63 protein-coding genes (2 of these 63 only partly in view) are annotated in these 57671 nt (G+C 39.3%); 15 read left to right on the forward strand and 48 right to left on the reverse strand.

Going from position 1 to position 57671, the window contains the following annotated elements; translation table 11 throughout:
• The 3 genes from K7887_RS11670 to deoD form a co-directional block, all read right to left on the reverse strand.
• Positions 1-436, reverse strand: partial view of a M15 family metallopeptidase gene (locus tag K7887_RS11670; protein WP_223489366.1) — the 5' portion only. It extends 419 nt beyond the left edge of the window; only the first 436 of its 855 coding nucleotides appear in the window; the start codon lies at positions 434-436; its stop codon lies off the left edge, out of view.
• Between the two features lie 179 nt (positions 437-615).
• Positions 616-1023, reverse strand: a complete 408-nt coding sequence (locus K7887_RS11675) for a secondary thiamine-phosphate synthase enzyme YjbQ (RefSeq protein WP_223489368.1) — start codon at positions 1021-1023, stop codon at positions 616-618.
• A 62-nt stretch (positions 1024-1085) separates the two neighbouring features.
• Complete coding sequence (gene deoD / locus K7887_RS11680) at positions 1086-1790, reverse strand: purine-nucleoside phosphorylase (RefSeq protein ID WP_223489370.1); 705 nt, start codon at positions 1788-1790, stop codon at positions 1086-1088.
• Between the two features lie 309 nt (positions 1791-2099).
• Here deoD and K7887_RS11685 point away from each other — a divergent pair, with 309 nt between their 5' ends.
• Entirely contained in the window at positions 2100-2243 is a 144-nt protein-coding gene (locus K7887_RS11685; protein WP_010193932.1) for a hypothetical protein, read from the forward strand.
• A gap of 39 nt (positions 2244-2282) precedes the next feature.
• On the opposite strand, the gene K7887_RS11690 is transcribed toward K7887_RS11685, so the two are convergent.
• Positions 2283-2597, reverse strand: coding sequence for a YodL domain-containing protein (locus K7887_RS11690; protein WP_223489372.1), 315 nt, complete (start codon positions 2595-2597; stop codon positions 2283-2285).
• Between the two features lie 227 nt (positions 2598-2824).
• Between K7887_RS11690 and K7887_RS11695 the strand changes: the two genes are divergently transcribed.
• Entirely contained in the window at positions 2825-3880 is a 1056-nt protein-coding gene (locus K7887_RS11695; RefSeq protein WP_223489373.1) for a DUF2515 family protein, read from the forward strand.
• A gap of 101 nt (positions 3881-3981) precedes the next feature.
• On the opposite strand, the gene K7887_RS11700 is transcribed toward K7887_RS11695, so the two are convergent.
• Positions 3982-4149, reverse strand: coding sequence for a YozD family protein (locus tag K7887_RS11700; RefSeq protein ID WP_010193926.1), 168 nt, complete (start codon positions 4147-4149; stop codon positions 3982-3984).
• Between the two features lie 187 nt (positions 4150-4336).
• On the opposite strand from K7887_RS11700, the gene K7887_RS11705 reads away from it, so the two are divergent.
• Positions 4337-4495 carry a hypothetical protein gene (locus K7887_RS11705; RefSeq protein ID WP_223489375.1) on the forward strand — a complete coding sequence of 53 codons (159 nt, stop codon included), beginning with the start codon at positions 4337-4339 and terminating at the stop codon, positions 4493-4495.
• Here the strand turns inward: K7887_RS11705 and K7887_RS11710 are convergent.
• From K7887_RS11710 to msrA, 18 genes are all read right to left on the reverse strand, one after another.
• The gene (locus K7887_RS11710) at positions 4484-5191 is read right to left on the reverse strand and encodes a hypothetical protein (protein WP_223489377.1); all 708 of its coding nucleotides are present in this window, start codon (positions 5189-5191) and stop codon (positions 4484-4486) included. The two genes, K7887_RS11705 and K7887_RS11710, sit on opposite strands and share 12 nt — an antisense overlap.
• A gap of 618 nt (positions 5192-5809) precedes the next feature.
• Positions 5810-6028 (reverse strand): YozE family protein, encoded by a 219-nt coding sequence (locus K7887_RS11715; protein ID WP_010193919.1) that lies wholly within the window; start codon positions 6026-6028, stop codon positions 5810-5812.
• Positions 6029-6089: 61 nt separating this feature from the next.
• Positions 6090-6368 carry a YokU family protein gene (locus K7887_RS11720; protein WP_223489378.1) on the reverse strand — a complete coding sequence of 93 codons (279 nt, stop codon included), beginning with the start codon at positions 6366-6368 and terminating at the stop codon, positions 6090-6092.
• An 11-nt stretch (positions 6369-6379) separates the two neighbouring features.
• Positions 6380-7801 (reverse strand): lysine 2,3-aminomutase, encoded by a 1422-nt coding sequence (gene kamA, locus K7887_RS11725; protein ID WP_223489380.1) that lies wholly within the window; start codon positions 7799-7801, stop codon positions 6380-6382.
• 96 nt (positions 7802-7897) lie between these two features.
• The gene (locus K7887_RS11730) at positions 7898-9310 is read right to left on the reverse strand and encodes a sigma-54 interaction domain-containing protein (RefSeq protein ID WP_223489382.1); all 1413 of its coding nucleotides are present in this window, start codon (positions 9308-9310) and stop codon (positions 7898-7900) included.
• Positions 9311-9322: 12 nt separating this feature from the next.
• Positions 9323-10210 (reverse strand): putative beta-lysine N-acetyltransferase, encoded by an 888-nt coding sequence (gene ablB, locus K7887_RS11735; RefSeq protein WP_223489384.1) that lies wholly within the window; start codon positions 10208-10210, stop codon positions 9323-9325.
• Between the two features lie 70 nt (positions 10211-10280).
• Entirely contained in the window at positions 10281-11492 is a 1212-nt protein-coding gene (locus tag K7887_RS11740; protein ID WP_223489386.1) for a Ger(x)C family spore germination protein, read from the reverse strand.
• Positions 11489-13081: a spore germination protein gene (locus K7887_RS11745; protein ID WP_223489388.1), complete on the reverse strand. Its 1593-nt coding sequence runs from the start codon at positions 13079-13081 to the stop codon at positions 11489-11491. Before K7887_RS11745 ends, K7887_RS11740 begins: the two co-directional genes overlap by 4 nt.
• Positions 13069-14196, reverse strand: a complete 1128-nt coding sequence (locus tag K7887_RS11750) for a GerAB/ArcD/ProY family transporter (protein WP_223489389.1) — start codon at positions 14194-14196, stop codon at positions 13069-13071. The genes K7887_RS11745 and K7887_RS11750 overlap by 13 nt, the downstream gene beginning before the upstream one ends.
• Positions 14186-14425: a hypothetical protein gene (locus K7887_RS11755; protein ID WP_223489390.1), complete on the reverse strand. Its 240-nt coding sequence runs from the start codon at positions 14423-14425 to the stop codon at positions 14186-14188. The genes K7887_RS11750 and K7887_RS11755 overlap by 11 nt, the downstream gene beginning before the upstream one ends.
• A 348-nt stretch (positions 14426-14773) precedes the next feature.
• Positions 14774-16042, reverse strand: coding sequence for a peptidase (locus K7887_RS11760; protein WP_223489391.1), 1269 nt, complete (start codon positions 16040-16042; stop codon positions 14774-14776).
• 36 nt (positions 16043-16078) lie between these two features.
• Positions 16079-16732, reverse strand: coding sequence for a 3-oxoacid CoA-transferase subunit B (locus tag K7887_RS11765; RefSeq protein ID WP_223489392.1), 654 nt, complete (start codon positions 16730-16732; stop codon positions 16079-16081).
• Entirely contained in the window at positions 16702-17418 is a 717-nt protein-coding gene (locus K7887_RS11770) for a CoA transferase subunit A (protein ID WP_223489393.1), read from the reverse strand. Before K7887_RS11770 ends, K7887_RS11765 begins: the two co-directional genes overlap by 31 nt.
• A gap of 15 nt (positions 17419-17433) precedes the next feature.
• Entirely contained in the window at positions 17434-18765 is a 1332-nt protein-coding gene (locus K7887_RS11775; protein ID WP_223489394.1) for an aspartate aminotransferase family protein, read from the reverse strand.
• Positions 18766-19368: 603 nt separating this feature from the next.
• The gene (locus K7887_RS11780; protein WP_223489395.1) at positions 19369-19512 is read right to left on the reverse strand and encodes a YjcZ family sporulation protein; all 144 of its coding nucleotides are present in this window, start codon (positions 19510-19512) and stop codon (positions 19369-19371) included.
• An 86-nt stretch (positions 19513-19598) separates the two neighbouring features.
• Positions 19599-21083 carry a methyl-accepting chemotaxis protein gene (locus tag K7887_RS11785; protein WP_223489397.1) on the reverse strand — a complete coding sequence of 495 codons (1485 nt, stop codon included), beginning with the start codon at positions 21081-21083 and terminating at the stop codon, positions 19599-19601.
• A 177-nt stretch (positions 21084-21260) separates the two neighbouring features.
• Positions 21261-21410 carry a hypothetical protein gene (locus K7887_RS11790; protein WP_223489399.1) on the reverse strand — a complete coding sequence of 50 codons (150 nt, stop codon included), beginning with the start codon at positions 21408-21410 and terminating at the stop codon, positions 21261-21263.
• 21 nt (positions 21411-21431) lie between these two features.
• The gene (msrA, locus tag K7887_RS11795) at positions 21432-22385 is read right to left on the reverse strand and encodes a peptide-methionine (S)-S-oxide reductase MsrA (RefSeq protein WP_223489401.1); all 954 of its coding nucleotides are present in this window, start codon (positions 22383-22385) and stop codon (positions 21432-21434) included.
• A 139-nt stretch (positions 22386-22524) separates the two neighbouring features.
• On the opposite strand from msrA, the gene K7887_RS11800 reads away from it, so the two are divergent.
• Positions 22525-23451, forward strand: a complete 927-nt coding sequence (locus K7887_RS11800; protein WP_223489403.1) for a CobW family GTP-binding protein — start codon at positions 22525-22527, stop codon at positions 23449-23451.
• Between the two features lie 128 nt (positions 23452-23579).
• The gene (locus K7887_RS11805) at positions 23580-24425 is read left to right on the forward strand and encodes a protein-glutamine gamma-glutamyltransferase (RefSeq protein WP_223489404.1); all 846 of its coding nucleotides are present in this window, start codon (positions 23580-23582) and stop codon (positions 24423-24425) included.
• Between the two features lie 31 nt (positions 24426-24456).
• Here K7887_RS11805 and K7887_RS11810 read toward each other — a convergent pair whose 3' ends face one another.
• Positions 24457-24606, reverse strand: coding sequence for a hypothetical protein (locus K7887_RS11810; protein ID WP_223489405.1), 150 nt, complete (start codon positions 24604-24606; stop codon positions 24457-24459).
• Between the two features lie 2 nt (positions 24607-24608).
• Positions 24609-24770: a Fur-regulated basic protein FbpA gene (locus tag K7887_RS11815; protein WP_223489406.1), complete on the reverse strand. Its 162-nt coding sequence runs from the start codon at positions 24768-24770 to the stop codon at positions 24609-24611.
• Positions 24771-24960: 190 nt separating this feature from the next.
• On the opposite strand from K7887_RS11815, the gene K7887_RS11820 reads away from it, so the two are divergent.
• From K7887_RS11820 to K7887_RS11845, 6 genes are all read left to right on the forward strand, one after another.
• The gene (locus tag K7887_RS11820; RefSeq protein ID WP_223489407.1) at positions 24961-25284 is read left to right on the forward strand and encodes a MerR family transcriptional regulator; all 324 of its coding nucleotides are present in this window, start codon (positions 24961-24963) and stop codon (positions 25282-25284) included.
• Positions 25285-25399: 115 nt separating this feature from the next.
• On the forward strand, positions 25400-27160 hold the full coding sequence (locus K7887_RS11825) for a sensor histidine kinase (protein ID WP_223489408.1): 1761 nt from the start codon (positions 25400-25402) through the stop codon (positions 27158-27160).
• The gene (locus K7887_RS11830; protein ID WP_223489409.1) at positions 27153-27881 is read left to right on the forward strand and encodes a LytR/AlgR family response regulator transcription factor; all 729 of its coding nucleotides are present in this window, start codon (positions 27153-27155) and stop codon (positions 27879-27881) included. Before K7887_RS11825 ends, K7887_RS11830 begins: the two co-directional genes overlap by 8 nt.
• Before the next feature lie 122 nt (positions 27882-28003).
• Positions 28004-29455, forward strand: coding sequence for a carbon starvation CstA family protein (locus K7887_RS11835; protein WP_223489411.1), 1452 nt, complete (start codon positions 28004-28006; stop codon positions 29453-29455).
• A gap of 96 nt (positions 29456-29551) precedes the next feature.
• Positions 29552-29800, forward strand: coding sequence for a DNA alkylation repair protein (locus tag K7887_RS11840; RefSeq protein WP_148989760.1), 249 nt, complete (start codon positions 29552-29554; stop codon positions 29798-29800).
• Positions 29801-29914: 114 nt separating this feature from the next.
• Positions 29915-30655, forward strand: a complete 741-nt coding sequence (locus K7887_RS11845) for a DUF4397 domain-containing protein (protein ID WP_223489413.1) — start codon at positions 29915-29917, stop codon at positions 30653-30655.
• A gap of 526 nt (positions 30656-31181) precedes the next feature.
• Here K7887_RS11845 and K7887_RS11850 read toward each other — a convergent pair.
• The 4 genes from K7887_RS11850 to K7887_RS11865 form a co-directional block, all read right to left on the reverse strand.
• On the reverse strand, positions 31182-31310 hold the full coding sequence (locus K7887_RS11850; protein WP_010193870.1) for a YjcZ family sporulation protein: 129 nt from the start codon (positions 31308-31310) through the stop codon (positions 31182-31184).
• A gap of 42 nt (positions 31311-31352) precedes the next feature.
• Positions 31353-31445: a YjcZ family sporulation protein gene (locus K7887_RS11855; RefSeq protein WP_010193868.1), complete on the reverse strand. Its 93-nt coding sequence runs from the start codon at positions 31443-31445 to the stop codon at positions 31353-31355.
• A gap of 389 nt (positions 31446-31834) precedes the next feature.
• Positions 31835-32422, reverse strand: coding sequence for a YpmS family protein (locus tag K7887_RS11860; protein WP_223489415.1), 588 nt, complete (start codon positions 32420-32422; stop codon positions 31835-31837).
• 11 nt (positions 32423-32433) lie between these two features.
• Complete coding sequence (locus K7887_RS11865; RefSeq protein WP_223489417.1) at positions 32434-33339, reverse strand: SGNH/GDSL hydrolase family protein; 906 nt, start codon at positions 33337-33339, stop codon at positions 32434-32436.
• A gap of 117 nt (positions 33340-33456) precedes the next feature.
• Between K7887_RS11865 and K7887_RS11870 the strand changes: the two genes are divergently transcribed.
• Complete coding sequence (locus K7887_RS11870; RefSeq protein ID WP_223489419.1) at positions 33457-33600, forward strand: hypothetical protein; 144 nt, start codon at positions 33457-33459, stop codon at positions 33598-33600.
• Positions 33601-33618: 18 nt separating this feature from the next.
• Here the strand turns inward: K7887_RS11870 and K7887_RS11875 are convergent, their stop codons facing one another.
• Positions 33619-34212, reverse strand: a complete 594-nt coding sequence (locus tag K7887_RS11875) for an SCO family protein (RefSeq protein ID WP_399208272.1) — start codon at positions 34210-34212, stop codon at positions 33619-33621.
• A 121-nt stretch (positions 34213-34333) separates the two neighbouring features.
• Between K7887_RS11875 and K7887_RS11880 the strand changes: the two genes are divergently transcribed.
• On the forward strand, positions 34334-35605 hold the full coding sequence (locus K7887_RS11880; protein ID WP_223489422.1) for an MFS transporter: 1272 nt from the start codon (positions 34334-34336) through the stop codon (positions 35603-35605).
• Between the two features lie 403 nt (positions 35606-36008).
• Here the strand turns inward: K7887_RS11880 and K7887_RS11885 are convergent, their stop codons facing one another.
• The 12 genes from K7887_RS11885 to K7887_RS11940 all read right to left on the reverse strand — a co-directional run bounded on the left by K7887_RS11885 (position 36009) and on the right by K7887_RS11940 (position 53170).
• Positions 36009-38774 carry a VWA domain-containing protein gene (locus K7887_RS11885; RefSeq protein WP_223489424.1) on the reverse strand — a complete coding sequence of 922 codons (2766 nt, stop codon included), beginning with the start codon at positions 38772-38774 and terminating at the stop codon, positions 36009-36011.
• Positions 38758-40563: a vWA domain-containing protein gene (locus tag K7887_RS11890; RefSeq protein ID WP_223489425.1), complete on the reverse strand. Its 1806-nt coding sequence runs from the start codon at positions 40561-40563 to the stop codon at positions 38758-38760. Before K7887_RS11890 ends, K7887_RS11885 begins: the two co-directional genes overlap by 17 nt.
• 5 nt (positions 40564-40568) lie before the next feature.
• On the reverse strand, positions 40569-41432 hold the full coding sequence (locus K7887_RS11895) for a DUF58 domain-containing protein (RefSeq protein ID WP_223489427.1): 864 nt from the start codon (positions 41430-41432) through the stop codon (positions 40569-40571).
• 5 nt (positions 41433-41437) lie between these two features.
• Positions 41438-42445 (reverse strand): AAA family ATPase, encoded by a 1008-nt coding sequence (locus K7887_RS11900; protein ID WP_223489429.1) that lies wholly within the window; start codon positions 42443-42445, stop codon positions 41438-41440.
• The gene (locus K7887_RS11905) at positions 42446-43999 is read right to left on the reverse strand and encodes a hypothetical protein (RefSeq protein ID WP_223489431.1); all 1554 of its coding nucleotides are present in this window, start codon (positions 43997-43999) and stop codon (positions 42446-42448) included.
• Between the two features lie 7 nt (positions 44000-44006).
• The gene (locus K7887_RS11910) at positions 44007-44852 is read right to left on the reverse strand and encodes an ABC transporter permease (RefSeq protein ID WP_223489433.1); all 846 of its coding nucleotides are present in this window, start codon (positions 44850-44852) and stop codon (positions 44007-44009) included.
• A complete protein-coding gene (locus K7887_RS11915) occupies positions 44852-45784 on the reverse strand; it encodes an ABC transporter ATP-binding protein (RefSeq protein WP_223489435.1) in 933 nt (310 codons plus the stop codon). The genes K7887_RS11910 and K7887_RS11915 overlap by 1 nt, the downstream gene beginning before the upstream one ends.
• Entirely contained in the window at positions 45781-48222 is a 2442-nt protein-coding gene (locus K7887_RS11920; RefSeq protein WP_223489437.1) for a hypothetical protein, read from the reverse strand. The genes K7887_RS11915 and K7887_RS11920 overlap by 4 nt, the downstream gene beginning before the upstream one ends.
• A gap of 123 nt (positions 48223-48345) precedes the next feature.
• Complete coding sequence (locus K7887_RS11925) at positions 48346-49470, reverse strand: Ger(x)C family spore germination protein (protein WP_263290305.1); 1125 nt, start codon at positions 49468-49470, stop codon at positions 48346-48348.
• Positions 49467-50576, reverse strand: a complete 1110-nt coding sequence (locus K7887_RS11930) for a GerAB/ArcD/ProY family transporter (protein WP_223489441.1) — start codon at positions 50574-50576, stop codon at positions 49467-49469. The genes K7887_RS11925 and K7887_RS11930 overlap by 4 nt, the downstream gene beginning before the upstream one ends.
• A gap of 9 nt (positions 50577-50585) precedes the next feature.
• A complete protein-coding gene (locus K7887_RS11935) occupies positions 50586-52058 on the reverse strand; it encodes a spore germination protein (RefSeq protein WP_223489443.1) in 1473 nt (490 codons plus the stop codon).
• Between the two features lie 131 nt (positions 52059-52189).
• Positions 52190-53170 carry a nucleoside hydrolase gene (locus K7887_RS11940; RefSeq protein WP_223489445.1) on the reverse strand — a complete coding sequence of 327 codons (981 nt, stop codon included), beginning with the start codon at positions 53168-53170 and terminating at the stop codon, positions 52190-52192.
• A 131-nt stretch (positions 53171-53301) separates the two neighbouring features.
• Here K7887_RS11940 and K7887_RS11945 point away from each other — a divergent pair, with 131 nt between their 5' ends.
• Both K7887_RS11945 and K7887_RS11950 read left to right on the forward strand, forming a co-directional pair.
• A complete protein-coding gene (locus tag K7887_RS11945; protein WP_223489447.1) occupies positions 53302-53562 on the forward strand; it encodes a hypothetical protein in 261 nt (86 codons plus the stop codon).
• Positions 53563-53685: 123 nt separating this feature from the next.
• Positions 53686-54201 (forward strand): PCYCGC domain-containing protein, encoded by a 516-nt coding sequence (locus tag K7887_RS11950; RefSeq protein ID WP_223489449.1) that lies wholly within the window; start codon positions 53686-53688, stop codon positions 54199-54201.
• Between the two features lie 58 nt (positions 54202-54259).
• On the opposite strand, the gene K7887_RS11955 is transcribed toward K7887_RS11950, so the two are convergent.
• The 6 genes from K7887_RS11955 to K7887_RS11980 form a co-directional block, all read right to left on the reverse strand.
• Positions 54260-55102 carry a DegV family protein gene (locus tag K7887_RS11955; protein ID WP_223489451.1) on the reverse strand — a complete coding sequence of 281 codons (843 nt, stop codon included), beginning with the start codon at positions 55100-55102 and terminating at the stop codon, positions 54260-54262.
• A gap of 123 nt (positions 55103-55225) precedes the next feature.
• Positions 55226-55477, reverse strand: a complete 252-nt coding sequence (locus tag K7887_RS11960; RefSeq protein WP_223489453.1) for a DUF2535 family protein — start codon at positions 55475-55477, stop codon at positions 55226-55228.
• 110 nt (positions 55478-55587) lie between these two features.
• Positions 55588-56235 (reverse strand): SOS response-associated peptidase, encoded by a 648-nt coding sequence (locus K7887_RS11965; RefSeq protein WP_223489455.1) that lies wholly within the window; start codon positions 56233-56235, stop codon positions 55588-55590.
• An 84-nt stretch (positions 56236-56319) separates the two neighbouring features.
• On the reverse strand, positions 56320-57030 hold the full coding sequence (locus tag K7887_RS11970; protein ID WP_223489457.1) for a lysophospholipid acyltransferase family protein: 711 nt from the start codon (positions 57028-57030) through the stop codon (positions 56320-56322).
• A gap of 24 nt (positions 57031-57054) precedes the next feature.
• Positions 57055-57549: a dihydrofolate reductase gene (locus K7887_RS11975; RefSeq protein WP_223489459.1), complete on the reverse strand. Its 495-nt coding sequence runs from the start codon at positions 57547-57549 to the stop codon at positions 57055-57057.
• Positions 57546-57671: the 3' end of a thymidylate synthase gene (locus K7887_RS11980; RefSeq protein WP_223489461.1), read on the reverse strand. Its footprint extends 669 nt past the window's final position; only the last 126 of its 795 coding nucleotides appear in the window; its start codon lies beyond the right edge, outside the window — the gene reads right to left on this strand; the stop codon is at positions 57546-57548. Before K7887_RS11980 ends, K7887_RS11975 begins: the two co-directional genes overlap by 4 nt.

Consider the following 57671-nt stretch of genomic DNA (forward strand, 5'->3'; position numbering starts at 1 on the left):
AAAGCTCTTCTAATGCACGGGCAGCTGCTTCCCTAAGGTATTTTTTTTCATAATCACCTTCAAAGGAAAAAGGGACATCCGGAATGGTCAGATCACTTGGAACATAATCAGCTGGCAAAGACTGATTTTTATTTACAAGCACCAATAAGTTCTCCGTATTTTCAATCACCTTTTCTTCATTCAAAACGGTGAAAAACGGCTCTTCTAGTACATACTGGTTCTCATTTGTTTCAGGTGGTGCCTCAGTCTGTGGACTTTCTTCCGGCTGCTCTTCTTTCTCCACAGGTTCTTCTTCAATCGGTGTCTCCTCTACAACCTCTTCTGCTGTATCATTGGTGAAATACTCCCAAAACTTCCAGTTAACATCATCCAATTGATTGGAACAACCTGTTAATAAGAGTAATATTACCAGAACAGAGAAATGTTTCTTTTTCATAAAATAATCACCTTTTTACTATTCTAATATAATCATTATGTGTTGGTTAGTTTCTAACAATAAAAGTTCCACTCATGTGAAACATACTTAAACAGTGTACCATTAATCCATAACGCCGTAAAAAGATTTTACTGATAAAATAGAAGATAAGAAAAAAGTCACTATCGTTCAACAAGCAATCATTCTGCGTCTTTGATCACCTTTATAAATAATTGTCTGTGACGGGGACCATCAAATTCACAGAAGAAAATCCCTTGCCAAGTGCCTAGAATCAGCTCGCCGTTATGAATAATGACCTGCTGGGAGTTCCCAAGTGTCATTGCTTTCAGGTGTGCTGCTGTATTGCCTTCCATATGCCGATACTTTGGATGTTCCCATGGATATACTTCGTCAAGTCGCATCACAACGTCTTTTACAACATCAGGATCAGCATTCTCATTTATTGTGATTCCAGCAGTTGTATGAGGACAATAAACCATCACATGTCCCTCTTTTATCCCTGATTTCTGAACCAGACTCTCCACCTTAGCCGTGATATCTTGCCACTCATCCCTCTTATGTGTTTGCAGATTTAAAGTGTGCATCATAAAGTGTCATCCTTTCTCGTATAAAAAAGCCCTTGAGTTAATTCCCAAGGGCTTAGTTTATATTATTTTTTTGTAACAGCTTCCAATGCCACTTCCATCATGTCGCTGAATGTGGATTGGCGTTCTTCGGATGTTGTTTCTTCCCCAGTAAGGATATGGTCGCTTACAGTTAAAACAGACAACGCATTTCTGCCGTATTTAGCAGCTAAAGTATATAGAGCTGCAGATTCCATCTCGATTGCAAGGATTCCATACTTCGCCCATTTTTCAAGCTCGCCGTTATCATTGTAAAACATGTCAGCCGTGAAAACATTTCCGACTTTGAGGTTGAGTCCTTTTTCCATCCCTACGTCATAAGCCTTTTTAAGCAAATCAAAGTTTGCTGTAGGGGCATAATCCACTCCACCGAATGTTAAACGGTTCATTTGTGAGTCAGTGGAAGCGCTCATCGCAAGGATTACGTCACGAACCTTAACATCCTTTTGAATAGCTCCGCATGTTCCTACACGAATTAAGTTTTGTACGTTATATTCATTCATAAGTTCATTAATATAAATAGAGATAGATGGAACTCCCATACCGGTACCTTGAACAGAAATTCTCTCACCCTTATATGTACCTGTATAGCCTAGCATTCCTCTTACTTCATTGTAGCAGACTGCATCCTCAAGGAATGTTTCTGCAATGTATTTTGCACGTAACGGATCTCCAGGTAGTAGAATCGTTTCCGCTATTTCACCTTGTTTTGCTCCAATATGTACACTCATTATGTTACCTCCTAATAGCTCTTGCCATTGTTACTTTACAACAATGACTACTATACCATATATTACCCATGTTTCAAAAGAATCTCTCCTTAAAAAAGCGCATTCTTTTACAGTTGCAGTAGAAAATAAAAGGGAAAGATATTCCCCTTTCAGGAAGGTGATCCAATTGAAAAAGAAGCTAAAGCAAGCTGTAGAACATGCAAATGCAACGAACACAACAAAAAAGAAAACTGCTGAGCCTCACACTTCCAGACGAGATAAGCAGCAAAGCTAAACTGGCACCGCTAATTAAAAAAGGAGCTGAATTAGATGGGAAAGAAGCACCGTAACAGAATCAATGGTCAAAAGAAGAACAACCATATCAGTCCTGATGCAATTGAAGCGGAACATACCGCCCACAAAAAAGAACATTCTCCTAAAGGCCGAAAAAACGGCCCTGGAAATCATATATAAAGACAAAAGGGCAAAGTTTGACCTTTGCCCTTTCTCTTATTAGCGCACTGCGACACGATTTATTTTCTTCCAGCCTCCAAATTCCAACCGGTAATAAGTAATCCCCAATGTTCCCTCATCAATCATAATAATATCACCAGTAGCAATGAACCTGCCTTCATAATCACGAGGTATAGAGTCTGTCACATTGAATTTTTTATATACTCTATCCACAATCTCCTGATGACTGCTTCCCTCCATGGTTAATCGGAAAACGGGAGTGTACCCTTTTGATTCTCCATAATTTGGTGTTTGCATAATGGTCACATCATATTCCCCAGTACCCATTTTCATCATTCTTTTAAGAGCCAACATCCTTTTCACCCCTCAACCATTTCTATATATACTAATTAGCAATTAGTGGTGTCGAATCCTTCATCAAATTATAAAAAGTTTTGTCGAAAAGGGTAAAACTTTCGGTTATGACTTAATGACTCTCATCTGTAACATGAAATCACATATACCCTCATAAGATAATCCGAGGTGATTTTATGTTTGGGAAGTGGTTTTCGGGAACAGCACCTAAGACAAAAAGTGAAAATTTGGTAAATTTATGGACCCCTTCAGATGAAAATCAACTCAAAAAAGAGTGGACAATTTCCCCCGTTAACCATTTACCTTCATTAAAAGACCAAGCTTTGTTGACGGAAATCCGCAACAAGACGTCAAGACTTAACCGTAACAATGTAACACGAACACAAGCCTACTTGGATTTTTATCTAAAACACCCAGAAGTGCATTGGAGCTTCTTGGCTCACATGGTTTCAAGAAATGGCGGCTGGAATATGACAGATCTGAAAGCCAGTCACATTTCCAACTTGCTTTCTTACGAGAAGGCCTCCATCTTATTTCGTTTTCTTGAAAAAGCCAACCATCTCATTTTTCAAGATGCCTACCCGCAACTGCTCTTGTATGAAGAAAGCAAAAAGACTGGCAGACCACTTTTTTATTTACTCTCCGAATTACTTGTTTCACCTTTTATGAATCCTATTTGGTCCCTTTTTTGGAAGAATAAAAGTAAAAAAGAACTGCTTACCGTATCGTTGATCATTAATGAACAGAATTTTATAGAGGCTAACCTCCTTCAGAATCCTTTTTTTCAGCAAAAAGTTTTATCCAGTTTAACCTATCAGTTGCAGGAAAAGCTTGGCTTTACATTGGTTCTGTTTCCATACCGGAAGGGTTCGAAGACTCTTTTGACTGGGCTTGGAGTACAGCAATTTTCCAACCTTTCCAATCGTATTGAAATAGGGAAGAAGCTCTATGTCCTATTGTTTAACAACGAGGATGTGATGCATGGGACTTTGCGCTTTAGCAAGGAGAATTCTCATACCGGTTCAAGGGAAGATTACTTTCCTGCTGTTTTTTCAACTGATTCTACTTCTCGTAAAATATATAGTCCGACTATTGAAGCAGCTTGGACAGATTTTAATCATCCATCTATTGTGCCCGTTGCCTGGTTCAAAGATATTCAGGAGGTGATAGAGCTTTTCCATCTCCCTGCAAGCATCGAACCGGCTGATATGGAGAAAACGCATCTTTATAATTTGATGAAGCTTACTGGGATTTCTGAACTTCATGGGATTTTTTTTGACTAGTGAGGCGTGGAATGGAGAAATAACTTAAAAAAGCTGCCCCCAAGGCAAGAATCTCGCCTTAGAAACAGCAATGCTTGTATGTTTTTTTCTTTTATCGATTCCTATTCTATCTCTTCATCAATAATGCATTTTTCTAATAAATAATCAAACATGATATCCGCCAACTCTTCTATCTCGCTTTCAGCTGGAACATACCCCCGCCTTACCAGCTCATTGTAAAAGAACTCGGCTATTTCTTCTGTGTCAATGACTACCTCGATTTCTTTCACAATATCACCCCTTTTTAAAGGTTTATGTACGTCTTTAAAGATATATGTCTTACTCTCTATATTAATCCATACGGTTGGACAAATGCTATCTTTGTTTTCAAAAATTTCAAAAAAGTGCATATCAAAGTTCAGGCGTGCATACATTGGGGACATAAGGACAAGCATCCACATTGAGGAGGAGATTAATATGAAGAGCTATTTAGCAAGCTTAGAAAGATTAGGAGAAGAGGAAGTCTTATTGCCACTGTTAGATAAAATTTCGGACAAACTGGTTTGGGCTACTGCAATCATTGGCGGTCCGTTTTTTATCTACTTGATCTTTCAATTCTCCATACTATTTTTCTAGTTGACTATGTTTCTTGCCATCCATGTATTTTTTCAAGTTTTTCATGACCAGATTCATCACTTCCATGTATTCTTCATCACCGAAGATATCATATAACACTTTATAATCATTGTAGACATCAAGAAGCCCATCAATTATTCTTTGATATTCCTTGTTGTATTCTTCTTTTTTAAAATGTTTGTTTGATCCAGTCATCGGATTATACAACTCCAAGCTTGTATTTTCTTTGTTGAACATATAGGACAATCCAAGTTTGTGGATAAGTATTTCAGCATGTTCGTGATGGACAACCATTGTCAATTCTTCCTCTCCGGCTTCCAACCATTCTCCATCAGACAATCGAGTCAATTCATAAATGATGTCTTCCCATGAGTCTTCTTTATATCGCCATATTTCCGTGCGGAAACCGACTATTTTAAATAACTCTTTGCCATATCCTGAAACGTGGACGATATCACCGATAAAATACATATACTTGATGTCAAGTCGTTCGGTTACCAGTACTTTCCCCTCGTATTCAGATACGAAGGCAAGTGTCTCTTCTTGATACAGCCCTTCGCTTGAATTTACTTCATATACATACGCACCATCAATTTGCTTCATGTCCGTCACTTTACCGACAGTTCCATAGATGGTGATGACGACAATGTCGCCGATTTTATATTTCGGTTTGTTTGGTTTTTTGTTCTTCCCCATATAATTTCTCCCCATTTATCACTGTGGCTTTGATAGTAATGTATTATATGCAGCAAGATGCCAACTCGCCAAAGCGTTGGGGCAAAAAGTGGTTGTACCGATGTGTTAATAGGCGGCCGTCCCTATTACTCTCATTCTCCTTAAATGCCGAAATAAGAAAAACCTGGCAACCCCTCCGGTCCTTTTATAGCGTAAAACATTAGTTAGTGGTAAATCGCCGCTGTTCCTTTCCGCTAATGGCTTCGCTTTCCTCGGGGCGACCTTGAGCCTCCTCGGCAAGCCTGCGGGGTCTCAACATTGCCGTTACTCCCCCGCTGGAGTCACGCCATTAGCTCCAATCCACAGCTAGAATTTACATTAAGATATGTTAATGCTTTTTCAGATATCTCGATTAGATGGTTTTTCCCCCTAAGTTGAATGAAGTAATTTTGTTGATTGTAGTGGAAGGCGCGCAGACGCCCGAGGGAGGAAGGGCAGGTGAGACCCCGGAAGGCGAAGGCTGAGGAGGCTCACGGACCGCCCGCAGGCAAGCGAAGCGCCTGGAACTGAAATCAACAGGATTTATACTTACTCAAAATAAAAATGCACCCTCATAAAAGGATGCACTTTTGATAGCTATTAAACTTCTTCTTCATATAGCTCCCAGGCTTTGTCGAAGGTAGACATGCTGTCTAGGTATTGGCCGTTCATTTCTAGATAGCTGCTGATTTCATGGTAGTCCTCTGAGTTTTTTGGAAAACTATGATCGTCATAAGCATGATTGGCAAATATACTGATGTCATCTTTTTTCAAAGCATGACGGAATTTCATTAAATAATGGTAAAACGACTTTCTCAAACTGCATCCACACCCATTTTTTACCCTCATTCTACATCAGAATGAAGGTAAAGGACAACCATTAGCTTGAAAAGTCAAAGTAGTTTCGTTTTAACAATCGCGGTTTGGCCATTAGCTGCTTGTAGGTTAGCTCTGCTTCTAATTCCTTTGTGTTTATTAGAAACAGTTGATCCTCAATTTCCTTCACAACCGAGTCTTCTTGATATTCCATTCCACAATCTTCACAGGTTACAGAAGGTGTTTCCGTTATGGTGACCGCTTTTGTACCATCTGGCAGTTCCCAGTAAACTGTACCTGATGAAGATGTTGCATGTGAGCTTTCACACCAATTACATGTCATCAAGCACCCTCCTAACTGGATTCAGTTTGTTTTTCGTCGCCTTCTACTATATATTTCTTTTGCTGGGCCTGGAATTTCTTTTCTTTTAATTCATCCCGTTTATCCCGTTTATCTTTCAAGGAGGAGTGTTCAGGATTTGTTTCATAATCCTTGCGGCGATTCAGTCGATTTAATCCTTCTGGAACAAGATTGAATTGGGAATCGTTCATCAGTGCTGCAATCCCTATATTCGAACGTTTTTCTTCCATGTTTGAGTAAATTTCCCCAAAGTAAGCTTCCGCTCTACCAGGTACATAATTTTCCGGTTCCGGGTAAGTGGTGATAACTCCTTCAAAGTTTCTTAACACTACTTTATTCGCACTTTGAGAGATAATATAATTCGGCTGGACCGCTATTTTACCTCCCCCGCCAGGTGCGTCCACTACAAATGTCGGAACAGCATATCCGCTCGTATGCCCACGTAATCCTTCAATAATTTCAAGCCCCTTTGAAATCGGCGCCCTAAAATGTCCGATTCCTTCAGAAAGATCACATTGATAAATGTAGTAAGGTCTGACACGAATTTTCACAAGGTCATGCATCAACTTTTTCATAATTGGAACACTGTCATTGATGCCGGCCAAAATGACGGCTTGATTTCCTACAGGAACCCCTGCATTCACAAGCATTTCACAAGCTAACTTAGATTCCTCTGTAATTTCAATAGAAGTATTAAAGTGAGTATTTAACCAGACAGGATGATACTTCTTTAAAATGTTGCAGAGGTTCTCTGTGATTCGTTGAGGAAACACTACGGGTGCCCTTGTTCCTATCCTGATAATTTCCAGATGTGGGATGGCTCGCAGGTTTTTCAAGATGTATTCAAGGATTTGGTCATTGATCAATAGACCGTCTCCGCCGGAAATTAAACAATCCCTGATTTGGTCATTGGAGGCAATGTAAGCAATGGCAGCATCCAATTGCTTTTTCGGCACTCCCATTCCGATTTGGCCGGAGAATCTTCTCCGTGTACAGTACCGGCAATACATGGAGCACTGATTGGTAACCAAAAACAATACCCTATCTGGATATCGGTGCGTCAGGCCTGGGACTGGTGAATCTTCGTCCTCATGTAGAGGATCTTCGAGGTCGTATTTCGTTTTGTAAATTTCTTTTGAAATTGGTACAGATTGCATCCGTATAGGACATCTAGGATCATCGGGATTCATTAATGAAGCATAGTACGGCGTTATATTTAAAGGAATGGTTTTGGTGGAGATTTTTACCCCTTCCTCTTCTTCCGGTGTTAAGTTGATCACTTTCTTTAAATCCTCAAGTGTTCGGATGGTATTGGTCAACTGCCATATCCAATCATTCCATTGTTCTTCGGTCACATCTTTCCAAAGTTCAAATTCACTCCAATGCCGTTTGGGCTTATATAGATCCATTTTCATCTCTATCTCCTCCCTGTTCTACATCATGCAATAACCGTGCCAACTATGCTGATGCCCAGTTACTACTTATATATGTAGAATAGGAGAAACTTGTTATTAATCGGTGTGCCGAATTTTCAGCACTTCATCAGACTTAGATTTGTCTCCCATTTTAGCAAGTTTGTATTGGAGGGTCTGTCGGGGTATATCTAACATTTTTGCCGCTTTCATTACATTCCCCTTTGACTGGTTCATGGCATTTTTAATCATTAATTCTTCGGTCTTCTGTAATTCCATCCTTAACGATCCCGTACTTTGGGGGATTGTTGGACGTTGATTTTTTCTGTTCAACTTTAATGGGAGATGTTTAGTGGAAATCTTTTCTTCTTTTGATTTTAATAGGATATATTCTATCGTATTGATTAATTCTCTTACATTCCCTGGCCACTCATAAGATTGAAACATTTCTTTTATTTCGATAGGCACTTGGTAAGGTATTCGTGTTTGCAGTTTCTTTTCTAAAAGGAGGCGAATGTCATGAGGTCGCTCCCTTAACGGCCGAATATAGATCGGGCAAGTGTTCAATCGATAATACAAGTCTGCTCTAAAGGATCCATTTTCTACACATATCTCGGGAGACTCATTCATTGCAGTGATGATCCTGACATCCACTTTAATAGTAGAGGTGCCACCTACTCTCCTTATGGTTCCATCTTCAAGAACACGCAGGAGTTTCGCCTGAAGTTCTAACGGCATGGAATTCATCTCATCAAGAAATAAAGTTCCACCTGTTGCCAGTTCAAAAAGTCCTTTTCGGTCAACTGCACCGGTGTAACTGCCTTTTTCCGTTCCAAATAGGAGGCTTTCTAGCAAGGTAGCCGGTATTGCTCCACAATTTTGTGCAATGAAAGGTGCATGTTTTCTGGGAGATTGATGGTGAATTCCTTGCGCGATGATTTCCTTCCCCGTCCCTGTTTCTCCCCAAATTACAATAGGTAATATAGAGGATGCGAATAACGTGGCGTCTTGGAGCATATTTACACATTCAGTGTCATCGGTAATGAAATCATCCAAGGTGTAGGATGACTGGATAGAGGAAATCTTCTTTGATCCAGGTGATCTATTAATTTTAGCTTGCAAGTCCATCAGTTTATTAGATAGCGTGTTTAAATGTCCATAATTTTTGGCAATTTCCACTGCTCCTAATAAATGGTCACCATTTAGGATTGGGATCGTAGTATTCACTGTTTCAAGAAGCTGCCCTTTTTTATTTTCATATCGTTGATTTTCATGATATATCGGTTTTTTCGTTTTCAGTACTTTCAGCAACGTACTTGTTTCCTCTGTCAAGGAAGGGAAAACATGCAAGAGGTGTTTTCCTACTACTTCCTCCACTTTCATGCCATCATAACCTGCTGCCACCTTGTTATAATAAATGGTAAATCCGTCTTTATCTACTGCGTGAATGGCTTCATCAATTCCATCTAAAATAGCCATTAGCATCTCTTTTGATAGTGTATGTGTTTGCATGTACAGCACCGCCTATTTCTCGGCAATCGGTGCCGGTTTTTGGGCATCCATTAATGATAGGTCTTTACTCCACACATTCATATCTTCAATCTTATCGAAAATATAACAATTATTCTTCAGTCTTCCTTTGTAGGTGTATTCCAGATTATGCAATACAGCGTTCATCCCAAATGAAAGCGCTCTGGCAATGGAATAACTGCAATAAATTTGTCTTTTCACTAATTCCGCTTCAAGTTCACGAATAAGCGAATTCATATATCCGCCTTTCCGTTTGGAAGGCGATGTGGCACAGTCCGTAATTTCAGCATTCTTATATGTTTCATTCATTTCGGCTGATGCGGCAGCGATAATTACTCCATGTTCTTCCAACAACATAAAGATTGTATTACTTTGAATTTGTTCCATAACATAATTTGGATCTTCAATTGGTACAGGATAGATAGGGAAAACGTCTTTGTAAAAGCTCGATAATGCTTTGGCATCGGATACCTTTGCCACACGCAACGTTAAATCAGGATCAAGCAGCACTTCCTTTTGCTTTCTTTTTTGCCAGACCGAATCAAGTATATTATCTTCTTCACACCATTTATCACTATTATATCGATCCAGCTTTCTATATTTACACAAAAAGTATCCTTCTCCACCAAGGAAGTATCCAGGAACAGAAGCTTCCAATAGAAATCCTCTCTCCATTAGAGTGCTTACATGTTCCTTTCTAGATTTTATGATTACTTTCTCTACAAATGGCTGTTTGCTCCATTCCTCTATGCTTTGAATGATTTGATTTATGTTTCCTCTGAAATCTTCTATTTTCAGTCTTTTATTATAATAATCCTCATAAGCGTTCACATAAATGGTTTCATTTTTAATTAATAAGGTTTTACCTGTTTTTATACTCATTGTATCCCCCCTCCTAATCAATTCGCTACAGAAGAGGAAATTCCCCCATAAATTTATACAGCCCACTATTTTATTGACCAGAAACCGGTTCATCGGTTAAAAAGCTTTTGTTTCGTATCCCAGACCGTTTGATGCGGTAATCTGATACTACTTCCACTTCTGCTTCTGAAAAAACTTCGTCCCACTCGTCTTCAACCTTTTTAAACTTCTTTGGAGATGTACGGTAATATACCTCCCCAAACCCAAAAATATCTGTTTTATATTCATCCTGCATTTTTTTGATCGTTGCCAAAATCTTCTCTTCTATATACTTATTTAATGCATCTTCATGATTTTCATATGTTTGTATTTTTTCTAGATTTTGATGGCATTGTGTTCCTTGTATTTTCGCTTCTCCACTAATATTCACTTTGATTTTCACACCGGTCTCATCTTCCATTGTTTTCACATCTGAGTGTGAATGTATAATGCGAATATCCAAAAAGTGCTTTTCGTCCTCGTTTCCTTCCATATAACATGGCACAGTAAGACTCGTTTTGCTTAGCCCCTGTGTCCAGAGATAGTCTCTTGCTTCTTCGCGAGATAAAAATCCGATCAGCTTATCCTTTTTAAATACGGACAAACCGGAAATTATGACAGTCGAGTCCAACTCTGTCTTCGAATTTTGTTCAATATTTTTCCCTGCTTCCGGGTTTCCTTTTATGGAAACGGCACTTGTCACCGGATGACGCCCCTTTGAAGTCAGAGAGGAAATAAAATCTGTAAGGCGAACATACGGGTCCCCTCCCCATTCTTCCAAGTAGACTTCAATTTGCTTATGAATTTTGATAGAAGGTACCAATTCTAACGGATAGGTTGTTTTTACGATATCAGAAGCCTTTGATCCTCTAGATATCAATATGTTGAAGTCATTGCGAAATTCTCCTGTTCTTTCTAAAAAGTCCAATACATCACCAACACCCTCTTTCGCGAGGAGTTCATCGATAACAATGATTCTAGTGTGAGAATAGATTAGTTTTCTAGAAAGTCCGACATTCATTCTTTCCGACAGTTCCGCAAGTGAATTCCCTTCCTCTTGGAAAGTAATAACTGGAGTTCCGCTACCAGGCTGGTCAGCGGAAAGTTGTGGGGCGTTAATTGACTCGACGGTGACCCGGAATTTTGCATTTTCTCCCTTTTCAATTGCAATCCCTGTGACAATGGAAATTTCATTTAGCTCGACTTTATCCCAGCATCCTGTTAAAAAGACTAAGACGGAGCAGATACATAGCCATTTTCTCATGAAAAATTCCCCTTATCTTGTGATGGTCCACTATTGTTTCCTTGATCAGATGTTTTCTTCGTATGTTTAGGTTTTAAATAGGACGGCCGGGTGATATTATCCCAAACAGGCATTCTGACAAAAACATCCTTTTGATCTTCCAAAAGGAGCGGGGCCACAGGTGCCAGATAAGGTACACCATATGAACGCAAACCAGTTAAATGGATGACCATGATGACAACCAAAAGGAGGACCCCATACAACCCAATCAATGCTGCCATTAAAATAAAGGCAAACCTTAAAATCCTCGTAGCAATGGAAAAGTTATAAATAGGAGAAACAAAGCTTGCGATTGCTGTCAATGCGACAATTATTATTAAAACGCTAGAAACCAATCCAGCTTCCACGGCTGCTTGTCCAATTACCAATGCACCTACAATGGAAACTGTTTGCCCAACAGCCCTTGGCATTCTTACACCAGCTTCCCTTAACACTTCAAAAGTAAGTTCCATCAGCAGTATTTCGATTACCGCCGGAAAAGGTACTCCCTCCCTCTGAGCCTGGACACTAATTAACAAGGAAGTTGGAATCAGTTCGTGATGATAGGTAGAGATGGCTACATATAAAGATGGCAGCAACAACGAAACCATAAATGACACATAACGGATAATCCTGATGAAAGAAGCCATAAAAAACGGTTGATAATAATCTTCTGTTGAAATAAAGAAATCCGTAAATACAGTTGGCACACTTAAAGCAAAAGGACTGCCATCCACTAACACTGCAACCTTTCCTTCTATTAGATTTGCCGCTATATTATCTGGCCTTTCTGTGTTAAAGGTAAGTGGAAAAGGTGTTAGAGATTTGTCAGTCAAGAACTCCTCAATGTTCCCACTATCAAAAAGTCCGACAACATTTACCTTTTCTATCCGGCTCTTCACTTCCTGTACAAGCCCATCGTTCGTAATGTTTTTTATATACCCTATCACAACCGCAGTTTTTGTATCCTGTCCTACACGGTATTGGTCAAAACAAAGGTTGGGATTGCGGATTCTGCGTCTGATCAAACTAATATTTGTATTCATCGTTTCTGTAAAGCTGTCCTTTGGTCCCCTGATGATTGTTTGGGTGCTCGGCTCCGTTACGCTTCTTTTTTCAATGCTTCCCAAATTGATACACAAAGCTTTTTCGATTCCATCTATTACGATGACAGCATACCCATTCAGGAGCTTCCAAAATATCTGATGATAATTCTCTGCAAATTTATAGGGAACCGAAGCGAAAAATTCTTTTCTGAACTCTTCCAAATTTCCAGACTGTAAAACCGTGTCAGAACCTTCTGCCGCAATGAGGGGCTCAAAAATTTCCTCTGTTAATCTTTCTTTCGAAATCAACGTATCGAAATAATAAGCAATGGCATCCCTTTTTCCAACTATTAAAGTAGAATAGTGAAAATCAATGGAAAGAGAAAATTCCTTTTGTATGATGTCGTCATTTTCCTTTAGAGATAGCAATAGTGGTTCGGACGTTTCTTCCTGGGAATAAAGCTCTTTATCAGTAGAACTGATATCCCCACTTTCTCCCAATAAGAATTTTTTTAACTTTCCCATTCCATTTCACTCCTCTTCCTGCCTCTTTTCTTCCTTGTTCGGATCAGCACGATCACAAGTAATAAAAGCGGCAATGCGAACTGAAAAGGAAGATGGACATAATAAGGCACAATCTGTAAACCTTCCTCGATATGTTCAGCGAAATTATCGGTTATGATGATTGAAGACAAACATATGATGGAACCAATAGGAAAAAGATATGTCCGATACTCCCTTTTTGATAAATGTTCTAACCCTTTTACTGCACCAAAAAAGAAAACTCCTATTTTAACGATGATTCCGAACATAACCACAAAGACAACCGCAATATCCACCCTTTCAATAAAATCCAATAATGAGATTTCACGTGCAGCGGAAAGGAGCGGGAAATTCGACCTTTCTTTCATTTCATGCCCAAGCGTCATCACTTGAATGACAGAGGAATAGACAAGTACTAATGTACTGAGGATGATACTTGCTATAGCAAAACCTTTTGCCTTCTTGTATTTTGTGACGAGTGGTAACACAACTGCAAAAGCAATCAGCTCTCCGTAAGGAAAGGTCAATAGACTAGGAAAAACCGCTTGAAAAATTGGTTTTATTCCCTCATCAAGGAATGGCCTCAAGTTCTCAAATTGGATTTCTCCAGACATCAAAATAAACATCCCTACTAAAAATGTAAAAGAGAACACATACGGAAAAAATATCTCCGAGGTTCTTGCCATTACTTCTATACCGGAGTTCAACATGTAAATAATCGTCAGCATAATAGTGATGCTTATTATTTCAATGGGAGTATAGATAAAAATGGTGGACACAATTAGTTCGCCAAAGTCCCTCATAACCCTTGAAGAAATATAGATGAAATACATGATATATAGGAAACTTATTGCTCCTCCTAACCACTTGCCAAGACAGAATTCTAAAAGAGCAAATAGATTATAGCCCTTTTTTCTACCTAACATGAAATGCAGTACATAAATATAGCCAACCCCTATTAGTCCAGCCAGGCTAATGGCAATCCACACATTTTGCTTGGCTTCTCCACCTATCCCAACAACTGTGGCGCTGCCCATTTCAAAAATCAGCATTAAGATAAAAAGTTGCCATAATGATATTGTTTCTTTATTTCCCATTAGCACCTTTACCCCTGCCTTTATTATTTTTGAAACGAATATCCTGGATAAGAGCAATTGCAATTCCAAATACAAACGTCAAATATACCATCCACTCTCTTAAACCGGGATCAAAAATGAACAAACGTGTAAAACAATCTAAGACATTACTGTCATAGTAATAACAATCCAAAATTGTCGTAAAAAGCACCATACTCATAAATAGTAGGATCGTCAAAAATGTCACCATCAAGTTGCCTCCGGTCTTCATATACTTGATAGTATTTTCTAATTATCAGAGGTTATGTAAAATAGTGTAGAATGAAGAGGATGAATGTCAGTTGAGGTACTGGGAAGCGGGGATATCAAGAAAAAAATCAATATATCAATAAGTTTGGAGATATATCAATAAATTCTGGCATATATCAATAAATTCCGAGATATATCAAGAATTCTGGAGATATATCAAGAAAAATAAGATTATATCAAGAAATCGACATAGTTCAACAATTTTCACCTTCCCGCCCGGAGCCATGCAAATCGCTTGGAGCGGAGATCAACATAAAAAAAGAACCTCTTTAATAAGAGATCCCTTCATTTATGCTTCATCGGAGATTTCACACCAGTCCATTAACAGGATGGCAAAAATCTCTGCTGCTTTCATCATTTCTTCAATAGAAATATACTCATTAGGATAATGCGCTACCTCCGTTGTTCCTGGCCCGCATACAACAGTAGGAATGCCTAAAATTTGGGTGAATAATCCTCCATCTGTCCCCCACGGTGATGCTTCTAAAATAGGCTGTTTCTTTTCCACTTGTGTATATGCTTTTTCCAAACTCTTTACGAAAGGATGGTCTAAATCTACTGATCCTGGGACCCACTGCGCCCCAAACCATTCCAGTTCGACAGGGTGACTTTCAAACCATGGATCGGTTTTACACAGGTCATTCATACAAGCTGCAAGTTCCTGTTTCACTTCTATTAGTTTCTCTTCAGGGCCTACTCCTATCCTTCCTTCCAGCACTATCAAATCTGGTACAGAGGAAGGCCAACTTCCGCCTTCTATTTTCCCTATATTAATAGGAAGTGGAATGGGAATATCTTTGAATAAAGGGTCTTCTATTCTTTCATTTCTTTTCGTTTCTAACTCTTGGATTCTTCTGATAACAAGGATGCTCTTTTCAAGGGCACTGACCCCCTCATACCTCGTACCTCCATGTGCAGACCTACCCTTTACTTTTAGCCGAAACCACATCGAACCTTGTTGTTTTGGGAATATTTTCATATTTGTAGGTTCAGGGATTAGTACTGCATCTGCAGTATAACCTCTGAGGATTGCCGCTAATGTGCCTGCTCCCCCGCTCTCTTCTTCAATCACACTTTGAAAAATAACATCCCCTTTAAGTTTTACCCCCAACGATTTTAGTGCATTTACAGCAAGAAGTAAGGAGACGTTTCCTCCCTTCATATCTGTACTACCACGACCATATACTTTCCCGTCTTCCACTTTCCCTTCGTACGGGTCAAAGTCCCACTGCAGCAAGTCTCCTTCAGGGACCACATCGATATGACCGTTTAGAATTAATGAGCGGCCACCACCAGTACCACGCCAAACAGCTACTACATTGGGAGAATCCTCGAAATTCTCGCGCGTCGATACAAAATTTTCATGAGCACTCATTTCCTTTATATCCGGCTCCCAAATATCTATTTCCAAACCTAGTTCCCGGCACGTTTCAATCACCACTGCTTGTGCGGAACTTTCCCGCCCCTGGATACTTCTTTCTTGAATAAGTTTCCTTAAGAGCTTTACAGCGTTCCCCCTGTTTTTCCCAAACCATTCCTTGATCAACTTCTGTTTCATCTCATCCACCCTTCTTCCAGCTTCCTATTGAATCTTTTATAAAATTGCAGGTGAAAGCGTAAAAGAAGCTTCTGTTTTCTCTTTTACCTGCTCCAAACTAACACCTGGCATTAATTCAGAAAGCATCAATCCATCTTTCTTAACTTCAAAAACTGCTAAATCGGTAATTATAAGGTCCACACAATTCGGTGTTGTTACAGGTAAACTGCACGTTTTTACTACCTTTGATTGCCCATATTTATCAGTATGACTCATCAATACAATCACTTTTTTAGCTTTTTGTGAGAGCTCCATGGCCCCACCCATACCCGGCACCCTTTTGCCCGGTACTATCCAATTCGCTAAATCACCTTGTTCAGACACTTGCAACGAACCTAAAATGGTAATATCAAGTTTCCCTCTTCTGATCATTCCAAAAGCAAGCGCACTATCAAAATAAGATGCGCCTGGCTGGATAGATACAGGAAACCCTGCTGCATTGCAGAGATTTTCATCCTCTTCTCCTGTCAATGGAGTGGATCCCATCCCTAAAACACCATTCTCGGCTTGGAAAAAGACATGAGTATTTTCAGGCAAGTGATTGGGAACTAAAGAAGGAATGCCTATTCCCAAGTTTACGACCATTCCATTTTCTATTTCTTTTGCTGCTCTTTTGGCAATCAAATTCCGTATGTTTCCTCCCATACCCATGTCCAGTTCACCCCCTCGCTTTGAACCATATAATCCACATATACCCCAGGCACGACAATTTCTTCAGGATCTAAATGCCCTAAGGGAACGAATTCCTCTACTTCGACAATGGTATTTGTCCCTGCCATCGCCACAAGCGGATTGGTATTCCTGGCACTTTTATCAAAAATGAGATTTCCATAAGGATCTGCTTTTTTGGCAAAGACGATGGAAAGGTCTGCCGTTAGCGCCGTTTCGAGAATATAGTCTTTTCCATTTGATGTAAGGATTTGCTTGTTTTTTGTTACGATGTCACTTGTAATCCCGACGTCAACTAGAATACCGCCTAACCCAACACCACCCGCTCTGATTCTTTCAGCTAATGTTCCCTGGGGGCTGAACTCGACTTCCATCTTATTATCAGTCATCATCTTGCCTGCAACAGGATTAGAGCCGATATGGGAAGCTATTAATTTATTTACCTTTCCTGCACAAACCACTTTTCCAATACCTATCGTTGGAAACCCCGCGTCATTTCCGATTAGTGTTAGGTTTTTCACACATGAATCCAAGAGTGTATCAACCAGCTTCGGAGGAGTCCCCACTCCTCCAAAGCCACCGAACATCAATGTCATTCCATCAAAAAATAGATGACGGACCATTTCCAGCTCAACGATTTTGTTAAATGTATTCTCCACTTTCCCCATCCCGTGTTTCACTCCTTACAATTCTGCTTGAAGTTCGTTTAGTGTCAGCTCTAGGATGGTAATCAGTTCATCCATTTCCTGTTGGTTTATCGACAGCGGCGGTGCAATTATGACTGCATCCCCTCCCACACCTTCAATACCCGCTGAGGCAGGGTAGATGAGCAAGCCATTCTTCTGGGCCAGCTCCACAAGCCTTGGTGTGACCGCCTTTTCTTGCGAATAAGGATACTTAGACGCAAGATCTGCTACTATTTCCATTCCAAGTAATAGCCCCTTGCCTCTAACGTCCCCGATAAAAGAGTACGTTTGTTTTAATTGGGATAATTTCTGCAACAAATAATTTCCCAGATTTTCACCATTGCTTACAAGATTTTGGCTTTCGATGTATTCTAAAACTGCCAATGCGACTGCTGCCGATTGAGGATTGGCACTATACGTATGCCCACTCATAATCACCTTAGATCCCTTTAGAATACTTTCAACTATTTTTTCGCTGACAAGTGTTGCTGCGATAGGCGTATAACCTGCACTCATGCCTTTGCCAATACAGATGATGTCCGGAGTCACATGCCAATGTTCCATGGCAAACATTTTCCCGGTTCTTCCGATACCTGTCATCACCTCATCTGCAATAAAAAGAATGTTATGCTTTTTGCATATCTCTGCAATCTTTTGATAATACCCATCAGGCGGACAGATTGCTCCAGCCGCTGCCCCAATAACCGGCTCCGCTACAAAAGCAGCGATATTTTCTTCCCCTATTTCCAGAATGGCACGCTCTAGGTCCTCTGCACATTTCAGGCCACAAGAAGGGTATTCCAGATTAAATGGACAACGGTAACAATAAGGCGGCTCTACAACAGGTGATTTTTCCAATAAAGGCTCAAATCTTTTCCTGCGATCTGCGTGCCCCGATAAAGATAGTGCCCCTATCGTAATACCGTGATAGCTTTTCCAACGGGAAATAATTTGGTTTTTGTCTGGTTTTCCTACCTCTTGCCAATATTGAATGGATATTTTCATCGCCGTTTCTACAGCTTCTGTACCGCTATTAACAAAAAACGACCAATTGATATCTCCTGGTGTGATAGAACTTAATTTTGTTGCTAGTTTTTCTGCAGGAATACTGCTGAATTGAGAACGATAAACAAACGATACTTTGCTTGCCTGATCGGCCATCGCATCTATTACAGCTTGTACATGATGACCAATGCTTGCCGTAACAGCACCAGAAGAACCATCCAAATATTTCTTCCCAGTGACATCATACAAGTACACTCCGTTCCCATGGCTAATCACTGGGTACTCTTTATCTAATAATGGCTTAATAAGATAGGATTGATCCATAAACGATTACTCCTTTCCACAACTGTCCTGTAACCGTTTACTAGCAGTGGTAGCCCCTTCCGTCAAGGGGCACAGTAAATCCTGGCTGTCGTGAAGCTAGCTTACTTCCATTCTATGTTCAATAGAATGAAATCTTTCGTTCAATTTATGGATAAATAAACAGTCTTAGTTATTTGTGTATCACCGCTGTTCCTTTCCGCAAATGGCTTCGCTTTCCTAGGGGCGCTGCTGGAGCCTCCTCAGCTACGCCTGCGGGGTCTCCACCTAACGCTATCTCCCTCAGGAGTCTCCGCCATTTGCTCCAATCCACAACTATATTTCACATGAACGAATCGTTAATGATTTTATAACATAACTAAAATTTAAGGTTTTTCCTTAACTTTTAAATAAATGAAGTAACCTTGTTGATTGTAATGGAAGGCGCGCAGACACCCGCGGGAGGAAGGGACAGGTGAGACCCCGGAAGGCGAAGCCTGAGGAGGCTCACGGACCGCCCGCAGGCAAGCGAAGCGCCTGGAACGGAGATCAACAGTATTACATGCTTTTTAACTCCAAATAAAAAAGCATCACTCTCATTACCGAGTGATACTTCCTGAACTTATCTTATTTGCAATAGCAAGCTCCAACAATGATTAACAAAATGAATAGAACTACGATTAAAACGAATGTATTTCCTCCGCCGTATGCCGGGGCAACTTGAGATGGGTAGTCGCATGGTCCACATGTGTAGTAACAGTAATCGTGCATGGTCATCACTCCTGTTTAATATTTACACTGTTACTTTATGAACTAGGTGGCTGTCCCGTATGTGCATATGCCCATTTTTTAAAAATCTATTTATGTTCCTCCATTTTATCGATAATTTTGACCATGCTCTTTAATGTCTCTTCTATATGCGTGTTATCCTCTGTAACTTGTTCGACTGTCGCGCTGATTTCCTCAAGGCCCGCTGTCGCTTCTTCCATCAATGCTGCAAATTCACTCGTATAGGAGTCAGTATTTGCTGTTTTTTCTTTTACTGTACTTGCAAAATCACGAAATTGCTGTGCATCAGTTAATAATGTTTTCAAGGTTTCACTGATGTGCTGGAAGGAATGGTTGACCTGATTTGTTGCTTCAAGGTTTTTCTCCATTTTTGCAATATTAAGTTGCAGCTGTTGTAATACCTCTTCTTTTGTTTGGTTAAGAGAGGAGAGGTTTTCTGTGATTTCTTTTGTCGTTTCGCCAGTGGATGTGGCAAGCTTACGGATCTCTTCTGCTACTACCGCAAAACCTCTTCCGGCTTCCCCTGCCCTAGCAGCTTCAATAGAAGCATTCAGAGCTAGCAAGTTTGTCTGATCCGTAATATTTTTTATGTGTTGAGTTAATAAGTTTGTTTCATCGATTTTTTCCGTAAGAACCTGGAATACAGCATCCATTTCCGCAACATCCTGCGAAAAGCTTTTCATGTTTTCCTGTAGTTCTACTGCCATCACTTTCCCTTGATCTGCTGTAGTTTTTGTTGTATTTGTTGTTTGATATAAGCTATTCGATTTATCTACAACATTGTCCATCAAGGTTGATACATCATTCGTCTGTTCCGCAATGCCACCAATCTGGTCGGCTTGCTTTTGACTTCCCACGGACAGCTCCTGTATGGTTAGTGACACTTCTTTTTGGGATCGAATACTCATGTTAAGGCGATCATGGACTTTATTGACTCGTTCAATTAATGTCATGGCATCCCGCTGAAAGGCTTCCTGCTTTATTTGACGCTCTTCACTTACAGCTTGCATCGTGTCTACAATACCCTCGAATTGAGCAAACAATTTCTTCCCTATTTTCACTTGTACAAATGTAATGACAAACAACAAAAAGAATAGCAGGACTATATTTCCTAACTGTCCGTCTGTCATCAGGTTGCCGTTTAGAAATGACCAAAGTGAGTAAGCGAAAAGGACTAGACTCCCTACACCTCCAACAATAAAGACATTTCTATTAAAGTAAACGGTTGCAAGCATCAAAACAAAAAAAGGTAGAATAAATCCTGATAAAGATGCCCCGCGGTTTACCAAAATTATAAAAAATACTGTGAAAGTTACTCCTACTGTAAAGTAAGGCACTAAGTAGTGAAACCACTCATTCCATCTGGTCAAAATTAATAAAATAACCCCTAAGCACAAAGCAACAAATAAGGTCACGGTTATAACTGTTGCCGCCGGTACAAAGAAATTCACAAGAAGCCCGGCACCATACGAGATGAAAATCACGAAAAACATGAGCTTATTTTTATTGATCAAATCTTGAAACTTTAATTCTTTTACACTTACTGCTGACATTGCATAATCCCCCACTCCATCATCCATTGTTGCTTTTTTTCTTTTATATCTACTAATTCTTCATGTTCCTTCTGTTATCCTGCAATAATTCTGTTATTTTGTTGAATTTTGACAGAAAAAAACCAGGCAGTAATTGCCCGGCATTTGAGATTTAGTCTTCCTATGTTTCCATTCATATTATTTATCTGTTTGTTTTTGCTTCTTTTTCAAGTACTCCGCACGTATTTTTTCAAGTTGCTTCTTTTTATCAAGTTTAGCAGGTGTCTGTTTTTCATGAAACTTTGCCACAGCTACCTTACCTTTGTTGTCCAATTGATATTTTCCCATCTGTTCACCTACTTTTCTTGTTTAAAACAATTTCTTATATTCTCCATAGCCTTCTGTTTCGAGTTGGCTTACCGGGATGAAGCGGAGGGCAGCGGAGTTAATGCAATACCTTAATCCGCCCTTGTCTACAGGACCGTCTTCGAACACGTGGCCCAGATGAGAATCTCCCTCTTTGCTTCTAACTTCCGTCCGTACCATTCTGTGACTTACATCCATCTCTTCTTTTACTTGTTCTTTGTTTATCGGCTTGGTAAAGCTTGGCCATCCGCAACCGGCATCATATTTATCAAGCGAAGAGAATAATGGCTCACCAGAAACTATGTCAACATAGATTCCTTCTTCTGTATGATTCCAGAACTCATTTTTAAAAGGTGGTTCTGTGCCGTTATTCTGTGTAACCTCATACTGCATAGGTGTTAGCTTCTTTTTCAAGTCTTCGCTGTTTTCTTTTTTCCAATGCTCTTTAATAAATGCCGCCCTCCCAGATCCTGCTTGATACATCTTATAACGGAAAGGATTTTTCTTGTAATAATCTTGATGATACTCTTCCGCTGTATAAAATGGCTTGGCAGGAAGTATTTCTGTTACGATTGGATCTTTAAATCTTCCACTTTGGTTTAAGTCTTGCTTAGATTTTTCCGCGATCTCCCTTTGTTCATCGGAATGATAGAAAATGGCGGTACGATACGAATCTCCCCGGTCGTGGAATTGTCCGCCAGCATCTGTGGGATCAATTTGACTCCAAAAAACGTCTAGTAATTTTTCATACGGGAATATTTCAGGATTGAACGTAATTTGTACCGCTTCATAATGGCCTGTCGTCTCCGAACAAACCTCTTTATAAGTAGGGTTTTCTTTATGTCCACCTGTGTAACCTGAAACTACTTGTTCAATACCATCTTGTTCGTCAAAAGGTTTAACCATGCACCAAAAGCAACCACCTGCAAATGTTGCTTTTTCTAATTTGTTCATCATGTAGCACCCACCTTTTTATATAATATATTTACGTTGAATTATAGCAATATCATAGAGGAATTCCTAATGGAATGCTCGTATTACAGAAAGATAATAGGTATGGTAAAATGAGGGGTACATATCTCAGGAGGTTCAATTTATGAGTAAAAAAGTAGAAGTTTATATATTAGCAGGGTTTCTTGGGAGTGGGAAGACTACCCTTTTGACTCAAATGCTGCAACAGGAACAAGCGGAAAATAGAAAAGTCGCGGTGGTAATGAACGAGCTTGGCAAGGTCTCTATCGACTCCGATTCCATACCGGACGAAACCCCACTTTCTGAATTATTTGATGGCTGTATTTGTTGTACGATTCAAGAGAAATTGGAATCAACTATGCAGGGGCTTTTACTTGATAAAGATTTGGATGCCATTTACATAGAGACGACAGGTGCGGCACATCCAATTGAGGTGCTTGACACAGTTCTTTCTCCCATTTTCGCAAACAAGTTTTCTGAAGCACGTATTATCACCCTTTTAGATGTCCTGCGATGGAAAGATCGTGACAGCTTATCCATTCAAGTCAAACAGTTGATAAGAGAACAAGTGAAGCATGCCGATATGCTTATTTTGAACAAGACGGATTTAGTAAGTGAAGCAGAGGTTTCTAGCATTTTGTTTGAATTGCAATCCATCAACCCACATGCTTCCACACTGCTGACTACGTATGCTAAGATTCCGGAAAACAGCTGGAAGAGAACGAAGCAGATAGAAAAAGGAAGCCATTCTAGTGCACATGTTAAGGATTCCCTTCATTTGAAGACATTTGTGTATCAGTTTTCCACTAAAATAGACTTAGATGAGTTTGAAGATTGGCTTAGAAATCTTCCTGACTCCGTTTATCGCATCAAAGGGTATCTTACTTTCGAGCATTCAAACAGTATTTATTTGTTTCAATATTCTTACGGCACTCCACTCTATTTAAAAGAGTTGGTTAAAGTACCATTGAATTTGGTCATTATTGGTGAAGACTTGGATGTAGAGTTATTAACAGATCAATTACTTGCTTTAGAAAAAAACAAGCAATAAATGAAGTGCTGTGCAAATCCTCATGATTTGCACAGCACTTTTCATTTTTATTCATTCATGAATGCCATCAAATTGAATATGTTGATTAGTAATGAGAATTATACTGTTTTTGTGAAAAGAGGGATGTCATGATTGTCATAAACGGAGAATCAATTACAGAAACTACTCTTTCTAATCTAGAAGACCTTGAAAAGACAATTTTCCAACGCTTACTTAATGATCAAGAAGTATATTCATATGATTCTATGGAGGAATTAAGATTTGAGATTGCCTTACGGAATAACATTGTCGCAAGTGCCGCATTAATGGCACAGGGAGAAGCGCGCTTTGAAACGTTTGCCGGTTCACAAGGCAACCCTGCGTATTGGAATATAACAGAGACTGGCGGCTTTTTAATACGGAAAGATGTCAATCCATCAGATGCCATAACTGATATTCTTGAAAACAGTCAATTTTATGCGTATGAGTGCGCAACTGCCATCCTTATTCTCTATTATCATGCTATTTTAAACACAATCGGGCCTAAACTTTTTAATGAATACTTTCAAGACTTGTTACTATACAGCTGGCATTTTGATTCAGATCTTGTCATGCAGTCGGTCTACACTTTCTATACGATTCCAGGTGATGTTGTTTACTTTAAAAACCCTGATTTCAATCCATTGACCTATTGGTGGAGAGGTGAAAATGCCGTGGTGATGGGTGACGATTTGTATTTCGGGCACGGACTTGGACTAAAAGATGCAGCGTATATCATTGAGTTCTTGAATGGAACGAGAAAACCAGATGGTAATAAACCTGCTTATCTGAGTGATTATGTTGCCCGTCCATCTTTTACACATTTGGCAAAGTTATTCTCCTCTCCAAACAGACGAACCAAACACCAACATCCAGTCATTATCCATCGCAAGAATTCCATTTCCCTTGATCGGTATTTGTTCTACTTGTATCGCTCTTACCTTCCTAATCAATAAAGGCCAGCTCCCACATAGGAGCCAGCCTCTTTCATTTTGAATTTTGGACAAGCCTTAAGATTTCCAAAGCACGGTTGCCTTCTTTTTTAAGAAGCTCCTCCCATATCTGATCTCGTCGGCAGTCTAGTTTAATAATATCGTAAGCTAGTTTAAATGAATCAGAATTGTGATACTCCTGCAAGTTTACCTCCTCCCCTTTTCAATTAAGTTCGTATATTCCTTTTTCAATTCACTTAATGTGTAGGTGGAAAGAACACTATGATTCATGAAAAACCCCGCATTAACAAGTTTGGTTATATAATACTCTTTTGCATCATTGATAGCCTTTTTTAAATTTTTCGCCATTCCACTCACCTCTCTTTATTCCAGTTTATTGAACAAATAGGGTAAATTCTTTATTTTTGTCAGGAGTTATCACATAGAATTTATAAACAATATCATTTGATTGTTAGGTTTTCTTACAAACGCACAGGAATTAGCTATGAAAATGTACTATAATGACAGTAAGAGCTCTTAGAATAGGATGTGAGTGGCTATGGCACAAGAGGATCCATCTTTGAAAGAGAGAAAAGTCATTTCAATCGGCACGGTACGCGATCTTACAGGTTTATCAGAAAGACAGATTAGATATTACGAGGAAAGAAAGTTGATCTTTCCTGCAAGATCAGGTTCAGGTATTCGGAAGTATTCCTTCTCTGATGTAGAACGGTTGATGGAAATTGCCAATCAGATGGAAGAAGGCGTTCAGACTCATGAAATACGCCGCGAGTGGAAAAAGAAAGAAAAAGAGAATGAAAACTGGAAGAAACAGATGTTAAAAGGGCAAATTCAGGCGCATTTCAAACAAAATAGAAACTAAGCATGATTATCTCCTTGGAGGAAATCATGCTTTTTTCTGTAGCTGAATTTAATCTTAACGACAGGGTTTGGTTATGCTACCATTAGCACATCAGGTTTTAAGTGGAGCGTGAAATATGTTTGAACTATTATTAACCATGTTAGAGCGACTTGGAATCATTGTAACCGTTGCTTTTATCATGACTAGGCTATCTTTTTTCAGACAGCTGATTAACAGGCAGCAAATAGATAGAAAACAGCAAGCATTTGCTATCCTGTTTTTTGGCTTTTTTGGCATTATCGGTACATACACAGGCCTTGCTTTTAGTACGGAAACATTAGGCTTCAACCGTTGGATAACGGAATTGAACGATTCTGAGGCGATCGCCAACTCCCGCGTGATTGGGATTGTGATGGCAGGTCTGCTTGGCGGATATAAAGTGGGAATTGGTGCAGGGTTGATTGCTGGTATACACCGCATGAGCCTTGGTGGATTCACTGCTTTTTCATGCGGCTTTTCCGCTATAGTAGCAGGCCTCTTGGCAGGTTTCATACGAAGCAAATATAAGGGAAAGAGAATTAGTGTAGCAGTGGCTCTTCTTACAGGCGCATTAGCGGAATCGATTCAAATGGGTATTATCCTCCTTACTTCACAACCATTTTCTCAGGCTCTCGCGCTTGTGGAGAGTATAGGCCTTCCCATGATTTTTGCTAATGGAATTGGATCTGCTCTCTTTTTCCTCATTATTTTAACCGTGATTAATGAAGAGGAAAAAGTCGGGGCAGTCCAAGCTCAAAAAGCCTTGTCGCTAGCAGAGAATACATTGACACACCTTAGAAAAGGATTAACGCTGGAATCTGCGGAAGAAACGTGCAAAATTATTTATCGGGAAGTAAATGCCAGTGCTGTATCCATAACTGATAGGGAAAAGATTCTAGCACATGTCGGAATGGGGAATAATCATCATAAACCCCTCTCCCCCATCCAAACTCATAGCACCAAACAAGTACTGAAATTCGGAAATTTGTTGGTAGCAGGTAAAAATGACATACAGTGTCAGGACCCGTCATGTCCTCTTGGTGCTGTGGTTATTGCTCCCTTAAAAAAGAGAGAAGAAACAGTTGGCACCCTTAAATTTTACTTTTCTTCAGATAAAGAAATAGATAATGTGGTTATCCAGTTAATTACAGGTCTCAGCTCCCTTATGAGCCATCAATTGGAAATCTCAGAAGCAGAAAATGCATCCAAACTAGTAAAAGAAGCTGAAATTAAAGCTTTACAAGCTCAAATCAGCCCCCACTTTCTATTTAATTCATTGAATGTAATTGTTTCTTTAATACGCACAGATCCGAAAAAAGCAAGAAAACTATTGGTATCTCTTTCGCATTTCTTTAGGCAAAATCTGACGGCAACCACGGCAAAATGGACCACCGTGCAAGAGGAGCTAAAACATGTACAAGCATACCTATCTGTTGAGGAAGCCCGGTTTTCGGATCGTTTAACCGTAACCTATCATGTTGATGAATCGGCGCTTTCTTATCTTGTTCCCCCTCTTTCCTTGCAGCCCATAGTTGAAAACGGGGTTAAGCATGGTCTAAAAGATAGGGAGGAAAATGCACAATTAACCATTAAAATAAAGGAGCGGGTTTCTGATATATATATATCCATAAGCGATAATGGAGTAGGCATGACAAGCGATCGGATAAGTGAACTTGGCCAGGAACAAGTCTCTTCCCCTACTGGTACTGGGGTTGGCCTTTACAATATTAATAAAAGACTTATAATGATGTTTGGCAATCAAGCAAGATTGCATTTTCAAAGTGAAGCAAACATTGGCACCACTGTTTATTTTACCATTGCAAAAAAATTAAATAAGGATGATAAAACTGATGGATAATATTAAAACGATTATAGTGGATGATGAACCATACAGCCGTGATGAACTAAAACATTTATTAGAGGAGCATGATTGCCTGCAAGTGATAGGAGAAGCAGCCACAGGTGAAGACGCTCTTTTACTCTGCATGCAACATCAACCGGATGTCGTTTTTTTAGATATAGAAATGCCGAAAATGAACGGTTTGGACGTTGCCAAGCATTTAAAAGAATTAAAGAAATCACCTCTTATTGTTTTTGCCACTGCCTTTCCTAACTTTGCGGTGGACGCTTTCCGACATGAAGCTGTTGATTATCTATTAAAACCTTTCGATGAGGAACAATTGTCCCAAACCGTATGTCGGCTTATCAAACATTTAACTCCAGAAAAGGAAACTCAACAACAACCTGCTTCCTCTAAGCTAGCAGTGGAATATGAAAATGAAATTTATTATATAGATCCTCTAGATATACTTTATGTCAGCAGAGACGATCGAATTTCACGCATACATACAAACACCCGCAATTTCGAGTCAAAGCTGGCGTTGAAGGACTTGGAAGAAAGATTGCAAGACTACCCATTTTTCCGGATCCATAAAAGCTACCTTGTTAATTTAAATTATGTAACAAAATTGACTCCTTGGTTCAATGGGGCATATATGCTGGAGCTCATAGGCAGTTCCGAAAAGCTCTCTGTCAGCCGGAATTACGTAAAAGCACTAAGAAAAAAACTTGAACTATAACATGTCAGTAGCTGTTACTGACATGTTATTTATGTTTTTACACATCTTAGCCGCTCTGCCACCAAATGAAAGCCTTTTCATTTATAATGAGGATACTCCATAAAGAGAAAGGGGTCTTCATTTTGTATACATTCTTAACAGGTATTGCCTTATTAATAGTAGGTTATTTTATTTATGGTAGATTTGTAGAAAAAGTATTCGGAATAAAAGATGCTAGAAAAACACCCGCTTATTCCAATCAAGACGGGGTTGATTACCTTCCGTTAGGTCAAAATAAAAATTCATTGATTCAGTTATTAAATATAGCAGGTGTCGGTCCAATTTTCGGACCGATTTTGGGTGCCCTATATGGTCCAGTAGCATTCTTGTGGATTGTCTTAGGTTGTATTTTTGCCGGGGCGGTTCATGACTATTTGACTGGTATGATATCCATTCGTAACCGCGGTGCACATTTACCTGAACTTGCAGGTAAGTTCCTCGGAAAATTTATGAAACATACCGTCAATGCGTTTGCTATCTTGCTTTTACTTTTAGTTGGAACCGTTTTCGTAACGGCGCCGGCAGGGTTAATTCACACGTTAGCAGAAGGAAAAGTTGCATTAGGTATCATTATTTTAGCTATTTTCATCTATTATATTTTTGCAACGATGTTACCAATCGATAAAGTCATCGGTCGTTTATATCCTATTTTTGGAGCACTATTACTGATCAGTGCCTTAGGTGTTGGAGTATCGTTAGTTGTAACAGGCGCTCCTATTCCTGAATTAAGTTTCACAAATATGCACCCAGATAACGTGCCTATCTTCCCATTATTGTTCTTAACTATTTCATGTGGAGCACTTTCTGGTTTCCATGCAACGCAAACACCTATTATCTCTAGAACTACTCAGAATGAAAAGCAAGGCCGTCGAATTTTCTACGGCATGATGATTGCAGAAGGTATCATTGCCATGATCTGGGCAGCGGCAGGAATGAGTTTGTTCAATGGGTCGGCAGGATTGAGCGAAATCTTAGCCAATGGAGGACCTGGAGCAGTTGTAAGTGAGGTTTCCGTTACCATGCTTGGAGCAATTGGTGGTACAATGGCGGTCATCGGTGTCATTATCCTTCCGATTACATCTGGAGATACTGCATTCCGAAGTGCTCGCATGATCATTGCTGATTACTTCAATATTTCACAAAAGAAAATTATCAGCCGTCTTTGGATTGCAGCTCCTTTGTTTGTCATATCATTTGTACTGACAAAAATTGATTTTGAATTATTATGGAGATACTTCTCTTGGGCAAATCAGTCCACTGCTGTCATTGCATTATGGGTTGGCGCCATGTATCTATTCATCGCTAGAAAACAGTATTATATTGCGATGATACCAGCAATTTTCATGACAATGGCAACGACTACCTATATATTAAATGCTCCTATTGGCTTCCGATTGCCGATTGAAGCCTCTTATATCGGTGCAGCCATGTTTACGATTATCATCATTGGCTTGTTCTATGTTAAAGCTATTGCAGCAAGAAAAACAGACTTCGAACTTGATGCAAATGATATCTCAAATGAAAAAGCAGCATGATCTCACAAACGGTTCTACTTTTGTAGGACCGTTTTTTTGTTTTACATAAAAGTTATCCGTTCAGAAAAAGCTACTATCAAAGGAGGCGGATTTGATATGGCATCCCCTTATCTATGCCCAAATTGTAAAACTAACCGCTCACGCTTTAACATTATTGAACAAGTGGCAAAGTCCGTGAAGTTAAATCCTCAATCAGGTGAGGTTGTAGAGGAATATACATCCGGCACCACGGACCCTTTTCACATCCCTTATAAAGGGCCTTCACAAAAAATTCAATGTGCCACTTGTGGCAATGTTGATGAAGAAATCACCTTCATCAAGCATGCAGAATACCAAAAAGGATAACAGGCCTAACTCGCCTATTATCCTTTTTTCCTTGTAAGGAAGAATATTGTTAATATTTCACCTTTCTTTGCATATCCATTTAGCATGAGGAATAAATGGAGGGTGTATGCAAACATGAATCATGATGAAAATTACTTCCTTGCAGGACAATATCAATTGCTTGCTGATTATTATAAATATCTGGATCCGCAACGTCATATTTATTTTTATAATATGCACTACCATCACCTGCAAAAATGGGTGAAATCTATTCAAGCGGCACCCAATAGGAACACGAATGAGAGAGAGAACTCACGACTAAGGTTTCTTCATGCTTCTCCAGGAATAATGGCAGTAGATGTACATGTAAATAACAATCCTGTATGGAAAGATCTTCGTTATACCAACAGCAGCAGTTATGTAGATATTAAACCAACAAACAATAAAATAGAAATATATCAAAATGGTCAAAAACTATTTGACGGTACCCTCCAGGCAAATACAGGTAAAACTTACACCGTTGCAATACTAGGAACAAAGGACAAACTGCAGCTAATACCTGTTGAGGATGATACTTCCGTTCCTCAAAGTGAATCAAAGCTGCGTTTTTGGCACTTATCCCCTGATGCCCCTCCAGTTGATATTGCCGTCAAAAAAGGAGATGTCGTTTTTTCTGACATTCCTTATTCCGGTATTTCCGGTTATCTAGGCCTTACTCCGATGACAGTGGATTTAGAAATGAGGGTTTCAGGAACAAAAGATATCGTACTCCCCCTTAACAGGATAAGCTTGAAACCAGATGTTGCTTATACTATTGTGGCCGTTGGACTTGTCAAAAATGGTACACCTTTGGAAGCTATTTTTCTAGTTCCGTAAAACAAAGAATAAGTAAATCGAACAAAAAAGCACTTACCCTAGGGTAACTGTCAAAATTAAATCATAGTACCAGATCCTTTGATATATTGGCCGGACCTTGTCTTTGCGCTTAATCCTCTAACAAAAAAAGGCTTCTCTTGGTTTATTTCCTTGTCACCAAGTTCTTATACAGGCGCTGTGGGCTTCTCTCCTCCTTTTCCTCGTCTCCGAAGCCTTCATACTGACCATGAGGACCTCCCTATTCCTTTTTTCTCGTCACAGAGGTCTTCATATCGACGATGAGGACTTCACTCCTCCTTTTTACTTGTCACCGAGGTCTTCATAACAGCGATGAGGACTTCTCCCCTCCTTTTTACTTGTCACCGAGGTCTTCATAACGGCGATGAGGACTTCACTCCTCTTTTTTCCTCGTCAATCAGGTCCTCATCACGAGGGAAGACGATTCCACAATCTGATTATTTTATAAATTTCCCAAACAATGTAAAATGCTCAATCAACTAGTGATTGAGCACCCTGTTCTATTTCATTAGCACCAAGCAGCACCAACGATGATTAATAGGATAAACAATACAACGATTAATACGAAAGAGCTTCCGTAACCACCGCCGTATCCTGCACCTGCTACTTGACCGTAACCGCAACCACACCAACTCATAGCTGTCACCTCCTCTACAAGGTATCTATCCAAGGTTAGTAATTAATAGTGGAGGACTCCCGCACCAACAATCACCAATAAGATAAACAGAACAACTATTAACGCGAATCCTGATCCATAACCAGAACCACCCATGCTCTACACCTCCCCCTCTTTCCTAATACATAATGTATTCATGTGGAGCGTAATGGTAAAGGCATATGCCCAGTTCCAAAAAAATTGGGTGGATTATATTACTAAGCCCCTTGGCTCTGTAGTATCAGATATTTAATATGAAAAATAAAAACCGGGCAGAAACCGCCCGGTCCTTAAAAGCTACATATTTTTGTTATTGGTTAATCGCCGCTGTTCCTTTCCGCAAATGGCTTCGCTTTCCGCGGGAGGAAGGGACAGGTGAGACCCCGGAAGGCGAAGCCTGAGGAGACTCACGGACCGCCCGCAGGCAAGCGAAGCGCCTGAAACGGAAATCAACCGTCTTACAAATTTAAAAAGCATGGTGAAAAAATCACCATGCCTTTTTAAAGTTAGTCCTCCACCGGGACTAGGAGTTTGAATTCGATATCGTCGCGTTCGACATCGAATTTTGTGAATTCTACTTTTGTATCACTCTGCAGCTCTAGTTCTTGCAAAGCGACATAAATGCTCTGTTCGTTCGGTATGATCTTAACCCAAGGTGGTAATGGATAATTATCACCTACATACTTTAAAACCATGGATACAGGTACTTGCAACCTTCCAATCGACATGGAGTCCTGTTTTAAGACAACATCGCCGTTTTCCTGTACTTCAGGAAGAAATGTCATAGTCAGGGGGATGTCTCTTTCAAACACGGTCATTTCACCCCGGAGCTCCACTCTGTCGGTCAGAACTACTTCATAATTTAAAGGGCGTCTCGTTTCTCTTTCCAAATAATAACGTATAAGTTCATTTAAGTCTTCTTTATCAGACTGAATCGTAAATGCGACCCTTTTTCGATCATCATCCCTGCTGGTTAGGTTGAATTTCGAGTTTTTTGGCAGCAACACCAAAAATATAGCTATTCCGGCAATTAAAATATTTATAACTAGCAAGCTTAGAAATGCCGTTTTCCAGTTTATAACTTTTTTCACCATAATCCTCTCCACTACTCTTCTTCTAACATCTCTTCCAATGAGGTCTCCTCATTAAATCGTTTTATTTCATTCACGATGTTGTTACCTATTAACTGATACCCTTTTTGGTTCGGATGAAACTGGTCATCATCAAGAAGATTCTCTTCAGGGTCTATAAAGATGTCCTGTATAGGAACATAGGCTGTATTAGGATATTCATCAAGGATTGAAATAGTTGTAGCATTCCAATTAGTTACTACCTCATTCATTTCTTTTATTTCTTGAAAAAAGTGATAAAAAGGATTGAATAGACCCACAAGGTATATTCTACTGGAATCATTATGTTTTCTGACTTCTCCAAGAACGCTATCCAGCCTTTTTGCGTACAATTCTTGTTCTTTATCAAATAGGGAAAATGTTAGATCCAGAAAGTTCTCACGGATCACCTTCATTAAATCATTTCCGCCAACAGTCATGAAAATCACATCGGCTTCAGCAAGAGCCTCTTGGACTTCTGGGTCTTCCAGTCTTTTTAAGAGATGATTTGTACGGTTTCCCCGGACACCAAGATTGGTGACACTTACGTTATCGATATACGGTTTAGCTTCATAATGTTGTTTGACAATGGAAGTAAACCCGCCGTTTTTGGATTCATCTCCAACCCCTTGTGTGAGGGAGTCACCGAAAAAGACCAACTTAAACGACCTGTCAAAGAACTCTTCCGTAACTTCCTCTTTTTCTTCGATATTCATTATTTTATTCTGGTTTTCCACAGACTCTTCTTTAAAGAAATCTTTGAAAAGTTTTCTCTCACTTTGGCTTTCTCTTCGCTCTTTCGCTTTTTCTAATACGTAACTTGAAGAATTTTCTGCAGAACAACTAACCATACTAATTATTATAAGGCCCAGTAAGGCAATTTTCCAAAATTTAACCATCATGCATTCTCCTTATTTTGTTAAGGATTAAAACCGTTACTTACATTATACGACAGTACACTTTTTATAACATACTCTAGTGTATTTTTCAAAAACTAAAAGGTTAGGGGGTCCATTAAATTGAAGGAAAAAGAAATTCTTGCGTGCAACGAAGAGGTTTCCAAAGAGTTATTTTCAAAGGAACTACATGTGATAGTCGCTGATGGATTGAGTGCCAGCAGAGAAGAAGAGTTTGATAAGAATCAAAAGGATCACTCTGAATAAAGAGTGATCCTAAGAACTTCATTTTTTACTTAAGAGAATTTCTGCATGTTCCAATATCTCTTCGTAAGGAACATCCAAGCCATCATAACTTTTAATGATCGTACCTTCCTGGTCAATCAAATAAAAACTGGTTCCATGGACAACTTCTCCCCCGTTTTTGGGTTTAGCTACAATTGTTTTAAAGTTATCCATTCCAAACTTTTCTATCTCTTTCTGTGTATAGCCTGTTAAAAAGTCCCAAGAAGTATAGTCCGCTTCAAAGTTATTCCCGAACTCTTTAAGTACTTCAGGACTATCAACTTCTGGATCAACAGAAAAAGACAGAAATTGAACATCTAATTGTTCTTCATTGGCCATTCTTTGCAACCTGGCCATGTTGGCCGTCATAGGAGGACATACAGTTGTGCAGTTAGTAAAGACCATATTCGCTACTGTGACTTCACCTTTCAAATCCTCTAAACTAACCTGCTCGTTATCTTGATTTATGTACTGAAAATTTGCCAGTTCCCAATCCGTTGTATCGGGTATTTCTGAATTGAAACTACATGCAGCCAGAATGACTGAACAAAGTCCTATTACTATTATTTTACTGTTATTTAACACGCGCTTCACCTGATTTCGCTAGTTATTTTCCATTTTTCAATCAAATCGTACCATTTATCACCGGGATATAAAAGGAACTCCTGATGAAATTCATAAAAAAAACATATTTAATATAGATGGGGGTTAAGGGATGCGAAGAGAATCTGAGAATATTAGTATTATATCTATTACATCAACTTCCTTTATTCTTGTACTTGGAAACTCGATGCTAATTCCAGTGCTTCCTGAAATCCGTCATGATTTGCAACTAACTCAAGTACAAGCCAGCCTTATCCTATCGATATTTTCCATTGCGGGAGCAGTTACCATCCCTTTCATCGGATATTTGTCAGACAGGTTCTCCCGAAAGCACATAATACTTGCCTCTCTTTTGCTTTATGGTATTGGCGGATTGGTTTCAGGGACAGCATCGATTCTACAAACATCTTTTTCATTTGAAGGAATCATTTTTGGCAGGGTTCTTCAAGGGATAGGCTCGGCTGGTACAGCTCCAATTGCGATGGCAATCGTTGCAGATTTGTTTTCAGGAAGTAAACAGTTGAAGGTATTGAGTCTAATGGAAACAACCAACAGTTTAGGGAAAGTAGTTTCGCCTTTGATTGGAGCATTTATAGCGTTAATCATGTGGCATTATATTTTCTTCGTCTTCCCGTTAGCATGTAGCATTTTGTTTATTTTGTTTATTTTATATGTTAAAAACGAGGAGTCTCCTTCTGAAAAGTTGATTTTTAAGGACTATGCAAGACATTTAGCAGGGGTTATGAAAGATAATAAGTTTTATTTACTTACAAGTTATAGTGCAGGTGCGCTGTGTCTTTTCCTGCTATTTGGCATTCTCTTTTATTCTTCAGACCTTTTGGAGAGTCAGTTTGAGACGCATGGGTTTATGAATGGTGTCATACTCTCTTTCCCGCTTTTGTTTTTGACGGTTGCTTCTTTTCTTACTGGAAATGTAATTGGAAAGTTCAGCAATTACATAAACCGAATTCTTATTGTGAACTTTTTGCTATTGAGCGTCTTTCTACTAGGGATATTGCTTTATGACAGCCTTTGGTGGACGATTTTATTCATATCCTTGATTAGCACTTCTATTGGCATCATTCTTCCATGTATGAATGCCATCATCACTAATTCTGTAAAAAAAGAAGCGAGAGGATTTGTGACGGCTTTGTACGGGTCGGTCAGATTTGTTGGAATTGCGCTCGGCCCAATGGTATTTGGCTATTTTATGGATTTCTCTATTCCCACGATTTTTGTTTTATCTTCTTTACTCTGTCTTTTACAAGCAATCCTTTGCTTCTTCTATTTAGATAAGACAAATAAAAGCATCTCGTTTCATGCCATCATCAACAGGTTTTCCATATTCCACTTTCCATTTCAAAGAAAAAAACAAAGAGGCTGACTTTTATGTCAACCTCTTTTAAATAGAATAAATCCTGTTGATTTCCGTTCCAGGCACTTCGCTTGCCTGCGGGCGGTCCGTGAGCCTCCTCGGCTTGCGCCTGTGGGGTCTCACCTGTCCCTTCCTCCCGCGGGCGTCTGCGCGCCTTCCACTCCAATCAACAAAGCTACTTCATTAACTGAAGGGATTGTGAAAAATCACCTAACTGAGTTACCTGTAAAAGCAAAAACATTTCGTTCTCGTAAGTTTCAGCTGTGGATTGGAGCAAATGGCGTAGACTCCAGCGGGGGAGTAACGGTAGGTTGAGACCCCTGAAGCGTTGTGAGGAGGCTCAAGCGCCGTCCCGCGGAAAGCGAAGCCATTTGCGGAAAGGAACAGCGGTAATCAACAAATATCTAAATTTTTATCTGCGTTTCCTGTTCTTTGCTTTTAAGAGTTGATTCATACGATCCTCTGAGGCTTTTGTTTCTTTTGGTTTATCTTCTGTATCTTTTCGTCGTTTAAATTCTTTCATTTGTTCCAATTTCGGCTCTTCCCTTTTTACAGGCTGACTGGATTTGAGTGGTGCTTTATTTCTTTTAACTACAGGTGCCTTCCATTTTTTCTCTGACTTGACCTTATCCTTGTTCTCCTTCCCTTTTTTCGAGAAGGCAAGTGATATCAAACCAAATCTTCTTATAAAGATTTCAATAATCAATAAGAAAAAAGCGATGATGATAAAAGGGAGCCACACCGTCTGAGATTGGTAAACATTTTTATGATAGGGACGGAAGACATCTTTTGGGTCTTCTATCAGCATTCCATTTTGATTGGCTGTTATATTTTCAAGCAACTCCAAATTTACAGGCCTTTGTTCAAATTCTGTGGAAAAAGGGACAACCATTCCGCTTGTAAAGGTTGAGACCGTCTCCCCTTCCTCTTCTTGTGTAATATTGAGGAAGTAAATATCGGGTATGGCTGAAAATTCCACTTCGTACTGGCCAGGTCCCACCATTTTACTTTTAGCGTCTTCGATAATCTGCCCCTTATTGTTTGATACAGAGATAGAAACCGGCATTAGTATATCCTCGATTGCTTCCACCTTCACGGAAGCTCTTCCTCCATCAACAGAGGAAGTGATGTCATAAGCACCTTGCTCATAAGATGGCAATGACCATGTTATCATTTCGTTCCAAAAAGAGGTCCATTCTTTCCATGAAGGGAACCCACCACTCCAAGCTCCGGAAACATCGGACGTCCAGGCGATCGTTCTACCAAGGCCGTAATTCATTCGAGCGAGGATTGGGTCCTCTTTTTCACTTGATATGATCTGTTCAGCCCTTGATTTCAGGGTAGTTGCAATATACGTATTTAGAAACGGCGTCCCGCTTTCGAACCTCTTAGACCAATCATATCCTGCATATACAGTAGGTACATGTGGATTGTCTTCTATATATGTTTTGGTAGTAAGGGCCGTCTCCCTTGAGAGAATACTCGGGACGGAGCTTGCCTCATAAACTTCATAAAACCTACCTGTCCCGATTTCTGCAAGTTCCTCTAACAAGGAAGTATCTGCATCTCCACCGATTGCTACTGTGGATAATGTGACATTGTTCGTTAAGCCTTCTTCGATGATTTCTTCATAAGGTCCATCATTGGATTGTCCATCGGTCAGTAGAATAATATGCTTGCGTTTTAAATCCATCTCATTCAATTGCTCGTAAGCCTGGTTAAGTGCAGGGAATATATCTGTTCCACCACCCAATGCAGTTGAACGGATTGTATCTATTACCTCTTCTTTATCCTTGATCGGTTCGGTCTCTACGACTGTCCAAGGTTCGGTATCAAAGGCAATAAAACCAAATGTATCCTCTTCTTTTAACAGTTCTACAGAACGAGCGGCAGCCTCTTTCGCTAAATCAAATTTTTCTCCCATCATACTTCCCGAACGGTCCAGTACGATGATTAAACCAAGTGATGGGATTTCCTTTTTGCCTTTTACATCCATATCCACCGGAAGTATTTTCTCAATCGGAGTTTGGAAATAACCGCCTAGACCATAGGATTCATTACCTCCTGTCATTGTAAAGCCTACACCAAAATCCCTGACTGCGGTTTCAATGAGTTCCATCTGATTACCACTTAAAAGGTGACCAGACACATTATGGAAAATAATACTTTCATATGCCAGGAAACCACTAAGTGTCGTCGGCAACAGGCTTGGATGGATACGATCAATCTTCCATCCGCTTGCATCTAACGCACGGAATACATTATCCCCTTCACCCTCTTGATCGACCATGAGTACTTTAGGTTGACCCGATACTAGTGTTAAGGAGTGAGATATATTGTTTTCCACAATTTTATCTGATTTTGGAAAAATTTCTGCTTTAAATGTGTACAATCCAGGATCTGTTAATGGAACGGAATAGGAGTAATTATTCGATCCCTTTGCCACTACAATTTCTTCTTTTATGATGGTTTCATTATTTTGAGTTATATGCAGAGTGGCTGTTGTGTCCACATTGGCTTCTAAACCGACCTGAAAAGGAACCGCTTCCCCTTCAAAGCTTGATTGTGGAGTATGAAAGGATTGAAGTGACACATCTTCCACAAAGGGTGACTGAAAAGCCATTGCATCCATTTCTATATTTCGTCCTGAATAAAAGGTGGATTGTCTGGCACTGTTCCCGTTTGTTTCTACTCCATCAGTCATCAAAACAATTCTGCCTTTACGATCCTCCGGGATGTAATTTGCAGCAAATTTCAATCCCTCTTCTAGATTCGTGAATTGAGGACTGTCATTTACAGAAAGCTGTTGAATCGTTTCTTGTTCGTCGGTAAAGGAACGTTCAAGTTTAGGCTTTTCTGAAAAAGTAACAATGCTATAACTATCCTCTTCTTTCTTTTGCTCGATCGCCTCATTAATGGAGGAAAGGATTTGCCCTTCCATCCTTTTCACACTGTCGGACTGATCGACAAGAAAAACGGTATGTGTTCCTTTTACAGGGGAAAGAAAAGATGGCATACATAGTCCAAGTATAAGTAGGAAATAGATGATGCTTCGCAAGGAGATGATGACATATTCCTTTTTCCGCTTCGTTTTCTTTTTACGCCAGAACAAAACTAGACTGATTAAGACCGGGATAAGAAATAAAAGCATGAGAGGGTGTTCAATTTGAAATTCCACGTCTGTAAACCTCCCATTCTACCAGTAATACGACAAGAGCAAGTAATAAAAATAAATAGGAGATGTTAATGCTTGTTGTTGTCTCCTTTTCCTGATCGCCAGAGGAAACTGCCGATATGTTAAAGCTTTCTTCTGTCTTAATCGATTTTTCTGATTCCTCTAACATGATGGTAAAAGTCCTGGATTCTTCCGTTTGGTCCATTGTCTCTCTTAGTGTATACAGACCGGGTGTCAGCGGGAGATCCATAGGTTGTTCAAATGTCTCATAAGAGAAGACAACCTTATCATCCTTATCAAGGATTTCCGCTTTTTTGACATCAGAAGCAGGAAAATAATCCATCGTCTGACCAGGATAGAAATATCCCAACATACCTTTGTTCTGTGTCAATTCCTGAATAGAATGAAACATGAACAATGGGAAACCAGGATGGAGCGGCCAATCACTTGAGCCAAGCTCAAATGTTACGACAATAATTGGGTCACCTTCATAGATTCCTGAAAGAATCAGAGGCGTTTCTCCCCTGCTTGCAACTACATCTAATGAGGAAAATTCCTTTGAAGAAAAAGCCTTTTCCACATACACATTCTCCATTTCCACTGATTGCATTAATGGATCTGCCATACTAGCGGATACCTCACCCGAAAGTACCACTTCATCTTCCCCATCTTCACCTGAAAGGAATACTAACTTAGGACCAGACGGCCAGTCGCTTCTCTCCACTCCTTTAATGAGGTGAACACCATCGAATTTAATTTCCTCCGCTGAATTCGAGGAAAGGTGGATGACATTGGTGCTTGCTATTTCAACAGCCTTCCTGGCAAATGGATGTATGTCCTTATGAACGTAAACTGTAGGGTCCTGTTGCTGCCCCAGAAAAGCGAATTGTTCATTATCTAACTTATATTGCTTATCTCCACTCACGACAGCTCTATACATTGTCGCAGGTGGCAGTTCTTCAAGATAAATAGTCTTTACTTTGTTGCCTTCCACTGTCTCGGAAACTTGTTGCAGGTCTTCCTCTTGATCATTATAGATGGATAAGTTAAAGTCCATTGAATCGTTTCCTTCATTTTTCACAGTAACTACACCAACTACTTGGTTTTCACGCATGGTTACCCCAAAAGTTTCGACTGCCAAGTTTTGGTGGGAATTGCCTATGTTATGTGCAAAGAAGGTGGTGTTATTATGAAGCTCTAAAGGTGCTTCTTTGGAAAAATTGTCGGTTAAAAGCTGTATATTTCCGTTTTCTTCTCCTAAAAGACTCTTTGCCATATTGATGGAATCTATCACATTTGCTGAAACGTAAGAAGGACCCAAGTTTTCCACCAGTTCGACTGCTTCTTTAGGTGATTGTGACCTTTCCAATAGAATCTCAGGCGTTTCCTTGGCCACGATAACAGTCATTTCTTGATGATCAATTTTATCAAGTGTTTGCACCATTTTCTCCTTGGCCAACTCCAGACGAGACTTTTCCCCTTCCAGTGCGGTCATGGATGCGGATGTATCCACAATGAAAACGATATGGTCTCCCTCTATTCCTTCCTTCTCAAAGAAGGGCTGAGTCAAAGTGAAAATAAGAAACAACAGTGCCAATAACTGAAGGTATAGCAGCAGATGGTGCTGCAACTTTCTCCACCAAGCTTGAGCTTCAAATTCGTTCATCCATTCCTGCCATAACAAAACAGAAGGGATCGCTTTCTTTTCATACTGCTTTCGAAAAAAATACATCAAGATAACTAAAAGTAAAAATGCACTGAACAAAAAATATATTGGTGCTGTAAAACCCATTCCCATCACCTAATCCAACCTTTAGAGGTCATCCTTTTGAATAAAATATCTTCCACTTTCTCTCCTGTATGGCACATAAGGTAGGAGATTCCCCTCTCAAAACAGAACCCCTCGAGCATCTCCATCCTTTGTTTCATCTTTTCTTTATAATTCTTTCTAGTAAATTCAGAAACGGTCACGTTCACTTCATGATTGGTTTCACTGTCAATGAGCATAAAGTCGCCATCAAAACTTGGATCTACTTCATCCTCTTCCAAGACTTGCAACAAATAGATTTGCTGTCGATTAGCTTGAATAATTTTCAATGTGTGGATGACCGAGTCAAGAGGTTCCAATAAGTCACTGATGACAATGGATACACTGCTCTTCCTTTGCACATGATTTAAAGCCGCTTCAGAAAATAGCAGGGAGGACTCTTTAGCTTTAATCTCCTCTACATATTGAAGCATCTGATGGAGGTGTCCTTTTCCTTTGCGATATAAATAAGGAGCCTGCTCCCCATGGACATCCATAATGGATATACGATCATCCTGACTAAGTCCAATATAGGCAAATGAAGCTGTGAGTGTTTTGGCTAGCTTCCACTTGGCAGGGGAACTTGCCATGGAATTTGTACAATCCAGATAAATGGTAGCAGATAGCTCTTGTTCATCTAGATACCGTTTAATATAGTGTTTTTGCGTACGTGCATAGATATTCCAGTCCACTTGCCTGAGGTCGTCACCCTGCTCATACATGCGATAATCAGAGAAATCATGAGATGCTCCGAACCTTGTCGACTTTCTTGTTCCTTTATGCCAGCTTCTCTTGAGCTTGCCTGCTTGAAGCGTATGGGCCTGTAGTTGCTTTGTTATCATAGAATTCAACATAACCGCTACCTGACATTCAATACTTTATCAGTGTACTGTATGGCATCCTCAAGAATTAGATCTTCTTTAATCCCAGAAGCTTCCCCTTCAAAATTCAGGAACAACCGGTGACGAAGGACAGGGAAGGCAGCATGTTTAATATCCCCTTTGGAAACATGAAAGCGACCTGAACAAAATGCTCTTGCTTTTGCTACCTTTATTAAACTTTGAACTCCACGAGGCCCCACACCGTATCGCACATATTTTTTCACAAGCTCACTGGCATGCTCTTCTTCAGGATGAGTTGCCATGATGAGTTGTACCGTGTAGTCTAACAATTCCTGTGAAACTAGTATTTCTTTTACTGCCAATTGGATTTTTTGCATTTTCTCTGTATCTAATAGCTTCTGAACATGATAGGATTCTGTTCCTGTTGTTCTTTTGATAATTTCATATAACTCTTCCTTCTTTGGATAGCCCATGTTAATTTTCAATAGGAAACGGTCCATCTGCGCTTCCGGCAGCGGATAAGTTCCTTCCATATCAATTGGATTCTGTGTTGCGAGCACAAAGAATGGAGAGGAAACCTTTCTTGTTTCCCCCATGATGGTAACTGTCTTCTCTGCCATCGCTTCTAAAAGGGAACTTTGTGTTTTTGGTGTTGCACGGTTTATTTCGTCCGCCAAAACAATATTGGAAAAAATAGGACCTTCATGAAACACAAAGGATTGCTTTCCGTTATCATGTATTTCGATCATTTTTGTACCGGTGATGTCAGATGGCATCAGATCAGGAGTAAACTGGATTCTTGAAAATTCAAAGCTTAAGACTTCGGATATTGTGCGAATAAGCATGGTCTTCCCCACACCCGGCATCCCTTCGAGTAAGGCATGGCCATCTGACACCATAGCCCAGATCAGTTGTTCAATCACTTCCTCCTGTCCAACGATCACCTTTCCGATTTCTTGTTTCACTTCTTGCAATGTATCTTGATAATATTTCAGTTCCTTTTCTTTCTCTTCCAAACTGATCACTTAATCTGCTCCCTTCGGATCCACTTCACTAAAGTATTGTTTAACGACATTTTCTAACCTTGATGGCAATTGCATTCTATCAAGTGATTCCCTGTAAGACTTTTCATAAGAAGAGAATACTTCTCCATACGGTCTTGCTTCCCCTCTTAGGGTCGGAGAATCAGGAGCATCTTCGTATTCTGATTGCCCTTCTCCAGTTGGACCGCCATCCGTTTCATTTTGAACATCACTTTGGATGTTGGAGGGCACCGTAAAGGTTTGCTCCCCTACACCGACACCAGCCCCTAGCCCGTTGCCACTGCCTCCTGGACCTTGTCCCTGTCCTTGGCCTTGTCCTTGACCCTGGCCTTGGCCCTGTCCTTGTCCTTGGCCCTGTCCTTGTCCCTGGCCTTGTCCCTGACCTTGACCTTGTCCCTGGCCCTGGCCCTGCCCTTGATTTTGGTTCTGGGCAGTTTGATTTGCAGAAGAATTGTTAGAATTGGATAAAGTCAGCTTTGAGGGGTTAAACCCTGCTTGCGACATTTTTCCGTGTTGATTAGAAGCTGCTGCTTGAAGGGCATTTTGTAAAGCTTCCATATCTGAAAGTGCCGAAATGTCCTGCATTATTTCCTCGAGTTGCTCTAATAATGCTTCCAATTCCTCCTCAGACAATTGCTCCATATCCAATTCCGCCTGGTCTAAAAGGCTTTCCGAAAGTTCGGACAACTCTTTTTTCTCTTCATCTGATAAGGAACCGATATTTTTCTTCATTTCATTAAGAAGTTTCTCGAGTTCTTCATTTTTTTTATTCAAAGCAAGGTTCGCCAATGAGTTATCGGGTTGTTCTTTTGCAAGTTCTTTTAAGCTGGCTTCCTTTTCTTGGAGCTCTTTCATTTTTTCAGATAAATTATTTTCTTTTTTCATTAGTTCTTTCAGGAGCTCATCTGCATCATTCTCATTTTTAAGATCTTTGAGCTCTTCTAACTCTTCCTTAATGCCTTCGTTATCTTTTAAATCCTCGGCATCTTTTTTTACTTTTTCCAGCGTTTCCTCAATAATTTCTCGTTCCGCCTCTAAAGCCTGTGCCTCTTGCATTTTGTCATTTGGGAACAAAATCAAGAGTGTGATGGCGCAAGCGGTTAACAAGGTCATAATTAATATTTTGGGGTGGAAATGCTTTAATTTTGCTTCTTTAATATCATTCTCTTTTCTCTTGAGATGATCATAAGCCTCTTTACGCTGTAGTTGTGCGACCAAGGAGGTATCGTTGACGTAATCCAGAGACGTTGTTAATCTATCCTCTTCCAGAAACTCATCAGAGTATTTTGCTGCATCCCATGTTGAAGGCCTATTCCTCCAATAGAGTAGGAATACAGCTAAACAGACGATACCGCCTATCCATAGAGCCTTTTCCATTAAGTATGGAGTCACGACAATTCTAGCAACGATGAGCACACTTAAGAAGCTGACGCAAAATGCCAAGATGGCAAATTGCGCCTGTTTAGAAATGCGGTGAAATCTAAGTTTTCTTCTGATGGAAATGAGAAACCTGACTATTTGATCCTTTTCCTTCATAGGTCATCTACCCTTTTCGTGATCTCATATTTGGGCGTAACTTTTTAATACTAAGTAAAATCAAGATGATAGAAATAGTGATATAGGAAATGATCAACCCAACACCGAGGTGCATATCTATTCCTGTCACATTTTTCAATTCCATGGCTGCACCAGGCTCAAACAGCGCCAACATTACGCCAAAAGGATTAAACATTGCGATAAAATATGGGAGTGGGTTTGACTGTGGTCCAGCTCCCCCATATTGCGTAAAACTAATCGTGAACATGGTGATGATAGCTGTCCCAGCAGCAAGGAAAAAGGCTACACCGTACGTACAAACCATCGCAACAATCGTTTTACGAATGAGCGTGGAGAAGAAAACGCCGATACTTCCCAAGGTAGCCATGGAAAGCAAATATACTCCGAATGTCAATAACAGTAGTTTTGGTGAGATTCCCCCAAATAAAAATACGATGCTATATAACGGCAAGCTTGAAATTACAATTAATAATAAGAATGATAGGGATGACACCAACTTGCTGACAATGATACTTGTGGAAGATTGCTGTGTGGTCAAAAGAATGTTCAATGTCTGTTTTTCCCGCTCACTGCTTATGATTCCCGCGGTTAATCCAGGGGTCATAAAGAAAATTAAAGCAAGCTGCACAAATGCTAAGATCATGAACATGTTTTTACTGTTTTCTGCTCGGAACATGCCCATCGTATTGAATCTTGTTTCCATGTAAATATAAAACAAAGCGATTAAGCCTAGCACACCCAGGTAGAATAATATTCCCAGGAAGCTTTTGAAACTCCTGAAGCGTAACTTGAACTCTTTATTTAACATGGGGTTGATTAGTTGAGCTTTCATTATTCCACACCCTTTGTAATTTCTAAGAAGATATCTTCCAGGTTAGATTCTTCTTGACTAAGACTTAGAATCATCACACCTGAATCTAATGCTTTTTTAAGCAATTCAACTTGTTCTTCGTCGGTCCCTTCAAACGAGAAGGAAAGCAGATTTGAACGTTGCTCACTTAGTTGAATGTTGGAAACACTAGGTATATCCTCGAAAAATCTGATTGCTTTATCAATATCTTTAAGAATGAGCACTTTCAATACTTTATTGGCTTGCAACTGTTGGTGGATTTCTTCTACTCGTCCTGTAGCAACAAGCTTCCCACCATTGATAACGCCAATTTCATCACACATTTCCGCAAGTTCTGGCAGGATATGAGAAGAAATCATGATTGTTTTGCCCATGCTTTTCAATTCCCTCAATATTTCCCTCATTTCAATTCTTGCCCTTGGATCCAACCCTGATGCGGGTTCATCCAAAATCAATACTTCAGGGTCATGTATTAGTGCTCTTGCTAGACATAATCGTTGCTTCATTCCCCTTGATAATACATCTACATAAGCATCTTTCTTATCCGTCAGATTGACAAGCTCGAGAAGCTGAGGAATCAGCTTCTGCCTTTCCTCCAAAGGGATGCCATAGCTTGCTCCATAGAAGTCAAGATATTCATCGGTTTTGAACTGATCATAAACACCAAAGAAATCAGGCATATATCCAATATATTTCCGAACCATTTTTGGATTTTTCGTAACATCATATCCGTTTACAAAAGCAGTCCCAGATGTAGGCGCAAGAAGCGTAGAGAGTATGGAAAATGTTGTGGATTTCCCCGCTCCATTGTGGCCGACAAATCCAAATACTGTACCTTTTTCAACCTTTAAGTTTAATGAATCCAACGCTGTAAATTTACCATATTTTTTTGTAAGATTAATGGTCTCTATCATTCTTTTAACGCTCCTTCTACCTGTAGCCCCGGTACTTGTATATCTCTATCAAAATTATTTGGTACCTTTAAACGAACCGTAATGCTTCCCTGTTCATTGAAATAATCAGAAAGATTCCCCTCTAAAGTTACAGAAGCTTTATTTTCAAGTGCTTCTGCTTCACCCTTCTTATGATTAACGATAAAATACTCCACACTTCCATCTCTAGAGCGTAGTTTAATTTTCACTTCTTTCATTTCATCTTTCTCAATATCCACCATATCCGGAAGGCTGTAGGTAAAGTCATACGTCCCTCCACCCAGGTATACATATGGCTCTCCAAAATCCAGACCGTTATGGTGTACCATTCCTGTTTCACCTTCTGTTACTGCAAGGTTAGGAGACAAATGTTCTTCTGTAAAGCTAAAGCTTCCTCCACCTGAATTAGTGATTGTGACTGGTAATACAACAAGATGAGAGGCATTCGATTTTCCGGATTTTCCATCTACCTTCGTCTCCATCACCCCATCTGTTACATAACCCACCAAAATAGGTTGAGAGGCTATAGAGAAGATATCTTTTCTGTTTACAAGTAAATCCAGCATTTGAAACTTTTTATAGTCTTCAAGTTCATCTTTTTCAATTTGATTAGCGCCTGGTCCTTGATTATAATAACTTTGGAATTTTGGAAATGCCTTAGTAGCAGAAGTGCTGCTTGGTGCCGTCAACGCATTGGCGATGTTGCCTCCAGACACCTCATACTCTAGGTTCACTGATTCCCCTGCTTTAATATCTCCAAGTGCTTCTGAGTCGCGACCTGATAGTAGAAAAGCGTCCTTTAACTCATACTGCATCTGATTGGATATTGTCCCTTGTATTTTTCCGTCTTTTATAGAGAGTGCATGATCTATTTTCCCTAAAGGCAAGGCATTTACGTTACCAATACTTGTACGCGTTGACCAATACTCCACATCATTGAATGTAATCTCTGTTCCTTTAGATAGAGAACTGACATAAGCATAGTTCTTCATCAGTTCGAAATTTTCATTATAACCGTATGTCATTGGGAAAAGCGTAGTATTTTCTCCCGTTTCCATCTTATAATTGCCGCCACTATTTGTAAGGATACTCGCTACCCCATAGCCACTGGCAGTTTCCGTCTCATTGTCCAAGAGGAGTATACTTGCTTCATTCACTTGTGTTCCTGATATTCTGTCTTTCGCACCAATACCGAAAACTGCAATACTTGTAAAGATGGCTACAGCTGGAATGATCCACCATGCCTGTTCACGTTTGTCCGTTCTCTTGAGAATGAAATACAAAACAGGAATTACTAAGATTAAATATATCGCAAAGGCACCTATTAAAAGCGGCACCGAAACGATAGAACCCGGAAACGCTTCGCCAATTGGACTCAATTGGTGACTTAGCTCTTCCATGACAGGCATTTTATAGTAGTTGGGGCTCTTTGATGTAACCTTTTGAAGTACACTGCCCCACCATGTGTTTATTTCACTCCATTCTCCAAAAAGAGGGGAAGCCAAGTTACTTGCGATTTGGGTCACTGTCCCAGTCCCTGCGTTCATCATAAGTACAATCGGCGTATCTCCATCCTTCGTCAATACAGTTGCATCTTCTTTTAACAGATTACCAGTGAATATAGGAAGGTCTGGAAAACTACTTTCCTTATTCAACTTTAAAAGGGACGTTTCATTAGTCGGATCTAGGAGTTGAAAGTCCTGCAGTTCTCCTAAATCTTGACTTAGGCCAACCTTTGTATCAAACATCAAAGAGCCACCGTTATTTACCCAATCCTTAATAGCCTGTTGCTGTTGAGCTGTAAGTGTGGCCAACGGAAAATCGTGAACCAATAGAATATCAAACATTTCCAGTCCATATGATTCATTGGGAATGTTTTCACTGCCGATGTTTAGCAACTCCATACTTTCGTTTTGATACTTTACTAGTTTTAAGAAGTTTACAGCATCATGTTTATTGCTGAGTACTCCTAGTACAACTCTGTTATCCCCGATATACCTTGGTTGAGCATTTGCATTTCCTTTTAGCTTTACTTCTTTTCCTTTTTCTACTCCACCTTCATAAAAACTGACAAAATCATTTCTTGTGCCTGAGTAGTTATATGACATATGATCGGAAGTGCCTTTTACTGCTAGTTCTAACGTTTTGGAACCTCCTGCTTCTAACTCAACCGGGATGACATAACTACCGGACATATTATATGTAGGGCTGGAAAATACGACGATATCACCTTTAATCGCATCGCCTTTGTTCACCACTTCAATCCTGATTGGATGACCCTTGCCCATCTGTACTTTGTTATCAACACCGAATTCCACTTTCACTTCCAAGTTTGTTTCCGCGCTTGAAAATGACGGATATAAAAATAAACCGATAACCATCAACAACAAACATTTTTTAACTAACAACCATACCTTCACCTTTTTTTCCCCCTAAATATAACAATCTCTCTTTTCTATATTTAAATAACTATCTCTTAGACGTACCCTTATAGGAAAAAGTTTCAAATTCAATAAAAAAAAGAAGGGTTTTTTTCCCTTCTTTTAATCCATCACGCCGGTACGCAAGATTTCCACGTCAATTTTCACTTTAAACTCTGCGTTCTGATAATGATCTTTCCATTCCTCTTTGCTGAATGTATCATACCCTACTTTTGCACGATAATAGTTCCCAAATCCAACTGGGTCTGCGCCCATTTCTTTGCTTTTATTAAGCACCTGTATTAATTGCCGTTCCATTTCTTTTCCTATTGCCTCTTCCATCCTTTTTATAGCTTCTGGATTACCCAAATCATAGTTTTCTGATATCTCTTGCATTCGGGATTTCACTTTAATTTTTATTGAAAATGATGGGGTTTGTTTGTCAAGCAACTTTATGTCAGTATCGCTTCTAAGATGATCAAGTGAAATATATACACTTTCCTTTTGTTTATTGTTACTAGTAAGAATGTATTCATTAACTTTTTCCTTAGGAAGAATTATTTCCGTACTCCCAGCCTCAAAGGGATCCAACAGCAGCTTTAAATAGAAAGAATCACTACTATCTAACTGACCTACTGCCCTATCTTCTTGAAATAGTGAAATACCTTCGATTATAATTGTTCCGTCTTTAAAGTTTAATAAAGGGAGAACCGGATCGCGTCCTTCACTGTAATAACACTGCATAAATTCATGCAAAGTTGGCGAAAGCAGGGAATCCGCTTCTACGTTTTGAGTAATCAAGTCATATAGAAAAGTCCCCGCATTTGTTACATCTTCTGATTCTTGAGAAAGTTGAAGAAGGTCATATGCCTGTGGTTTACTTACCGCAAGATACGACATTGTACCTACTTCCGAATCTCGAGATAAGGTATCTATAATAGAAATTATTCCACTTTTTGCTAACTCCTCTCCATAAATCGCTACTCTCAATTGTCCAGATACTAGTCTTCTACTAGAAGCAAGGTTTTCTTTTTGGCGCACACCTTTACTTGTGTGCGCCAGGGATGTGACCATTTTCGTATTATTTGGATGCAATGGATCGAATTCATAATAGATGATTGAACCTTTTAGCATCCCATCCTGATTATCATAACCGACAGCTGTAATTAATCCGAGTTCCTCTAATGGTTTTTGGTTGACACACCCATTTAAGATGACAAGTAAACAAATCATTAATATCTTTTTCATCTTGTCTGTACCCCACCTTTCATTTTTTTCCTTATCCATACAATAACTGCAAGGGGAATGGGGTAGACGAAAATAGAATAAAATCCAAACAATCCCACAATATCAACAAATTCATTGATGTTGGCACGTTTTTGAAAAAAAATGGAACAGATTAAGACTAATATACTGGTTATAATGACAAGGCTTTTCTGCCTTAGGTTGAATATTCGCTTTAAACCTTTAGTAGCAGCCCAAAGCATAAACAATGTATTAGGTAGAATGATCACAAGCCATAAGGACACTGCAAGAAATTCAAATCTCTCCAGATTTGGAAACTGTACTATTTTAAACATCGACAGTGTTGCCCATATCGTTTTTTCGAGTTGCTCACCGCTATAGTATCCAACTGCAACAAAGGTTACGGCAAAAATTAGAGCGAACGTGAAAAAAACTCCGATTTGAGCGTATATATGCACTCTATGTTTGTCACGAATATACGGGTAAACGAATAACAACATCTCCAACCCTAAAACAGTGAAAGAAGTCTTGTATGCTCCCAATAGCAATTCTTTTGGAGAAGCTTCCATGATTGGAAAAAAATTTGTCCAATCAATGTACCGTATGGGAACTACAAGCATGAAAATAAGCCAAATAGTTAAAAAGAACCCTAAAAAACTTACACCAACTATTGTCTTTATCCCTCCATATACACCATAAATAGAAATCAGGAGTAGAATTAAGACGATCGCCCACGTCTCTAAATCTGGAAAAATCCAAGCCTGCACAATTTCCGTATAACCTAAAAGGATCGCCATCAGTCCTGCTAGAAGATAGAGGACTAAGACTAAATTAATTATGTTCCCTATCCACTTACCGAATAATAACTTATGTATTTGAAACAAGTCTTTGTTTTCAAATGTTTTGAGAATATAGCACATGGCATATACAACTACTGCCATCCCAATATAACTAATGATGATGGAAATCCATGCATCCTGGCCAGCTTCAAGGAAAATGATACGTTGTATACCAGCAATTCCAACACCCGTTTGGTTTGTGTGGACAATAAAGAACACCAAATATGCAGATAGTACGACAGAATTCTTCTTATTAGCAGTATTCATCATTTCTTCACCTTATTCATCTATGTCCTGAGATCTTTGATGACGAAAAGTAAAAAATCCTTTCTTATCCGGATTGGTCCTTAATAGATGGATTGGCATCCGAAAAATGGTATTTAATGCATGCTCTTTGTCAAATGGGTAAATAGGTTTAAGGTAAGGTACGCCTATGCTTGTCAAGCGAATTAAGTGAATGAGTAAAAAGCATAATCCAAGACTAATCCCAATTCCTCCCCATATACCTGCTAGAATTAATATCGGAAATCTTATCACCCTCACTGCAGTCCCCATTAAATAACTTGGTGCAGTAAAGGAACCCAGAGCGCTTAGAGCTACAACGATAATGAGAATATTACTAGTAAATCCTGCTTCTACTGCCGCTTGTCCTAATACAATACCTCCAACTATACCCATTGTTTGCCCCACTTTTGTAGGTAGCCTTGCTCCTGCTTCTCTAAGCAATTCAATCATTATTTCTAATAATAAAGCTTCAAAAATAGGAGTAAATGGTACTTTTGATCTTGATTCTCCGAGTGAAACCAACAAGGTAGACGGAATCATTTCATAGTGATATGTAATGATGGCAACATATGCTGGAGTCAGAATAACAGAAAGGAACATGGTCAAATAACGTAAGAACCTGATAAAACTTCCCATGTTCCATCGCATATAAACATCTTCTGTAGATTCAAAGAAATTAAAAAGTGAAGCAGGACCAAGCAGAACCATGGGACTTCTGTCCACAAATACTGCAACCATTCCTCTTTCTACGCTGTATGTCACCCTATCAGGAAGTTCTGTTTGAACATACTGTGGAAAGATGGAATAGCTGTTGTCCTCTATTAATTGAGCCAACACAGAAGTATCAAGAATATCATTTACTTGTAACGCGTTTATTTGATCCCTTATCGATTGGACTATTTCCTCGTCTGCCATCCCTTTTAAGTAAACTATTCTTATTTCTGTCGCGTTCTTTTTTCCTACAGACATTTTTTCTGTACAAAGGTCTTCAGAAATTATATTTTGTCTAATAATACTAATATTTGTACTTAAGGATTCAGTAAAGGAAATCTTTGGGCCAAAAACAAGCGATTCTGTTTCTGCTTTTTCTAACCCTCTTTCCACTTTTTTTACTAAGTTGATTAATAATCCTTTCTCAGCCTTAGTGGTAAATAAAAATACATTTCCATCCAATAACTTATTGATTATTTCATCCATATCATCTGTCAGCTTGGCTAAGGTTGTTGGCAATTGATAAATTAATTCTTGAAAGTCTACAGAACTATCTTTAGTTTTCTCTATAATAGAAGGTAATATTGTTTGATTCAGCACAGTAAGGTCAACAAGATTTTTTAAATAAATGAAAAGGATAGATGAATCATTTCTTTTCATTTCATAGAAAAAAAGATCAGGACTATCATGAAAGGTCTTTTTGAAATGCTCTTGAAGATCGCATATATCGTATGTTGAAAGATTCTTTTTCTCCATATGGACCACCCTTCCATTATTCCCATATATAAGTATACTTACCAACATGCGAGATTTTATGAAAATCTCTTTAAGACATTTCTGGAATACTGGTTTAAATTCAAAGGCCGGTCCTCTGGTATAGGGCCGGCTTAAGGAATTTTATTATTATTTAATTCAAATGTTAATACTTCCATGACCCGTTTAATAAATGATGGGTAGTTGAACTCCATTGCTATTCGATGAACAGGATATACAGCCAATTGCACAAAATCGCGAAAATCTCCAATTGTCTGCCCGAAAGCCGGTCCTGTGGAGGTTACTACCCTCACCGGTTTTAATTCATATTGGATTTCCTTTTCATTAAAAACTCCCCATAGGGTGACCACATCATGAAGAGGAGCTCCGGGGATGTTCGGGATCTGCGATTTATAAAATTGCCAATAATAGTCCATCATTGGTTTAATGATGGTTCCTAGTTGGTTGTTTTTTTCTTGATTTATTTTATCTATTTCATTCACCATATCTGCAGTCAAAATCGCTTTTTGTGTTACATTTAGCGGAAATATAGTCAGGTTTTTAGCATAATTAATAACAATATTGGCAGCATACGGGTCTCCATAAATATTTGCTTCTGCTACCGGAGTGACGTTTCCTGGAAAATTAAAAGTCCCTCCCATCACAAAGAATTCCCTTACCTTTGCCACTGTTTCAGGATAAAGGATAAAGGAGGTAGCCAGGGAAGTCAGTCTTCCAACACATACTATGGATAGTTCTCCTTCATATTTTTCTATAATGTCATAAATTTGGTGAAAGTTTTCAAACACATTATTATTTTCTTGAAAATCCTCTGGCAGTACATATCCTCCAAATCCCTCCGGTCCATGAACTTCAGGATAATAGATTGGAGGATCTCCTATCATAGACCTTTCAGCTCCTCCAATAAGGGGAATATCGTATCTACCAGTATTTCTTTGTATATACTTGGCATTTCTGATAGCTGTTCTTTTATTGACGTTTCCGTATTCTGCAACTACTCCTACAATCTCCACATTTTTTTCATAATAGGCATAAATGATCGCCATTATATCATCAATTCCAAAATCGGCAAACAATAGCACTTTCTTCTTCATATAGATCCACCTCTAAGTTATGGAGTCCTTATTTATTCTTTATATGAAGACAAACCATGACAAACATACAGGCACAAGGGACAGGGGCTGAATAGTCTAATAGGGATTAAATTGGATAGGAGGAAGGAAACATGTCTCAATATTATAATCAGTGTCGTCGTTACCAGGGGCAAATGGTCACGGTAAGATGTCGTGACGGTTCATCCCATCACGGAAGAATCGTAAGAGTGTCTCCAAGCCACGTTTACATTCAACCAACAGGGAGAAATAGATTCGGTGGATATGGCATGGGATTATGGGGTGGATATTACGGAGGATATGGATATAATCCTGTAGCAGTCCCTCTTGCATTTGTAACAGGTGTCGTGTTAGGCGGTTTATTATTCTGGTAAAAAATTAGTATCACGGATTTCCCCGAAAAATCCGTTTAGCCTCGTTCACAATTGTGTTAGATTTTTCTGTACTTCATTATGTTATAGTAGATTAGTACAGTTTATGTGAACGAGGTGTAATTTATGAAAAAATTGGCATTTACTGTTTCCTGTATGTTGGTTCTTACTGTGGGTTGTTCCAATACGGAAACGCAAAATAACAATGCAAAACACAGTGATGAACAACACCATCATAATGAGAAGCCATCATTTTTCCAAGGAGACCTTAGGGAAGAAACAGCTTCTGTTGAAGTATTGCCGTCATTTTTAGAGGACAAGCCCGAAGACATGCAACTTATCTATTCTGCTGCAGCCCAGCATAAAGAAGTTTTGGAGTTTATTCCATGTTATTGTGGATGCGGCACTTCTGCTGGACATAAAAGCAGTTATAATTGTTTTGTGCATGAAGCTAATGAAGATGGTTCCCTGGTTTGGGATGACCATGGTACAAGATGTGGGGTCTGTTTAGAAATAGCAGCCACTTCCGTCTTGGAATACAGCAAAGGGAAAAGCGTAGAAGAAATCAGACATATGATTGACGAAGCCTATAAAGAAGGCTATTCAACACCTACTCCAACTCCAGAACCTGCGGATGGGTAGAATAAAGAATAAAAGGGTCCCGGAAATGATGACATTTCCCGGGGCCCTTTTTTATGATCTATTCTGCATAATACATTAGAGCCATTGCACCTGGACCTGTGTGTGTAGAGATTACAGGGGTAGTATAAGCTATTTGAATATCTTCAAACCCTGAAGCTTCATAAAGAGCATCTTTTAATGCCTGTGCCTGTTTTAATGATCCGGCATGGGCAATCCCCACACCCTTTACCACTTTCCCTGCAATATCTTCCTTAAACTGCTTTGTAAAGAATTTAATTACTTGTGATTGGCTTCTTACTTTTGTCACCGGCGTATAGACCCCATCTGCCAAAGAGGCGATCGGCTTGATGTTCAACAATGAACCGATTAGTGCCTTTCCTCTTCCGATTCGGCCACCCTTCACTAAATTGTCTAATGTATCTACCATAATGAATAGATCCGTATTGGAACGAATCTCACTTATCTTATTAACGATTTCTTCCAACCCTTTACCTTGCTTGGCCATTTTTGCAGCGGCCACTACCTGGAAAGATAAAGCAAAAGAAATGAACCTCGAATCAATTACTGTTACATCACTGTCGCTAATACCAGCGGCGCTTTCAGCAGAACCTACCGTCCCGCTCATGCCTCCGGTCATATGTATGGATAGGATTTTACTACCATCTTCACCTAAACGGTTGTAAACATCTACAAAAGTACCCACAGCAGGTTGGGAACTTTTTGGCAATTCAGTAGAATGTTTCATTTTATCCATAAATTCATCAGGTTTAATTCCAAATCGATCTATGTATGATTCCCCGTCAATCGTAATGGATAACGGAACAATTTCTATGTTTAATTCTTCAATGATGGACTGATCAATATCAACAGTTGAATCTGTCACTATCTTTACATTTGTCATTAAATTCACTTCCCCAATTATATCCTTTTTACTATTATACCTTTGAAGCGGGCTTGTTCAAACTTAAAACAAAAAAAATACAGGGTGTGGGCCCTGTATTAATATTATCACATTAACGTGAGTTTAAGCATTATTTTTTAATATATCTGTTTTGACAACTTTACAATAATCAGGCCATTTCAACACTGTTCGCAAGTAATCCTTGAAAGAATAGACTTGCTTTGGCTCCTTCTCAGACAGGATTATTTTTATAAATCTCTCCAATCTGACTCGAACCATAAAATGATATGTGCTATCGTCCTCCAATACTGGAATTTCAATGACTTTTACCTTCTGTCCCTCATTAATCGTGAACTCTAGGCTTTTCCATAGCAAAATATCAATCCTCTTTTTTCACCCGTTTAAGATTATTATACCCTAAATATTGAAATAAGTGTAAACTTTCATTAGACAAAATAAAACAAATTTATATAGACATGATACATTCAGGACCATTGTTTTTTTGGAGAGTTAACGATAGCGGAAACTTCATAAGCTTGCATATAATCAGCTTCGAAGGGTTGCAACATAGCAGTTATCTGACTACTTGTGATCTCTTGTCTAGAAAGCCAAATTTTCTCATGTTCTTCTTTTAAAATCACAGGCATTCTGTCATGGACACCTTCCACAAGTTTATTTGGTCTTGTCGTTATTAATGTACAGCTCACCATTTCTTCTTCCTTTGTAACCCAGCGGTCCCATAGCCCAGCAAAAGCGAAAGGCTGTTCATTGGTTTTTGTAAACCTTATGGGCTTCTTTTCACCGTTTTGCTTCTTCCATTCATAAAAACCATCTGCTGGAATTATACATCTTTTTCTTTCCAACAGCCTTCGAAAACTTACTTTTTCATGTAGTGTTTCTGCACGGGCATTAATCATTTTGTACCCGATTTTTTTGTCTTTAGCAAAACTCGGTACCAAGCCCCAATGAAGATAGCCTGCTCTGTTTTTGTTTTCTCCTTGTACGATGGCCAATATGGGCTGACCTGGAGCAATATTGTAGCTGATTTGATATTCAAGGTTATTTGCATTTTCAAGAAAAAAGCGTTCTTCTAACTTATGTAGTTCTGTTGTTAAGGAAAATCTACCGCACATTATTTGAACACTTCCTTTTAATTGGTGTTTTCATTTTACAGGAAAAGCCACTACTTTTGTAGTGGCTTCAGTTGATACTTATCATCAGATTCCCTGTTTGATTTTTTCTTGGATTTGTATACCAAGTTGATTGCCATCGACTTTTTCGTCTTGTGGCAGGAAGATTGGGTCGTGTACCGTTACTTTGACTTGAGCAGGTTTGAAACCGAATTTGCTTTCTTCCATTATTTTATAGGATCCTGAAATCGTGATTGGAACAACGGGCACTTTGCTATCTGTTGCCAGACGTAAGCCGCCTTTTTTGAATTCTCCCATTTCGTCCCCTTTGCTTCTGGTCCCCTCAGGGAAAATCACCAATGAATGACCCTTTTTCAACGTAGCAATTCCATCCCTTATAGACTGGACCGCTTTTCTTCTATCCTTGCGATCAATGAACACACAGTTCATTGCTTCCATCCACCTTGGTATAAATGGAATCTTTTTCACTTCAACCTTGGAAATGAAACCAAGTGGCTTTTCTAAAAATCCAATTAAGATTGGTACATCGAAGTTGCCTTGATGATTACTGACAAAAAGTACAGGACCTTTTGGAACTTTCTCCTGTCCTACCACCTCTATTTTAGAACCAGTAAGTTTCACCAATGTCTTGGCCCAGTGCTTAGGCTTTTGATGAATGATTGTATCTTTTTCTTCCACTGTCATCGGAGTGTCTATATTTTGCACTCTCTTAATTGTCGGCAAACTGTAGATTAAATAGCCGAAAAAATAAGCAAACCACCATATCGTACGTAACATTTCCTTCTCTCCCTAAAGCCACATCTATCTGTCTGATAAACCTGTTCTTTTAAACTTTTTAAAATAGTAATCATAAGGATTTTTTTCATCCTTTATACCTTTTTCACTAGAGACCAATTCCCAGTCTTGTTCATTCACTTCGGGAAAATATGTATCTCCTTCAAATTCTTCATCTATATAGGTTAAATATAAAAAGTCTGCCATAGGGAGTGTTTCTTTGAAAATATGAGCCCCGCCTATAATAAAAAGCTCTTCACCGTCCACATTCAACCTTTTAATTTCCTCTATAGAATGGAGCGTTTCACACCCATCTGCATGAAACTCCTGCCTGGATAAAATGATATTCCTTCTTTTAGGCAGTGGTTTGCCGATGGATTCATATGTCTTCCTGCCCATTACAATGGTGCTGCCAAGGGTGACTTTCTTAAAGTAAGCTAAGTCTGCAGGAATTCGCCATGGAAGGTCATTGTCCTTACCAATTAAGCTATTTTTATCTGTAGCTACAATAATGGAAATCATACACTGACGACCCCTTTGATATGAGGGTGCGCGTCGTAGTCCACAAGTGTAAAATCTTCATATTTGAAGTCAAAGATTGAAGTTACTTCTTTGTTTAATTTCATTTTAGGCAACTTCTTTGG

The organism is Sutcliffiella horikoshii, from assembly GCF_019931755.1.
GTDB lineage: Bacteria > Bacillota > Bacilli > Bacillales > Bacillaceae_I > Sutcliffiella_A > Sutcliffiella_A horikoshii_E.

Bases quoted from the DNA above. Each gene is read 5' to 3' on its own strand.
- K7887_RS11825 (WP_223489408.1), top strand. From the start codon at position 25,400: ATGTTTGAACTATTATTAACCATGTTAGAGCGACTTGGAATCATTGTA.
- K7887_RS11965 (WP_223489455.1), bottom strand. From the start codon at position 56,235: ATGTGCGGTAGATTTTCCTTAACAACAGAACTACATAAGTTAGAAGAA.
- K7887_RS11755 (WP_223489390.1), bottom strand. From the start codon at position 14,425: ATGGTGACATTTTTGACGATCCTACTATTTATGAGTATGGTGCTTTTT.
- K7887_RS11740 (WP_223489386.1), bottom strand. From the start codon at position 11,492: ATGAGAAAATGGCTATGTATCTGCTCCGTCTTAGTCTTTTTAACAGGA.
- K7887_RS11815 (WP_223489406.1), bottom strand. From the start codon at position 24,770: ATGGCGAAAAATTTAAAAAAGGCTATCAATGATGCAAAAGAGTATTAT.
- K7887_RS11855 (WP_010193868.1), bottom strand. From the start codon at position 31,445: ATGGGTGGTTCTGGTTATGGATCAGGATTCGCGTTAATAGTTGTTCTG.
- K7887_RS11860 (WP_223489415.1), bottom strand. From the start codon at position 32,422: ATGGTGAAAAAAGTTATAAACTGGAAAACGGCATTTCTAAGCTTGCTA.
- K7887_RS11750 (WP_223489389.1), bottom strand. From the start codon at position 14,196: ATGGGAAATAAAGAAACAATATCATTATGGCAACTTTTTATCTTAATG.
- K7887_RS11845 (WP_223489413.1), top strand. From the start codon at position 29,915: ATGAATCATGATGAAAATTACTTCCTTGCAGGACAATATCAATTGCTT.
- K7887_RS11710 (WP_223489377.1), bottom strand. From the start codon at position 5,191: ATGGGGAAGAACAAAAAACCAAACAAACCGAAATATAAAATCGGCGAC.
- K7887_RS11950 (WP_223489449.1), top strand. From the start codon at position 53,686: ATGAAAAAATTGGCATTTACTGTTTCCTGTATGTTGGTTCTTACTGTG.
- kamA (WP_223489380.1), bottom strand. From the start codon at position 7,801: ATGAAAATGGATCTATATAAGCCCAAACGGCATTGGAGTGAATTTGAA.
- K7887_RS11910 (WP_223489433.1), bottom strand. From the start codon at position 44,852: ATGAAAGCTCAACTAATCAACCCCATGTTAAATAAAGAGTTCAAGTTA.
- K7887_RS11685 (WP_010193932.1), top strand. From the start codon at position 2,100: ATGGGAAAGAAGCACCGTAACAGAATCAATGGTCAAAAGAAGAACAAC.
- K7887_RS11720 (WP_223489378.1), bottom strand. From the start codon at position 6,368: ATGACATGTAATTGGTGTGAAAGCTCACATGCAACATCTTCATCAGGT.
- K7887_RS11840 (WP_148989760.1), top strand. From the start codon at position 29,552: ATGGCATCCCCTTATCTATGCCCAAATTGTAAAACTAACCGCTCACGC.
- K7887_RS11895 (WP_223489427.1), bottom strand. From the start codon at position 41,432: ATGTTGAATTCTATGATAACAAAGCAACTACAGGCCCATACGCTTCAA.
- K7887_RS11925 (WP_263290305.1), bottom strand. From the start codon at position 49,470: ATGAAAAAGATATTAATGATTTGTTTACTTGTCATCTTAAATGGGTGT.
- K7887_RS11760 (WP_223489391.1), bottom strand. From the start codon at position 16,042: ATGAAACAGAAGTTGATCAAGGAATGGTTTGGGAAAAACAGGGGGAAC.
- deoD (WP_223489370.1), bottom strand. From the start codon at position 1,790: ATGAGTGTACATATTGGAGCAAAACAAGGTGAAATAGCGGAAACGATT.
- K7887_RS11975 (WP_223489459.1), bottom strand. From the start codon at position 57,549: ATGATTTCCATTATTGTAGCTACAGATAAAAATAGCTTAATTGGTAAG.
- K7887_RS11830 (WP_223489409.1), top strand. From the start codon at position 27,153: ATGGATAATATTAAAACGATTATAGTGGATGATGAACCATACAGCCGT.
- msrA (WP_223489401.1), bottom strand. From the start codon at position 22,385: ATGATGAACAAATTAGAAAAAGCAACATTTGCAGGTGGTTGCTTTTGG.
- K7887_RS11780 (WP_223489395.1), bottom strand. From the start codon at position 19,512: ATGCACGATTACTGTTACTACACATGTGGACCATGCGACTACCCATCT.
- K7887_RS11705 (WP_223489375.1), top strand. From the start codon at position 4,337: ATGAAGAGCTATTTAGCAAGCTTAGAAAGATTAGGAGAAGAGGAAGTC.
- K7887_RS11765 (WP_223489392.1), bottom strand. From the start codon at position 16,732: ATGGGTATGGGAGGAAACATACGGAATTTGATTGCCAAAAGAGCAGCA.
- K7887_RS11820 (WP_223489407.1), top strand. From the start codon at position 24,961: ATGGCACAAGAGGATCCATCTTTGAAAGAGAGAAAAGTCATTTCAATC.
- K7887_RS11675 (WP_223489368.1), bottom strand. From the start codon at position 1,023: ATGATGCACACTTTAAATCTGCAAACACATAAGAGGGATGAGTGGCAA.
- K7887_RS11880 (WP_223489422.1), top strand. From the start codon at position 34,334: ATGCGAAGAGAATCTGAGAATATTAGTATTATATCTATTACATCAACT.
- K7887_RS11890 (WP_223489425.1), bottom strand. From the start codon at position 40,563: ATGGGTTTTACAGCACCAATATATTTTTTGTTCAGTGCATTTTTACTT.
- K7887_RS11775 (WP_223489394.1), bottom strand. From the start codon at position 18,765: ATGGATCAATCCTATCTTATTAAGCCATTATTAGATAAAGAGTACCCA.
- K7887_RS11790 (WP_223489399.1), bottom strand. From the start codon at position 21,410: ATGGGAAAATATCAATTGGACAACAAAGGTAAGGTAGCTGTGGCAAAG.
- K7887_RS11955 (WP_223489451.1), bottom strand. From the start codon at position 55,102: ATGACAAATGTAAAGATAGTGACAGATTCAACTGTTGATATTGATCAG.
- ablB (WP_223489384.1), bottom strand. From the start codon at position 10,210: ATGAGTATAAAAACAGGTAAAACCTTATTAATTAAAAATGAAACCATT.
- K7887_RS11730 (WP_223489382.1), bottom strand. From the start codon at position 9,310: ATGCAAACACATACACTATCAAAAGAGATGCTAATGGCTATTTTAGAT.
- K7887_RS11690 (WP_223489372.1), bottom strand. From the start codon at position 2,597: ATGTTGGCTCTTAAAAGAATGATGAAAATGGGTACTGGGGAATATGAT.
- K7887_RS11935 (WP_223489443.1), bottom strand. From the start codon at position 52,058: ATGGAGAAAAAGAATCTTTCAACATACGATATATGCGATCTTCAAGAG.
- K7887_RS11805 (WP_223489404.1), top strand. From the start codon at position 23,580: ATGATTGTCATAAACGGAGAATCAATTACAGAAACTACTCTTTCTAAT.
- K7887_RS11905 (WP_223489431.1), bottom strand. From the start codon at position 43,999: ATGAAGGAAAAGGATCAAATAGTCAGGTTTCTCATTTCCATCAGAAGA.
- K7887_RS11930 (WP_223489441.1), bottom strand. From the start codon at position 50,576: ATGATGAATACTGCTAATAAGAAGAATTCTGTCGTACTATCTGCATAT.
- K7887_RS11800 (WP_223489403.1), top strand. From the start codon at position 22,525: ATGAGTAAAAAAGTAGAAGTTTATATATTAGCAGGGTTTCTTGGGAGT.
- K7887_RS11850 (WP_010193870.1), bottom strand. From the start codon at position 31,310: ATGAGTTGGTGTGGTTGCGGTTACGGTCAAGTAGCAGGTGCAGGATAC.
- K7887_RS11770 (WP_223489393.1), bottom strand. From the start codon at position 17,418: ATGGGGAAAGTGGAGAATACATTTAACAAAATCGTTGAGCTGGAAATG.
- K7887_RS11915 (WP_223489435.1), bottom strand. From the start codon at position 45,784: ATGATAGAGACCATTAATCTTACAAAAAAATATGGTAAATTTACAGCG.
- K7887_RS11970 (WP_223489457.1), bottom strand. From the start codon at position 57,030: ATGTTACGTACGATATGGTGGTTTGCTTATTTTTTCGGCTATTTAATC.
- K7887_RS11785 (WP_223489397.1), bottom strand. From the start codon at position 21,083: ATGTCAGCAGTAAGTGTAAAAGAATTAAAGTTTCAAGATTTGATCAAT.
- K7887_RS11945 (WP_223489447.1), top strand. From the start codon at position 53,302: ATGTCTCAATATTATAATCAGTGTCGTCGTTACCAGGGGCAAATGGTC.
- K7887_RS11745 (WP_223489388.1), bottom strand. From the start codon at position 13,081: ATGGGAAAGTTAAAAAAATTCTTATTGGGAGAAAGTGGGGATATCAGT.
- K7887_RS11865 (WP_223489417.1), bottom strand. From the start codon at position 33,339: ATGATGGTTAAATTTTGGAAAATTGCCTTACTGGGCCTTATAATAATT.
- K7887_RS11940 (WP_223489445.1), bottom strand. From the start codon at position 53,170: ATGAAGAAGAAAGTGCTATTGTTTGCCGATTTTGGAATTGATGATATA.